Source organism: Prauserella isguenensis (assembly GCF_014191605.1).
Classification (GTDB): Bacteria; Actinomycetota; Actinomycetes; order Mycobacteriales; family Pseudonocardiaceae; genus Prauserella; species Prauserella isguenensis.
In genome coordinates this window covers 57672-115106 of sequence record NZ_JACHWU010000004.1, presented here as the reverse complement: position 1 = coordinate 115106, position 57435 = coordinate 57672, and the positions used below count along the sequence as shown (strand labels likewise).

53 protein-coding genes (2 of these 53 running past the window's edge) are annotated in these 57435 nt (G+C 71.0%); 21 read left to right on the top strand and 32 right to left on the bottom strand.

Features of this window, described 5'->3' with window-relative positions:
- Both FHS23_RS16820 and FHS23_RS16815 read right to left on the bottom strand, forming a co-directional pair.
- Positions 1–723, bottom strand: the 5' portion of a protein-coding gene (locus FHS23_RS16820; RefSeq protein ID WP_183656513.1) for an FAD-dependent oxidoreductase. Its footprint begins 789 nt before the window's first position; the window shows 723 of its 1512 coding nt (coding positions 1–723); it begins with the start codon at positions 721–723; its stop codon lies off the left edge, out of view.
- A gap of 18 nt (positions 724–741) precedes the next feature.
- A complete protein-coding gene (locus FHS23_RS16815) occupies positions 742–1656 on the bottom strand; it encodes an AurF N-oxygenase family protein (protein ID WP_183656510.1) in 915 nt (304 codons plus the stop codon).
- Positions 1657–1947: 291 nt separating this feature from the next.
- Between FHS23_RS16815 and FHS23_RS16810 the strand changes: the two genes are divergently transcribed.
- Positions 1948–2553: a class I SAM-dependent methyltransferase gene (locus FHS23_RS16810; RefSeq protein WP_183656507.1), complete on the top strand. Its 606-nt coding sequence runs from the start codon at positions 1948–1950 to the stop codon at positions 2551–2553.
- Between the two features lie 330 nt (positions 2554–2883).
- Here the strand turns inward: FHS23_RS16810 and FHS23_RS16805 are convergent, their stop codons facing one another.
- Positions 2884–3789, bottom strand: a complete 906-nt coding sequence (locus tag FHS23_RS16805) for a universal stress protein (protein ID WP_183656504.1) — start codon at positions 3787–3789, stop codon at positions 2884–2886.
- 259 nt (positions 3790–4048) lie between these two features.
- Between FHS23_RS16805 and FHS23_RS16800 the strand changes: the two genes are divergently transcribed.
- The 3 genes from FHS23_RS16800 (at position 4049) to FHS23_RS16790 (ending at position 7169) form a co-directional block, all read left to right on the top strand.
- Positions 4049–4525, top strand: coding sequence for a universal stress protein (locus tag FHS23_RS16800; protein ID WP_183656501.1), 477 nt, complete (start codon positions 4049–4051; stop codon positions 4523–4525).
- 177 nt (positions 4526–4702) lie between these two features.
- On the top strand, positions 4703–5347 hold the full coding sequence (locus FHS23_RS16795) for a response regulator (protein WP_183656498.1): 645 nt from the start codon (positions 4703–4705) through the stop codon (positions 5345–5347).
- Between the two features lie 73 nt (positions 5348–5420).
- Positions 5421–7169, top strand: a complete 1749-nt coding sequence (locus tag FHS23_RS16790) for a sensor histidine kinase (protein WP_183656495.1) — start codon at positions 5421–5423, stop codon at positions 7167–7169.
- Between the two features lie 267 nt (positions 7170–7436).
- Here the strand turns inward: FHS23_RS16790 and FHS23_RS16785 are convergent, their stop codons facing one another.
- Complete coding sequence (locus FHS23_RS16785) at positions 7437–8342, bottom strand: 2-hydroxyacid dehydrogenase (RefSeq protein WP_183656492.1); 906 nt, start codon at positions 8340–8342, stop codon at positions 7437–7439.
- 86 nt (positions 8343–8428) lie between these two features.
- Between FHS23_RS16785 and FHS23_RS16780 the strand changes: the two genes are divergently transcribed.
- Complete coding sequence (locus tag FHS23_RS16780) at positions 8429–9649, top strand: PQQ-dependent sugar dehydrogenase (RefSeq protein WP_343054024.1); 1221 nt, start codon at positions 8429–8431, stop codon at positions 9647–9649.
- Between the two features lie 165 nt (positions 9650–9814).
- Here FHS23_RS16780 and FHS23_RS16775 read toward each other — a convergent pair whose 3' ends face one another.
- The 4 genes from FHS23_RS16775 to gatC are packed head-to-tail and all read right to left on the bottom strand — an operon-like array spanning position 9815 to position 13636.
- A complete protein-coding gene (locus FHS23_RS16775) occupies positions 9815–10315 on the bottom strand; it encodes a hypothetical protein (RefSeq protein WP_343054023.1) in 501 nt (166 codons plus the stop codon).
- Positions 10316–10320: 5 nt separating this feature from the next.
- On the bottom strand, positions 10321–11826 hold the full coding sequence (gatB, locus tag FHS23_RS16770; RefSeq protein ID WP_183656489.1) for an Asp-tRNA(Asn)/Glu-tRNA(Gln) amidotransferase subunit GatB: 1506 nt from the start codon (positions 11824–11826) through the stop codon (positions 10321–10323).
- Positions 11823–13325, bottom strand: coding sequence for an Asp-tRNA(Asn)/Glu-tRNA(Gln) amidotransferase subunit GatA (gene gatA, locus FHS23_RS16765; protein WP_183656486.1), 1503 nt, complete (start codon positions 13323–13325; stop codon positions 11823–11825). Before gatA ends, gatB begins: the two co-directional genes overlap by 4 nt.
- 11 nt (positions 13326–13336) lie before the next feature.
- A complete protein-coding gene (gatC, locus tag FHS23_RS16760) occupies positions 13337–13636 on the bottom strand; it encodes an Asp-tRNA(Asn)/Glu-tRNA(Gln) amidotransferase subunit GatC (protein ID WP_183656483.1) in 300 nt (99 codons plus the stop codon).
- 349 nt (positions 13637–13985) lie between these two features.
- Here gatC and FHS23_RS16755 point away from each other — a divergent pair, with 349 nt between their 5' ends.
- Positions 13986–14639 carry an ACT domain-containing protein gene (locus FHS23_RS16755; protein ID WP_183656480.1) on the top strand — a complete coding sequence of 218 codons (654 nt, stop codon included), beginning with the start codon at positions 13986–13988 and terminating at the stop codon, positions 14637–14639.
- Positions 14640–14694: 55 nt separating this feature from the next.
- Positions 14695–15474, top strand: coding sequence for a hypothetical protein (locus tag FHS23_RS16750; protein ID WP_246382367.1), 780 nt, complete (start codon positions 14695–14697; stop codon positions 15472–15474).
- Positions 15475–15489: 15 nt separating this feature from the next.
- Here the strand turns inward: FHS23_RS16750 and FHS23_RS16745 are convergent, their stop codons facing one another.
- The 8 genes from FHS23_RS16745 to FHS23_RS16710 form a co-directional block, all read right to left on the bottom strand.
- Entirely contained in the window at positions 15490–15984 is a 495-nt protein-coding gene (locus tag FHS23_RS16745; protein WP_183656477.1) for a GNAT family N-acetyltransferase, read from the bottom strand.
- Positions 15977–16342 carry a HepT-like ribonuclease domain-containing protein gene (locus tag FHS23_RS16740; protein WP_183656473.1) on the bottom strand — a complete coding sequence of 122 codons (366 nt, stop codon included), beginning with the start codon at positions 16340–16342 and terminating at the stop codon, positions 15977–15979. The genes FHS23_RS16745 and FHS23_RS16740 overlap by 8 nt, the downstream gene beginning before the upstream one ends.
- On the bottom strand, positions 16339–16659 hold the full coding sequence (locus FHS23_RS16735) for a nucleotidyltransferase family protein (RefSeq protein WP_183656471.1): 321 nt from the start codon (positions 16657–16659) through the stop codon (positions 16339–16341). Before FHS23_RS16735 ends, FHS23_RS16740 begins: the two co-directional genes overlap by 4 nt.
- A 46-nt stretch (positions 16660–16705) precedes the next feature.
- On the bottom strand, positions 16706–18832 hold the full coding sequence (gene ligA, locus FHS23_RS16730) for an NAD-dependent DNA ligase LigA (RefSeq protein WP_183656468.1): 2127 nt from the start codon (positions 18830–18832) through the stop codon (positions 16706–16708).
- 64 nt (positions 18833–18896) lie between these two features.
- On the bottom strand, positions 18897–21182 hold the full coding sequence (gene pucD / locus FHS23_RS16725) for a xanthine dehydrogenase subunit D (protein ID WP_183656465.1): 2286 nt from the start codon (positions 21180–21182) through the stop codon (positions 18897–18899).
- Positions 21179–22516 carry an 8-oxoguanine deaminase gene (locus FHS23_RS16720; RefSeq protein WP_183656462.1) on the bottom strand — a complete coding sequence of 446 codons (1338 nt, stop codon included), beginning with the start codon at positions 22514–22516 and terminating at the stop codon, positions 21179–21181. Before FHS23_RS16720 ends, pucD begins: the two co-directional genes overlap by 4 nt.
- Complete coding sequence (locus tag FHS23_RS16715) at positions 22513–22974, bottom strand: (2Fe-2S)-binding protein (RefSeq protein ID WP_183656459.1); 462 nt, start codon at positions 22972–22974, stop codon at positions 22513–22515. Before FHS23_RS16715 ends, FHS23_RS16720 begins: the two co-directional genes overlap by 4 nt.
- Positions 22965–23831, bottom strand: a complete 867-nt coding sequence (locus FHS23_RS16710; RefSeq protein WP_183656456.1) for an FAD binding domain-containing protein — start codon at positions 23829–23831, stop codon at positions 22965–22967. Before FHS23_RS16710 ends, FHS23_RS16715 begins: the two co-directional genes overlap by 10 nt.
- A gap of 138 nt (positions 23832–23969) precedes the next feature.
- Between FHS23_RS16710 and FHS23_RS16705 the strand changes: the two genes are divergently transcribed.
- Both FHS23_RS16705 and FHS23_RS16700 read left to right on the top strand, forming a co-directional pair.
- Positions 23970–25388 carry a PucR family transcriptional regulator gene (locus FHS23_RS16705; RefSeq protein ID WP_183656453.1) on the top strand — a complete coding sequence of 473 codons (1419 nt, stop codon included), beginning with the start codon at positions 23970–23972 and terminating at the stop codon, positions 25386–25388.
- A 53-nt stretch (positions 25389–25441) separates the two neighbouring features.
- Positions 25442–27133, top strand: a complete 1692-nt coding sequence (locus FHS23_RS16700; protein WP_183656450.1) for an ABC-ATPase domain-containing protein — start codon at positions 25442–25444, stop codon at positions 27131–27133.
- A gap of 88 nt (positions 27134–27221) precedes the next feature.
- On the opposite strand, the gene FHS23_RS16695 is transcribed toward FHS23_RS16700, so the two are convergent.
- From FHS23_RS16695 to aceB, 3 genes are all read right to left on the bottom strand, one after another.
- Entirely contained in the window at positions 27222–27977 is a 756-nt protein-coding gene (locus FHS23_RS16695; protein WP_183656447.1) for a LamB/YcsF family protein, read from the bottom strand.
- A gap of 190 nt (positions 27978–28167) precedes the next feature.
- On the bottom strand, positions 28168–29382 hold the full coding sequence (locus tag FHS23_RS16690) for a DUF6986 family protein (protein ID WP_183656445.1): 1215 nt from the start codon (positions 29380–29382) through the stop codon (positions 28168–28170).
- A complete protein-coding gene (gene aceB / locus FHS23_RS16685) occupies positions 29383–30960 on the bottom strand; it encodes a malate synthase A (protein ID WP_183656442.1) in 1578 nt (525 codons plus the stop codon).
- Positions 30961–31076: 116 nt separating this feature from the next.
- Between aceB and FHS23_RS16680 the strand changes: the two genes are divergently transcribed.
- A complete protein-coding gene (locus FHS23_RS16680; RefSeq protein WP_343054020.1) occupies positions 31077–31823 on the top strand; it encodes an IclR family transcriptional regulator in 747 nt (248 codons plus the stop codon).
- A 114-nt stretch (positions 31824–31937) separates the two neighbouring features.
- Here FHS23_RS16680 and FHS23_RS16675 read toward each other — a convergent pair whose 3' ends face one another.
- Together FHS23_RS16675 and ftsY are read right to left on the bottom strand one after the other, a co-directional pair.
- Complete coding sequence (locus FHS23_RS16675) at positions 31938–32246, bottom strand: DUF4333 domain-containing protein (RefSeq protein WP_183656436.1); 309 nt, start codon at positions 32244–32246, stop codon at positions 31938–31940.
- Positions 32247–32453: 207 nt separating this feature from the next.
- Positions 32454–33989 carry a signal recognition particle-docking protein FtsY gene (ftsY, locus tag FHS23_RS16670; protein ID WP_183656433.1) on the bottom strand — a complete coding sequence of 512 codons (1536 nt, stop codon included), beginning with the start codon at positions 33987–33989 and terminating at the stop codon, positions 32454–32456.
- A 140-nt stretch (positions 33990–34129) separates the two neighbouring features.
- Between ftsY and FHS23_RS16665 the strand changes: the two genes are divergently transcribed.
- The 4 genes from FHS23_RS16665 to FHS23_RS23790 all read left to right on the top strand — a co-directional run bounded on the left by FHS23_RS16665 (position 34130) and on the right by FHS23_RS23790 (position 37617).
- The gene (locus tag FHS23_RS16665) at positions 34130–35353 is read left to right on the top strand and encodes an anhydro-N-acetylmuramic acid kinase (protein ID WP_183656430.1); all 1224 of its coding nucleotides are present in this window, start codon (positions 34130–34132) and stop codon (positions 35351–35353) included.
- Positions 35354–35362: 9 nt separating this feature from the next.
- Positions 35363–36877, top strand: a complete 1515-nt coding sequence (locus FHS23_RS16660; RefSeq protein WP_183656427.1) for a sodium:solute symporter — start codon at positions 35363–35365, stop codon at positions 36875–36877.
- A 99-nt stretch (positions 36878–36976) separates the two neighbouring features.
- The gene (locus FHS23_RS23795; protein ID WP_343054019.1) at positions 36977–37390 is read left to right on the top strand and encodes a class I SAM-dependent methyltransferase; all 414 of its coding nucleotides are present in this window, start codon (positions 36977–36979) and stop codon (positions 37388–37390) included.
- Entirely contained in the window at positions 37387–37617 is a 231-nt protein-coding gene (locus FHS23_RS23790) for a hypothetical protein (protein ID WP_343054018.1), read from the top strand. Before FHS23_RS23795 ends, FHS23_RS23790 begins: the two co-directional genes overlap by 4 nt.
- 27 nt (positions 37618–37644) lie before the next feature.
- Here the strand turns inward: FHS23_RS23790 and smc are convergent, their stop codons facing one another.
- A complete protein-coding gene (gene smc / locus FHS23_RS16650) occupies positions 37645–41280 on the bottom strand; it encodes a chromosome segregation protein SMC (protein WP_183656424.1) in 3636 nt (1211 codons plus the stop codon).
- 245 nt (positions 41281–41525) lie between these two features.
- Complete coding sequence (locus FHS23_RS16645) at positions 41526–41846, bottom strand: acylphosphatase (protein ID WP_183657380.1); 321 nt, start codon at positions 41844–41846, stop codon at positions 41526–41528.
- A gap of 169 nt (positions 41847–42015) precedes the next feature.
- Here FHS23_RS16645 and FHS23_RS16640 point away from each other — a divergent pair, with 169 nt between their 5' ends.
- The 3 genes from FHS23_RS16640 (at position 42016) to FHS23_RS16630 (ending at position 43492) form a co-directional block, all read left to right on the top strand.
- Positions 42016–42651: a hypothetical protein gene (locus tag FHS23_RS16640; RefSeq protein ID WP_183656420.1), complete on the top strand. Its 636-nt coding sequence runs from the start codon at positions 42016–42018 to the stop codon at positions 42649–42651.
- 193 nt (positions 42652–42844) lie between these two features.
- On the top strand, positions 42845–43150 hold the full coding sequence (locus FHS23_RS16635; RefSeq protein ID WP_183656417.1) for a nucleotidyltransferase domain-containing protein: 306 nt from the start codon (positions 42845–42847) through the stop codon (positions 43148–43150).
- A 15-nt stretch (positions 43151–43165) separates the two neighbouring features.
- Positions 43166–43492 (top strand): HepT-like ribonuclease domain-containing protein, encoded by a 327-nt coding sequence (locus FHS23_RS16630; protein WP_343054059.1) that lies wholly within the window; start codon positions 43166–43168, stop codon positions 43490–43492.
- A gap of 9 nt (positions 43493–43501) precedes the next feature.
- Here the strand turns inward: FHS23_RS16630 and mutM are convergent, their stop codons facing one another.
- The 7 genes from mutM to rsmD all read right to left on the bottom strand — a co-directional run bounded on the left by mutM (position 43502) and on the right by rsmD (position 48449).
- On the bottom strand, positions 43502–44362 hold the full coding sequence (gene mutM / locus FHS23_RS16625) for a bifunctional DNA-formamidopyrimidine glycosylase/DNA-(apurinic or apyrimidinic site) lyase (RefSeq protein ID WP_183656414.1): 861 nt from the start codon (positions 44360–44362) through the stop codon (positions 43502–43504).
- 18 nt (positions 44363–44380) lie between these two features.
- Positions 44381–45121 carry a ribonuclease III gene (gene rnc / locus FHS23_RS16620; protein WP_183656411.1) on the bottom strand — a complete coding sequence of 247 codons (741 nt, stop codon included), beginning with the start codon at positions 45119–45121 and terminating at the stop codon, positions 44381–44383.
- Between the two features lie 11 nt (positions 45122–45132).
- Entirely contained in the window at positions 45133–45315 is a 183-nt protein-coding gene (gene rpmF, locus FHS23_RS16615; RefSeq protein ID WP_183656408.1) for a 50S ribosomal protein L32, read from the bottom strand.
- An 89-nt stretch (positions 45316–45404) separates the two neighbouring features.
- Entirely contained in the window at positions 45405–46040 is a 636-nt protein-coding gene (locus FHS23_RS16610; RefSeq protein WP_183656405.1) for a YceD family protein, read from the bottom strand.
- A 214-nt stretch (positions 46041–46254) separates the two neighbouring features.
- Positions 46255–47037, bottom strand: coding sequence for an SPFH domain-containing protein (locus FHS23_RS16605; RefSeq protein WP_183656402.1), 783 nt, complete (start codon positions 47035–47037; stop codon positions 46255–46257).
- A 167-nt stretch (positions 47038–47204) separates the two neighbouring features.
- The gene (gene coaD, locus FHS23_RS16600) at positions 47205–47687 is read right to left on the bottom strand and encodes a pantetheine-phosphate adenylyltransferase (RefSeq protein ID WP_183656399.1); all 483 of its coding nucleotides are present in this window, start codon (positions 47685–47687) and stop codon (positions 47205–47207) included.
- 192 nt (positions 47688–47879) lie between these two features.
- The gene (rsmD, locus tag FHS23_RS16595) at positions 47880–48449 is read right to left on the bottom strand and encodes a 16S rRNA (guanine(966)-N(2))-methyltransferase RsmD (RefSeq protein WP_183656395.1); all 570 of its coding nucleotides are present in this window, start codon (positions 48447–48449) and stop codon (positions 47880–47882) included.
- Between the two features lie 261 nt (positions 48450–48710).
- Here rsmD and FHS23_RS16590 point away from each other — a divergent pair, with 261 nt between their 5' ends.
- The 3 genes from FHS23_RS16590 to FHS23_RS23785 all read left to right on the top strand — a co-directional run bounded on the left by FHS23_RS16590 (position 48711) and on the right by FHS23_RS23785 (position 53099).
- Positions 48711–50843: an AAA family ATPase gene (locus FHS23_RS16590; protein ID WP_183656392.1), complete on the top strand. Its 2133-nt coding sequence runs from the start codon at positions 48711–48713 to the stop codon at positions 50841–50843.
- Positions 50844–50949: 106 nt separating this feature from the next.
- Positions 50950–51960: an LLM class flavin-dependent oxidoreductase gene (locus FHS23_RS16585; protein WP_183656389.1), complete on the top strand. Its 1011-nt coding sequence runs from the start codon at positions 50950–50952 to the stop codon at positions 51958–51960.
- A 65-nt stretch (positions 51961–52025) separates the two neighbouring features.
- Positions 52026–53099 (top strand): SagB family peptide dehydrogenase, encoded by a 1074-nt coding sequence (locus FHS23_RS23785; RefSeq protein ID WP_183656386.1) that lies wholly within the window; start codon positions 52026–52028, stop codon positions 53097–53099.
- 127 nt (positions 53100–53226) lie between these two features.
- Here the strand turns inward: FHS23_RS23785 and FHS23_RS16575 are convergent, their stop codons facing one another.
- Complete coding sequence (locus FHS23_RS16575; RefSeq protein WP_183656383.1) at positions 53227–54183, bottom strand: AraC family transcriptional regulator; 957 nt, start codon at positions 54181–54183, stop codon at positions 53227–53229.
- Positions 54184–54302: 119 nt separating this feature from the next.
- Here FHS23_RS16575 and FHS23_RS16570 point away from each other — a divergent pair, with 119 nt between their 5' ends.
- Positions 54303–55133, top strand: a complete 831-nt coding sequence (locus FHS23_RS16570) for an NAD(P)H-binding protein (protein ID WP_183656380.1) — start codon at positions 54303–54305, stop codon at positions 55131–55133.
- A gap of 15 nt (positions 55134–55148) precedes the next feature.
- On the opposite strand, the gene FHS23_RS16565 is transcribed toward FHS23_RS16570, so the two are convergent.
- On the bottom strand, positions 55149–57435 hold the 3' portion of the coding sequence (locus FHS23_RS16565) for a pyruvate carboxylase (RefSeq protein ID WP_183656377.1). The gene runs 1088 nt beyond the window's last position; the window shows 2287 of its 3375 coding nt (coding positions 1089–3375); the start codon falls outside the window, past its right edge; its stop codon occupies positions 55149–55151.

Sequence of the window (57435 nt, the reverse complement as noted above, 5' to 3'; positions counted from 1 at the left end):
GCCGTTGTACCAGGAGACGACGTCGGTCGCGGCGACGCTACCTGGGAGCTGCTCCCCGGCGATACCCAGCGATCGCGCCGACGACGCGCCCACGGCGTAGACGACCGCGTCGTGCCGGGCGGCCAGCTCGTCGACCGTGACGTCCCTGCCGACCTCGACACCGAGCCGCAACGTGAGGCGCGGATGCTCGCGGTAGCGCGCGAACGTCTCGTCGATCCGTTTCGTCGACGGATGGTCCGGCGCCACGCCGAAGCGGATCAGCCCGCCCGCGACGTCGAGGCGGTCGATCAGCGTCACCCGCGCACTGGTGTGCAGCAGCAGGTCCTCGACGGCATACATCCCCGCCGGACCGCTGCCGACGACGGCGACGTCCAGCGCGGGGAAGTCGCTCGAGATCGTGCGGTCGAACGTGGGCGCACCCCAGTTGTGGAACACCGGCGAGGAGCCGAGCACGTCCGCCGACACCGGTTTGCCGTCGTAGAACCGGGCGTTCACGTCGGCGTACGGCTTGAGGGACTCGCTCAGCATGTCGACCGGGAAGATGGCGTCCACCGGGCACGCATCGGCACACGCGCCGCAGTCGATGCAGCTGCGCGGGTCGATGTAGAGCATGTCGGTGGTGCCGAAATCCGGCTCGTCCGGCGTCGGATGGATGCAGTTGACCGGGCACACCGCGACGCACGAGGCGTCGTTGCAGCAGGTCTGCGTGATCGCGTAGGCCATGTGATGTCCGAGCCGGGGTCAGAGCAGGTTGGCGCGCTTGTAGATGCGCTTCGAGGCCTTCGTCAGCAGACCGGCCGAGTTGAGGAACTCCATGAGACCGGCACAGCTCGAACGCAGCATCGCCTTGTGGTTCTCGTTGCTGCGGGCCTCCCGGATGGCCCGCTTCGGGTCCAGGCCCGCGTTCTCGTAGACCTTCGGGTTCCACATGGCGTCGACGATGAAGTACGCGACGACGGCGATGTTGATCGCGTTGATGTGGCGGCGGAGCTTGCCCGCGTCCTTCATCCGCTCCTTGGTCTCCTCGCGCGCGAACTTCATGTGCCGCGATTCCTCGACCACGTGGATGTTGTTGATGGTGCGCACGAAGGGCACGACGCGCTCGTCGCGCATCCAGTCGCGCTGCATCACGTCGAGGACTTCTTCGGCCACGAGGATCGCGGCGTAGGCGGCCTCACCGCGCGCGGTGGCGGCGTAGAACCTGCCGCCGTGCACCGCGTACCACTTCGGCCGGTAGGCGGGCGCGTTCAGCTTCTCCGCGCCGCGGGCGAACATGATCGAGTGCCGGCACTCGTCGGCGATCTCCGTCAGGGCCCACTGGAACTCCGGTGACGTCGGGTCCTTGGCGTAGAAGTCCCGCAGCACCATCTGCTGGAGGATCATCTCGAACCAGATGCCCGTGCTGGCCACGGACGCCGCTTCCTGCCGCGTCAGCTCGCGTCGCTGGTCCTCGGTCATCTCGTCCCAGTAGGGCGTGCCATAGAGCGTGCTCCACTCCGGCGACGTCCCCCAGTAGGAGGTGTCCAGCGGCGTCTCCCAGTCGACCTCCGTGGCGGGGTCGTACGACAACATCTCCGAGGAGTCCAGCAGCCGCTGCGCGACCGAGTCGTGGTCGTGCTGCGCGTCCGCGTCACTGCGGTGGTCGACGCTGGTCATAGGAAGCTCCCTGACGACGAGAATGCCTGTTACCGAGATTTACTGTTACTCAAGGTAACACGACCTTCCGGGCGGGGCCAGCCCGGCACGTTTTCCCAGGAAAAGTGGCAGATCAGGGGTTGTGTGACCGGCCGGACGCATGCGGATCCGGCATGCTGTTCGAGCACCGGACATCCCGCCCACACCGCCGGGACGGGAGCGACGCCGACGTCTCGAGGGAGCATGGCCGAACGACACCGCCACGACGCGAGCCGGCGATTTCCGGCACGCACTGGGAACCCCACTGCTCGCATGCGGCAGGACTACGACGCCTACGCCCCACGGTACGACCGGGAGACGAGCATCTACGAACGGGCGATGCTCGGAGGCGGCCGCGCCTGGGCCTGCTCGCAGGCCCGCGGCGAGGTGCTGGAAGTCGCGATCGGCACGGGCCGCAACCTGCCCTTCTACCCGCAGGTCTCCCGAGTCACCGGGGTCGAGCTCAGTCCCGCCATGCTCACGCGGGCCCGCGCCCGGGCCGGCGAGCTCGGCCGTCAGGTTCAACTGGTCGAAGGGGACGCTCAGGCGCTGCCGTTCCGCGACGCCGCGTTCGACACCGTGGTGTGCACGCTGGGACTGAGCAGCATTCCCGACGACCGGGTCGCTGTCGCTGAGATGCATCGGGTCCTGCGCCGGGGCGGACACGTCGTGCTGCTCGGCCATGTCGCCAGTCCCCACCTGCCGCTGCGAGGGTTGCAACTCCTCCTGGAACGATTCCCTGCCGCCGTCGGCACGCGGCGACCCGCTGATCGGCAGACGCGGCAGGTCGTTCCGCTCCTGCGCGCGGCCGGTTTCACCGTCCTGTACCGCGGTCACACCCGCGGCGGCATCGTCGAACGCGTGACCGCGACCAGGTAGGCACACGCTCGCAGCGTCGACGCCACGACCTCACGTCGGCGGGCCGAGAGCGCCTCCCCCGAGACGCCCCACCTCCCGGCCCGCCGACCCCCTCACCGGCGCCCCTGGACCTCTCGCCGCGCAACGCCCGGCTCCCCCTGGGCGTTGCGCTCCCTCGACGGGCGGGAGGAGCAGCGGCTCGGTGACCGAGCGCCTTCCGCAACTGGCGCGACGCGCAGACCTCGCCGCGAGCCGACCCGCTGTGGTCGTGTCCAGCACACGCGGAAGACGTCGTGAAGGACGACGATGTTGGATGCCAGCAGGCCGACCCGGCCACGGCTGCCACCCGACTCACCGATGCCGCTCGTGGCGCACCACCATGACCGGACACCGCGCATGGTGAATCATCGCCTGGCTCGTCGACCCCAACAGCAACCCGCGGAACCCGCCCCGCCCACGGCTGCCGACCACCAGCAACGACGCGGTGTCGGACCACTCCAGCAACTGGCGCCGGGGCCTGTCCCTCTCGATCACGCGCTCGACCACGACGTCCGGGTACTTCTCCTTCCATCCGGCCAACTGCTCCGCGACCAGTATCTCGTGATGCTGCTTCTTCGGCTCTCCCTCGAAGTACACCAGCGCCTCGTTGAGCGCGCTGTCGTACTCGAGGTCCAACATGGCGTTCACGGCGACGAGCTTCACGCCGCGCAGTGAGGCCTCTTGGAAGGCGACCGCGGTCGCCTCCTCACTGACCGGACTGCCGTCCACCCCCACGACGACAGGCCCGTTCTCCGGAGCCGGTGTCCCGTCCTCACGGCGCCGGATGACCACGACCGGACACGCCGCGTGGCTGGTCACGGCGATCGCCGTGGAACCCGCCAGCATGCCGGCGAAACCGCCCACCCCTTCCGCGCCCAACACGAGCATGGCTGCCGAACGGGACTCCTCGATCAACACCGAGATCTCATCGCCGGACGACATCTCCACCTCGATGTCAGCCGAAGATCCGGTCGTCTCGGCCTCCTGCCGTGCCGCCTCGAGGACGCTTTTGCCCTCCGCATTCAGCCGTTCGAACACGTCCCGCGAGAACACGGGATCGACACTGAACCCGCGCAACGAGTTGGCAGCGTGCACGATCCGCAGTGTCCGCTGTCTACGTGCGGCCAAGTCGGCCGCCCACCGCACCGCCTCGCGCCCCTTCTCCGACCCGTCCGTCCCGACGACGATCGGACCGTCGGCCAGCTCACCCGTGCTCATCAGTGACCTCCCATGGGCCGGTTGACCCGCGTCGACTCCCTGCGCAGCGGCGATCGGTGCCGAACGTAGGACCCGTGGGACGGTCGTCGATGCTGCCGAAAGTCCCCGGACGCAGGGACCTTCGGCAACCGCTCCCCTGTCGTTGCGACCCGCCGGTCGCCGGGGTGCCCCCGTCTTCGACGGCGGTGACCTAAGACTCTGTCCACTCGTCCGGCGCGGGCACAGCATCGAGTACACAGTGCCGAAGCCGGGAGAAACCATGCACCAGAACGAGCACGCCGCCTCGCAACGGATCATCGTGGGATTCGACGGTTCGCCGTCGGCCGAACGGACACTGCAGTGGGCGACCGCGCAGGCCGGCCGATGCGACGGTGAGGTCGAGGTCATCGCCGTGCGGGAACGGGACGACCTGCTGCCCGGGACGTCCTATACGTTCCAGCCCCACGGCCGCAGGGCCGTCCGGGACGAAGCCGGGGTACGGGACTACCTGCACGAAAGCGTGATCGCAGCCGTGGGCGAGGCACCCGTGACCGAGTCCGTGGTCACCGGCGACCCCGCCATCGAGCTCATCAAAGCCTCCGCGGAGGCGGATCTGCTCGTGGTCGGCGCGCACCGGCGCGGAGCACTGTCCGAGATTCTGCTCGGCAGCACCTCGGCCGAATGCATCCGCCACGCACGCTGCCCGGTGGTCGTCATCCCGGCCGGGCTCGACGACAGCGACGGCTTCGACGGGTGAGCCGGCGTCACGTGGCTGGTCGTGCGAAGGCGGTGAACGCAGGGCCGCCCTGCCGTCGCGGGGGTGGCCGCCGAGGCCCGATGCTCGGTTCACAACCGTGCTCGGCGACAGCCGGGCTCGTAAGCTGATGCTCACACGGCACCAGCGGCCACAACGGAACCACCCAGGCGGTACGGGATGATCACGGTTTTCGTCGTCGACGACCACGAGGTCGTACGTCGCGGAATCGCGGATCTGCTGGACGGGGACGCGGAACTGACCGTCACAGGCGAGGCCGCGAACGCCGCCCAGGCGCTCGCCCGGATCCCCGCGATCCGGCCGGACGTCACCGTCCTCGACATCCGCCTGCCCGACGGCAACGGCATCGAACTGTGCCGCGAACTCCGCTCCCGCCTGCCCGAGCTGCGCTGTCTGATCCTCACGTCCTACAGCGACGAGGAGGCCATGCTCGACGCCATTCTCGCCGGGGCGAGCGGGTACGTCCTGAAGGACATCGAGGGTCTGCAACTCACCACGGCCGTGCGGGAGGTCGGCCACGGCCGGTCGCTGCTCGACAACCGAGCCGCGGCCACTCTGATGGCCTCGCTCCGGGCGGGCGCACAGCCCGCGGGGCCCCTCGACAACCTGAGCGACCGTGAACACAGGCTGCTCACTCTCATCGGAGAGGGACTCACCAACCGGCAGATCGCCGCAAAGATGTATCTCGCCGAGAAGACCGTCAAGAACTACGTCTCGCGACTGCTCACCAAGCTCGGAGTCGAGCGTCGAACCCAGGCCGCGGTACTGGCCACCAGGCTCAAACCGCGCAACCGCAACGACTAGCCGGCCCACGCCGCGTCCGGCACGGGAACCTCTCCGTGTGGTGATCTCACGTCGCGGGTGTCAATCTCAGTACATGGCAGACGGTGATGACCTTCCCGACGGTTCGGGAACCACGCGGCTGCGCGAAACACTGGCACAACTACAGCTTCGCGAGCTGCTGCGCGGTGTCCAGGACCGCATCGACGAGGTCATCAATGCCCGTGACCGGATGGACGGCCTGCTGGAGGCCATGCTGGCCGTGGCCTCCGGGCTGGAACTGGATGCGACACTGCGACGGATCGTCCACGCCGCGATCGACCTGGTGGACGCCCGTTACGGCGCGCTCGGCGTACTCAACCCGGACGGCAACGGGCTGGCCGAGTTCATCTACGAGGGCATCGGCGAGCAGACCCGAGGGCTGATCGGCGATCTGCCCTCCGGGCACGGATTGCTCGGACTGCTGATCGAGCAACCGAAGCCGGTCAGGCTCGACGTGCTGTCCAACCATCCGTCGTCGGCCGGCTTTCCCGAACACCATCCGCCCATGCGCACGTTTCTCGGCGTCCCGGTGCGCGTGCGGGACAAGGTGTTCGGGGATCTCTACCTGACCGAGAAGGTCGGCGGGCAGGGGTTCACCGAGGACGACGAGGTCGTCGTCCAGGCGCTGGCCGCGGCCGCGGGAATCGCGATCGAGAACGCACGACTCTACGAGCAGTCGCAACTGCGCCGGCGCTGGCAGGAAGCGACGAGCGAGGTGAGGGTCGCCCTGATCGCCGCCGAGGATCCCGCCCAAGTACTCGATCTCGTCGCCGACCGCGCGCTGGAACTCGCCGGCGCCGACCACGCCTTCATCGCCCAGCCGGAAGACCCGGAACAACCGGAGGACGAGGTCACCCACCTCGTGATCACCGTCAGCAAAGGCCGCGACGGGCACGACTTCAGCGGCCGCGTCCTGCCCGTCGACGGATCCACCTCCGGCGCCGCCTACCGTCGGCGCACTCCTCTGCAGGTCGCCGAGCTCGAGTCCGATCCGGCCGCGGGCCACGACCTCGAGCTGGGCCCGGCGCTTGCCCTGCCGCTGCGGGTCGCTGCGGACGCGGTGTCCGGTGTCCTGGTCACCGTCCGCGAATCGGGAGCGTCCCCCTTCGGCCCCGACCAACTACCGTTGGCGGCCGCGTTCACCGACCAGGCCGCACTGGCGCTCCAGCTCGCCGACGACCAGCGGAGGCTGCGCGAACTCCAGGTGCTCGGTGACCGCGACCGGATCGCCCGCGATCTGCACGACCACGTCATCCAGCGCCTGTTCTCGATCGGGCTGTCGGTCCAGAGCACCCAGCAGCGGGCGCGCTCACCCGAGGTTCAGCGGCGGCTCGCGGACACCGTCTCCGACCTGCAGAACGTCGTCAGCGACATCCGGAGCACCATCTTCGACCTGCACGGCTCCGCGCAGAGCAGTAGTCAGTTGCGACAGCGGTTGAACGAAGCAGTGACCGAACTGGTCGGTGACAGCGGACTGCACTCGACCATCCGCATCGCGGGGCCGCTCGGCGTGGTCTCCGGCGAGTTGGCCGACAGCGCCGAGGCCGTGGTGCGCGAAGCGGTCAGCAACGCCGTGCGTCATTCCGGTGCGACGACGGTGACGATCACGGCGTCGGTCGCCGACGACCTGGTCATCGACGTCACCGACGACGGTGCCGGAATCCCGGGCACCGTCGCGCGCAGCGGGTTGCACAACCTCGAGCAGCGTGCCGTGCAGGCAGGCGGCGAGCTGCGGGTCGAACGACCTACCGCGGGCGGAACCCGTGTGGTCTGGTCGGCGCCACTACCCGACCCCGGACGGTGACACACTCCCGAACCCGCGTCGCGGCACCGGACCGCCTTCGCCGTCCGGTGCCGCGGTCGCCTCCCCCTTCGGGCCCCGCCGTGGTTTCCACGATGCCCCACCACACCGCGGGAGAGGAAGAATCCGACGTCGTCGACAGTGGTGACCTTCGGCCCTTCACCGCCCGGCTTGCGACGCCGCCGGGCGCGCGGCCTGGGGGGTCGAGTCGCGTCCGGCAGCCAGGCCCGCCGACCCGGTCCGCAATCCCGTCCCGGTTCGTGGCCGCTGTCAGTACTCGCCGTGGACGAGGTTCTCCGGCAGTTCACCACCGGCGTAGCGCTCCAGTTCCTTCGCCACGACGGCGTACGAGCGCACGAGCCTGCCGTTGACGAACCCACCGGTGTGCGGGGTGATCACCACGTTCGGCGCGGTCCACAGCGGGTGCCCCTCCGGCAGCGGTTCGGGGTCGGTGACGTCGAGGATCGCACGCAGCCGCCGGGTGGTCAGTTCGCCGAGGAGCGCGTCGGTGTCGAGGACCGGTCCTCTCGCTGCGTTGACGAGCACGGCACCGTCGGGCATCGCGGCGAGGAATCCGGCGTCGACCATGCCGCGGGTCCGTGACGTCAGCGGCACGAGCAGCACGACGATGTCGGCGTCGGCCAGCAACGACGGCAGTTCGTCGACGCCGTGCACTCCCTGGCGTGCGGTCATCCCGACCATGGTGACGCGCACGTCGAACGGGGTGAGCCTGCGCTCGAGCTGCCTGCCGACGTCCCCCGCTCCGACGATCACGGCCCGCTTGCCCTGCAACGTGTCGGTGCCGTGCGGCCGCCACTCACCGTCCGCGTGTGCGGCCTGGAAGTCCGGCAGCTCGCGGTACAGCGACAGGAGCGTGGCGACGGCCCATTCGGCGGTGCTGCCACCGTGGGCGCCCCGGCACGTCGACAGCAACACCCCGGACGGCACGACGTCGACCCACTCCTCGGCACCCGCACTGCGCAACTGGATCAGCCGCAGCTTCGGCAACTCCGACAGCACCTCCTCGGTGACGCCGAAGCCGGGCACGAGCACCTCCGCGTCGACGGCGGCCTCGGGCAACGGCAGGCCGGGTTCGTACCTGACGGGCTGCACGCCGTCGATGCCGGTCAGCGCCGCCATGCCGTCGTCGTCGGGAACCAGAACCGTGATCGCCATGTCCCCATCCTCTCGGGCCGATCACGCGCCGGAACGCGCGACCCGCTTACTCGAGGCTCACGACGCGGCGCCTACTCTCGGAAACCGTGCGGGGTGGACGACTCGGACAGCGACGATGGTCGGTGCCGCTGGTCCTGGCGGTCAGCGGCCTGCTCGTGCTGTCCGGGTGCGCCGACTTCGAGGACGAGGCCTCCGGCGAACGGTGGTCGGCGGCGCCGGAACTGTCGCCGGAACGCGGGCCACAGCCGCAGCTGCCCGAGGCCGAGACACCGGACGTGCCGAGCGCTCCCGAGCAACAGCCGACGAAGGTACCGCCACCCGAAGGCTGCAAGGATTTCGACCAGGCCGTGATCGCGACCTGTCTGGACACCGTGTCGGCTGTGGCCCCGCTGCCCGGTGGCGGCCAGGTGATCAGCGCACTCGCGGGTGAGCGTCGCAGCGGCCGGGTGATGCTCGTCGACAGCAACGGCACGAAGAACCGGTTCGCCGAGCTGGACGTCGCCGCGACCGGCGACGGCGGGCTGACGAGCCTCGCACTCTCGCCGACGTACGCGGAGGACCGCCTCGTCTACGCCTATGTCACGACGCCGGAGGACAACCGGGTCGTGCGGTTCGCCCGCGGCCAGGAGCCCAAACCCGTACTCACCGGCATCCCGAAGGGTCCGAGCGGCAACGCGGGTGCGCTGTTGGCCACCGCCGACGGGTCGTTGCTCGTCGCCACGGGCAATGCCGGCGACGCGGCGAAGGCCGGCCGCGCGGGCACCCTGTCCGGCAAGGTGCTGCGCATCGACCCGTCCGGCGCGCCCGCTTCGGACAACCCGAGGAACGGCTCCCCGGTCCTCGCATCCGGCCTGACCGCACCGGGCGGGCTGTGCCAGACGCCCGACGGGTCGCGCACGTGGGTGACCGACCGCGGGGCCGACAAGGACGCGCTGTTCGCCGTGCCCGACGGCGCGGACGGACCCGACGGTGTGGCCGAACTGGGCTCGCCCGCGTGGACGTGGCCGGACAAGCCCGGCGTGACCGGCTGCGCCGACTGGACGGATTCCGTGGCCGTGGCGACCTCACACGGCGAGAACGTGCAGAACCTGCCACTCACCCAGGACGGCTCCGTCGGCGGAGAACCGCAGGTCACGATGGACGGCGACAACGGGCCGAGTTACGGCAGGCTGGGCTCGCTGTCACAGGTGTCGGAGAACGTGTCCGTGGCGGGCACCGTCAACAAGGACGGCGGCAAGCCGGGTTCGAGCGACGACCGGGTGGTGCTGATCGTGCGCCAGCCCTCGGGTGGTTCCGGCCGCGACTGACCCCGCTCGCCCCCTGCCACGCCCGTCGCCGGGATGACGGCTCGGAGCCGGTCGGACACCGCTCCCGCGAGGCACAACACCAGTCCCTGGAGCCGCAACACGGGCCCCGCGAACCGCAACACGTGCCCCTGAACCCGCAACACGGCTGGTGTCGTGGGACGGGTGTCAGCGGGTTGGGCGGCCGCGGCGGGTTTCGGTGTGGAGCGTTCGGATGTCGAGTGCGGCGAGGACGACGCTCGCGACGACGGCGAGTGCACCGAGGTACCGGCCGATGCCGGCTTCGACGGCCACACCGCCCGCCTCGAGCACGGCACGTTCCTCACTGCCGAACTGCCAGTCGGCGAGCAGCCAGCCGAGTACGGTGAACAGCAGCGCCAGGCCGGCAGCGATGAGCCACAGCTGAGGCAGGCCGCCCGTGCGCGCCGCGTTGATCCGGCCGACGGCGGCGACGGTGACGCCGACGGCCGTGACGAGCAGCGGCGGGAACCAGCCGAAGAACGTCGCCCGCCACACGGAGCGGGTGACGTCGTCGGCGGGCAGCTCGGCGAGCGCCGACCGCACCGCCGGGTCGTCGGCCGTCAACACGGTCCAGGGCAGGAACAGCGAGACGACGGCAAGCACCGCGGCCGCGAGCCCGCCGAACTCCCGCCACGAAGGTCGAGCCAACGTTCTCAGGCCCCGACCCTCTCCAGAATCAGCTCGCGGACGCGGGCGGCGTCGGCTTGCCCCTTGGTGGCCTTCATGACGGCGCCGACGATGGCGCCCGCGGCCTGCACCTTGCCGCCGCGGATCTTGTCGGCGACGTCGGGCTGCGCGGCGAGGGCCTCGTCGACGGCGGCGAGGAGCGCGGAGTCGTCGGAGACGACCTTGAGCCCGCGTTTCTCGATCACCTGGTCCGGGTCGCCCTCGCCGTCGAGGACGCCGTCGACGACCTGCCGGGCGAGCTTGTTGGTGAGCTCCCCGGAGCCGACGAGTTCGATGACGCGTGCGACCTGCGCCGGGGTGATGGCGAGGTCGGCGAGCTCGGTCTCACGCGACGTGGCCTGCTGGTTGAGGTACTGGACCCACCAGCTGCGGGCGTCGGCCTGGGTGGCTCCCGCGTCGACGGTGGCGGCGACGAGGTCGATGGCGCCGGTGTTGACGAGGTCGCGGAGTTCCTCGTCGGTGAGGTTCCAGTCGTCCTGGATGCGCTTGCGGCGTTCCCACGGCATCTCGGGGATGGTGGCGCGCAACTGCTCGACCCACTCGCGCGTCGGTGCGATGGGCACGAGGTCGGGTTCCGGGAAGTACCGGTAGTCCTCGGCGGTCTCCTTGGTGCGGCCCGCGGCGGTGGTGCCGTCGGCCTCCTGGAAGTGCCGGGTCTCCTGCTTGATCGACCCGCCGTCGGCGAGGATCGCGGCGTGGCGCGTCATCTCGTGCCGCACGGCACGCTCGACGCTGCGCAGCGAGTTGACGTTCTTCGTCTCGGTGCGGGTGCCGAACTCGCTCGCGCCCTTGGGCATGAGCGAGACGTTGGCGTCGCAGCGCAGCGAACCCTGGTCCATGCGGACGTCGGAGACGTCCATGGCCCGCAGCAGGTCGCGCAGCGCGGTCACGTACGCGCGGGCGACCTCGGGAGCGCGCTCCCCCATGCCGGTGATGGGCTTGGTGACGATCTCGATCAGGGGCACGCCGGCGCGGTTGTAGTCGAGCAGCGAGTGCTCCGCGCCGTGGATCCGGCCCGTGGCACCGCCGACGTGCAGCGACTTGCCGGTGTCCTCCTCCATGTGGGCCCGCTCGATGTCGACCCGCACGACCTCACCGTCGTCGAGCACGACGTCGATGTACCCGTCGAAGGCGATCGGCTCGTCGTACTGCGAGGTCTGGAAGTTCTTCGGCATGTCCGGGTAGAAGTAGTTCTTCCGGGCGAACCGGCACCACTCGGCGATGTCGCAGTTCAGCGCGAGGCCGATGCGGATGGCCGATTCGACGGCGGTGCCGTTGACGACGGGCAGCGCGCCGGGCAGGCCGAGGCACACGGGGCACACGTGCGTGTTCGGGTCGCCGCCGAAAGAGTTGGGGCAACCGCAGAACATCTTCGTGTTGGTGGACAGCTCGACGTGCACTTCGAGGCCGAGCACCGGGTCGTACCGTTCGACGACCTCGGCGTAGTCCATGAGTTCGGCGGTGGTGGTCACTTGGAGGCCTCCAGTTCACCCAGCTTGTCGAGCACCGGGCCGCGCGCCGCCTCGTAGGCGGCGCCGACGCGGTAGAGGCGGTCGTCGGCGAGCGCGGGGGCCATGATCTGCAGGCCCACGGGCAGACCATCCTCCTCGGACAGTCCACTGGGGACGCTCATGGCCGCGTTGCCGGCGAGGTTGGCCGGGATCGAGCAGATGTCGTTGAGGTACATCGCGAGCGGGTCGTCGACCTTCTCCCCCAGCTTGAACGGCGTGACCGGCGTCGTCGGCGACACCAGCACGTCGACCTGCTCGAACGCGGCGGCGAAGTCGCGCGTGATGAGGGTGCGCACCTTCTGCGCCGAGCCGTAGTAGGCGTCGTAGTAACCGGACGACAGCGCGTACGTGCCGAGCATGACCCGGCGCTTGACCTCGGCGCCGAAACCTTCCTCGCGGGTCAGCGACATGACCTCCTCGGCGCTGTGCGACCCGTCGTCGGCGACGCGGAGGCCGTAGCGCATGGCGTCGAACCGGGCGAGGTTCGACGAGCACTCGCTCGGCGCGATCAGGTAGTAGGCGGGCAGCGCGTAGGTGAAGTTGGGGCACGACACCTCGACGACCTCGGCGCCCAGCTCCTTCAGCTGTGCCACGGCGGTTTCGAACGAGCGGAGCACACCGCCCTGGTAGCCCTCGCCCGAGAACTCGCGCACGACGCCGACCTTGACGCCGCTCAGGTCGCCGCGGGCGCCCTGGCGGGCCGCGTCGACCACGGCGGGCACCGGGGCGTCGACCGACGTGGCGTCCATCGGATCGTGCCCGGCGATGACCTCGTGCAACAGGGCCGCGTCGAGCACCGTGCGGCCGCACGGACCCGCCTGGTCGAGGGACGAGGAGAATGCGACGAGGCCGTAGCGCGACACACCACCGTAGGTCGGCTTCACGCCGACGGTGGCCGTCACGGCGGCGGGCTGGCGGATCGAACCACCGGTGTCCGTGCCGATCGCCAGCGGCGCCTCGTAGGCGGCCAGGGACGCCGACGAACCACCGCCGGAGCCACCCGGGATGCGGCCCAGGTCCCACGGGTTGCGGGTCGGGCCGTAGGCCGAGTTCTCGGTGGACGAGCCCATGGCGAACTCGTCCATGTTGGTCTTGCCGAGGATCGGGACGCCCGCCTCGCGCAGCCGCCGGGTGACGGTGGCGTCGTAGGGCGGCAGCCAGCCCTCGAGGGTCTTCGAACCGCAGGTCGTGGGCACACCCTTCGTGGTGAGCACGTCCTTGAGCGCCAGCGGGACACCGGCCAGCGGGCTGGCAGGCGCGGTGCCCGCGGCGATGTCGGCGTCGACCGCGCGGGCGGCCTCGAGCGCACCCTCGGCGTCGACGTGCAGGAACGCGTGCACATCGCCGTCGACCGCGGCGATCCGGTCGAGGTGGGCCTGCGTCGTCTCGGCGGCCGACACCTCACCGGTGTGGATCTTGTCCGCGAGCTCGGCCGCGGTGAGCCTGGTCAGGTCGCTCACTGTTCCTCCGCTCACTGTTCTTCACCAAGGATGCGCGGGACGCGGAAACGTCCTTCTTCGGCGGCGGGCGCGCCGGACAGGGCCTCGTCCTGGGACAGCCCCGGACGAACCTCGTCGGGGCGGAAGACGTTGGTCAGCGGCACGGCGTGCGACGTCGGCGGGATGTCGTCACCCGCCACCTCGCCGACCTTGGCCACCGCGTCCAGGATCTGGTCGAGCTGGCCCGCGAAGGTGTCCAGCTCCTCCTCGGTGACGGCCATCCTGGCCAGTTTCGCGAGGTGCGCGACCTCGTCGCGGGAAATGTTCGACACGCAGCTGACTCCGATGGGATGTGCTCGGACCGCAGGACCGCCCGGCGCCTGCGGAGGTCTCCTCTTCTCCCGCGAAGTCTATGGCCGCCGCGCCGGACCGGTGCGGCCGGGCGGGGGTTGCCGCGACGGCTCCGGGGCGCGCCTGGCGGTGCCTATATTCGCAACGCGTGTTCTGCAACAATCACCGGTCGGCGCAAACCCGCCACGGCCGTCGACGGCCGCCGGGAAGGCGCCCGGCCACGACGTGACATGACGTGACGAGACGGCCGTGATGCTCCCGTGTCCCCGCCGGCCCGGCCGGCCGGGCGGTGCGCATCCGGTTCTCGCACCCGATCGAAGGGAGACCGCGGTGTCGTTCCTGATCCGTGTGCAGTTGCCGGACACTCCGGGCATCCTCGGCGCGATCGCCACCGCCCTCGGCACGGCGGGTGCCGACATCCTCAGCGTCGACGTCGTGGAGCGCGGCGGCGGCATCGCCATCGACGACCTCGTGGTGGACCTGCCGTCGGATCGCCTTCCGGACGCGCTGATCACCGCGGCCGAGAGCGTCGACGGCGTCGAGGTGGACGCCGTGCGGCCGTATGCGGGTGTGCTCGACACCCACAGCGAGCTCGAACTCGTCGAGGAGATCGCCGAGCAGCCCGCCCACGGGCTGACGATCCTCGCCGACGGTGTGCCCCGGATCATGCACGCGGGCTGGTCGGTGATCGTGCAGCACAGCTCGGGCGGTGTGCAGCGGCTCGCGTCCTCGGGAGCCGCCCCGGAGACCCGTATCGGCGACGTGCCGTGGCTGCCGCTGGAGCGCGCGACGGTGCTCGACGGCGAGGCGCCGTGGGTGCCCGACACGTGGCGTGAGCTGGGCACGGAGCTGGCGGCGACGCCGCTGGGCAAGCCGGACCTGGTGCTGTTGCTCGGCAGGCCGGGGGGTCCGTTGTTCCGGGCCGCCGAGGTCGCCCGACTCGCGCATCTTGCCGGTATTGTCGCGGTGGTCCTGGACGGCTGAGCCGCACCGGGCCAGCCGCCGAAACCGTTGAGTCTTCGAGGTCGCCGAGCCCACCGTGTCCGTTTCGCCCCGCCCCGACCCGCCCGTGTCCGGCGACGACGACGCCGACGGCTGCGAGGGCACCTCCCCTGCCGAAACGGAGCCGGAGAATGCGGCGGCGCAGGAACGCACCTCGGCACCCGAGGGCACGGAGACACCCGAGCGCACGGAGGCGCCCGAGGGCACAGGGCAGCGTGAGGGGCGCCGGCCGGATCGGGCCGACGAGTTCGAACGCAAGCTCACCGTCCCGGTGCTAGTCGCCGCGCTGGCGTCGATCCCGGCGGTGTTCCTGACCCGGGCGGGCGGCACGGCCGCGGCGATCGGGACGGTGCTGAACTGGGCGTCGGTGGCGGTGCTGGTCGGCGAGTCGGTGGTGCTGCTGTGGCTGGAGGGCAGCGTGCGGCGGTGGCTGCGGCGCTACCGCTGGCAGTTGCTCGTGGTCGCCGCGGCGGTGCCCGCGGTGGTGTTCGTCATCGGCCCGCTGCAGGTGCTGCGGCTGGTACTGCTGCTCGGCGGGTTCCACATCCTGCGGGCACGGCGCATCGTGAACGCGGGCCGCGTGGTGGTCGAACGACTCGGCCTCGGACAACGTCGGGCACGGTGGGTGCTGGCGGGTGTGATCGCCCTGGCCGGCGTGTTCTCGCTGATCGTGCTGGCCGATCCGGAGTCCCGGAGCCGCCACGTGGTCGACTGGTTGGTCGAGCGCATCGGCGTTCCGGGGACCGCGCTGGCCGCCGTTGCCGCGGCGGCGCTCGTCTACGCCGTCGGCCGCCTGCTCACCCGCATCCGCAGCTGACGTGCGCCGGAGCCGTCACACGTCCATCGCGAAGCCCCACAGCGGGATGCCCGGATGCGGTTCCCAGTCGAGTTCGGGGGCGCGAGTGAAGCCGAGCCGCTCGTAGAGCCGGTGCGCCGCGGTCATGCGATCACGGCTGGACAGCACCACCCGGACGATCCGGCGTTCCCGCGCGAGGTCGACCACGGCACGGGTGAGCACCTCGCCCACTCCCCTGCCCTGGGCGTGGGGCGACACCGCGAGCATCCGGAACTCCAGTTCACCGGCACGCGCCACCTCGGCCTTCGGCGTACCGGCCTCGGCGACGGTCACCGACCCGAGCACCACGTCGTCGCCGTCCACGGCGACGAGCACTTCGGCGGTCACCGCGCGGCCCGCGACGTCCCGCAGGGACGCGTCGTAACCCACGTCGTCCGCGAGGTGGCCACCCGCCGTGTACGCCTCGACGGTCAGTTCCCCGATCGCGTCGTACTCGCCGGGCTTCGCGGTCCGCACCCGAACCTCACTCATCGGCGGCGACCTCCGCTTCGTCCGTGCCGCTCCGGCGACGGCGAATCTCATCGACAAGACGCGCCACGTGGTTGTCGACCACATCGAAGATGATCTTGTTGTCGATGCGGAAGTACTCGTGGATCACAATGTTGCGCAGGCCGGCAATACTGTGCCACGACGTCGACGTGAACTGCCCGCGGACGTGATCGGGCAACGTCCGCACAGCTTCGCCGGCGACCGCGAGGTTCCGGAGAATCGCGTCGAGCGCCATGTCCGACACCGTGGGATCGTCGGATTCCAGATGCTCCCGAAACCTCACGCACCGTTCCAACGCCGTGAGTATGTCCTCGAGACGTTCGGCGTCCGTCCGGCTCACAGCGCCACGGCCTCCGCGTGCGCGGTGACCGAGATGCGATCCCGCAGGAGTTCGTCGCAGACGACGTCGACCCGTACACCGAGGAGTTCACCCAGTTCGTCGCTGATCCCGGCGACAGCCAGGAGCGGATTTCCGGCATCGGGCCCCAGGTCGACGATGATGTCGATGTCGCTGTGGGGACCCGCGTCCCCCCTGGCCACCGAGCCGAACACGCGGGGGTTCGACGCTCCGTACCGGCCCACGACCGCCACCACGTCGTCGCTGCGGAGCCGGAGCATCGCCCGGAGACTCCGTGAGCGTGCCGTGGCCTGTCCCATGAGCACAGAATAGCCGCTCGCCGCGCCGCGACCAGCCACTCGAACCTCACTCATCGGCGCCGACCTCCGCGACCTCGCGGGCCGCGTCGGGACCCTGTTGCAGCAGCACGGTCAGGCCGTTGTCGTCCAGCACCGGCACCTTGAGCTGCAGCGCCTTGTCGTACTTCGACCCCGGCGCGTCGCCGACGACGACGAACGCCGTCTTCTTCGACACCGACCCGGCCGCTTTGCCGCCGCGGGCCATGATCGCTTCCTTCGCCTCGTCGCGGGAGTAGTTCTCCAACGACCCGGTCACGACGATCGACAGCCCTTCGAGGTTGCGCGGAATCGAGGTGTCGCGCTCGTCCTCCATACGCACCCCCGCGGCGCGCCACTTGTCGACGATCTCGCGGTGCCAGTCCACGGCGAACCATTCGCGCACGGCCGCCGCGATCGTCGGGCCCACGCCGTCGACATCGGCGATCTCCTCCTCGGTCGCCGCATCGATGGCCTCGACGGATCCGAATTCTCGGGCCAGCGCCTGCGCCGCGGTCGGACCGACGTGCCGGACGGACAATCCGACGAGGACCTTCCACAGTGGACGATCTTTGGCGGCGTCGAGGTTCGCCAGCAGGCGCGCACCGTTCGCCGACAACTCACCCGACTTGGTCACGAACAGGTCGACCCGGTGCAGTTTGTCCTCGTCGAGGGAGAACACGTCCCCCTCGTCGGTCAGCACACCCGATTCCAGCAGCGCGGCCGCCGCCTCGTAGCCCAGCACCTCGATGTCGAACGCGCCGCGGCCCGCCAAGTGGAACAGCCGCTCCCGCAGCTGCGCCGGGCAGGTGCGCGCGTTGGGGCAACGGATGTCGACGTCGCCCTCCTTCTGCTGCGCCAGCTCGGTGCCGCACTCGGGGCAGTGGTCGGGCATGACGAACGCCCGCTCGTCGCCGGTGCGCACATCGACGACGGGACCGAGCACCTCGGGGATCACGTCCCCGGCCTTGCGGATCACCACCCGGTCGCCGATGAGCACGCCCTTGCGCTCGACCTCCTCGCGGTTGTGGAGGGTCGCCATCGCGACGGTCGACCCGGCTACCTTCACCGGCTCCATCACCGCGTACGGCGTCACCCGTCCGGTGCGGCCGACGTTGACGCGGATGTCCTGCAGCCGCGTCGTCGCCTCCTCGGGCGGGTATTTGTAGGCGATCGCCCACCGCGGCGCGCGGGCCGTGGCCCCCAGCCTGCGCTGCTGCGTGACGTCGTCGACCTTCACGACCACGCCGTCGATCTCGTGCTCGGCGTCGTGGCGGTGCCTGCCCCAATAGTCGACGTGGGCCACGAGCTCCTCGACGTCGTCGATCGTCGTGCTGTGGCTCGACACGGGAAGGCCCCACGCGGCGAGCGCCTCGTACGACTCCGACTGCCGGGCGGGCTCGAAGCCCTGCCGCTTGCCGAGGCCGTGGCAGATGAGCCGCAACGGGCGCGTGCGGGTGACCTTCGGGTCCTTCTGCCGCAGCGAGCCGGCCGCGGCGTTGCGCGGATTCGCGAACGGCGGTTTGCCCGCGTCGACCAGACCTGCGTTGAGCTCGGCGAACTCCTCGACCCGGAAGTAGATCTCGCCGCGGACCTCGACGAGCTCGGGGACGGGGAACTCGTCGGTGCCGGTGAGCCGGTCGGGCACGTCCTGCATGGTGCGCACGTTGAGCGTGACGTCCTCGCCCGTACGCCCGTCACCGCGGGTGAGCGCCCGGGTGAGCCTGCCGCTCTCGTAGAGCAGGTTCACCGCGAGCCCGTCGATCTTCAGCTCGCACAGGTACCGTGCGCGGCCGCCGATCTCCTTCTCCACCCGGTCGACCCACGCGCGCAGCTCGTCGACGTCGAACGCGTTGTCCAGGCTGAGCATGCGTTCGAGGTGGTCGTGGGCGACGAACTCGGTCGAGAACGTGCCGCCGACCTTCTGCGTCGGCGAGTCCGGCGTAGCCAGGCCCGGGTAGTCCCGTTCCAGCTCCTCGAGCCTGCGCAGCATCGTGTCGAACTCGCCGTCCGAGATGGTCGGCGAGTCCAGCACGTAGTAACGGAACTGGTGGCCCTTGACCTCTTCGGTCAGCGCCGCGTGCTCCTCGCGCGCAGCGGCGGGCACGTCCTTGATGTCCTCGGCCACGTGGCCGCCCGACAGGTCCTCAGTGCTCACAGCACCTGAGAGTAGTCACCGGGACCGACGTTCCGCCGACCCCACTCCGCCCGCAGCGGCCCCCTCACACGATGTGGTCCGGGCGCACCGGGACCCTGAGCAGCTCCTTACCGGTCGCCGCGCGGATGGCGGCGACGATCGCGGGCGTGGACGAGATCGTGGGCGGTTCGCCGACGCCGCGCAGACCGTAGGGGGCGTGCGGGTCGGCGAGTTCGAGCACGTCGATGTTCATCGGCGGCATGTCGAGCACCGTCGGGATGAGGTAGTCGGTGAACGACGGGTTGCGGATCACACCGCCCTCGGTCTGGATCTCCTCCATCACGGCCAACCCGAGGCCCTGGGCGGAGCCGCCCTGGATCTGCCCGACGACGGCCTGCGGGTTCAGCGCCTTGCCGACGTCCTGTACGCAGTCGAGCGACACCACCTTGACGAGGCCCAGCTCGGTGTCGACGTCGACGACGGCGCGGTGGGCGGCGAACCCGTACTGGACGTGCGCGTTGCCCCGGCCGGTCTCGGGGTCGAGCGCTTCGGTGGGCCGGTGCCGCCATTCGACGGTCTCGTCGAACTCCGCCTCGCCGAGCACGTCGACGAGGTCGGCGAGCACCCCGTCGGCCACGGAGGCGAGCTTGCCGCCGTCGAGGTGCAGTTCGGCAGTGGTGCGGGACAGCCTCGTCGCGGCGTGGGACAGCAGCGCGCCGCGTACCTTCAGCGCGGCCGCGCGCACGGCACCGCCGGTCATGTAGGACTGCCGGGACGCCGACGTCGAGCCCGCACTGCCGATCGAGGTGTCCATCGGCAGGATCGTCACCTGTTCGACGCCCAGCTCGGTGCGGATGATCTGCTGGAGGATCGTCACCAGTCCCTGGCCGACCTCGGCGGCCGCGGTCTGCACCGTCACGGCCGGCTGGCCGCCGACGGCGGCCAGCCTCACCCGGGCGGTCGAGTAGTCGTCGAACCCCTCGGAGAAGCAGATGTTCTTGATGCCCACGGCGTACCCGACGCCGCGCACGACGCCTTCGCCGTGGGTCGTGTTGGACACACCGCCGGGCAGCGTGCGCAGATCGGCGGTGCTGCCCGGCTGCGGCAGCGGCATGCCCTCGAGCCGGTCCAGCAGCTCGGCCACGGGGGCGGCCGAGTCGACGGTCTGCCCGGTGGGCATGACGGTGCCCTCGCTCATGGCGTTGCGGCGCCGGATCTCGGTCGGCGAGAGCCCACACGCGTCGGCGAGTTTGTCCATCTGCGACTCGTAGCCGAACGCCGCCTGCACCGCGCCGAACCCCCGCATCGCACCGCACGGCGGGTTGTTCGTGTAGGTGCCCCAGCAGTCGATGCTCACGTTCGGCACGTCGTACGGGCCGACGCCGAGGGTCGCCGCGTTGCCCACCACCGCGCCGGTCGACGAGGCATAGGCGCCGCCGTCGAGGTAGATCCGCGCGGTGACGTGGACGAGCCTGCCGTCGCGCGTGGCGCCGTGCTCGTAGTACATCGTCGCGGGGTGCCGGTGCACGTGGCCGTAGAACGACTCCTCGCGGTTGTAGACCATCTTCACCGGTTTGCCGGTGTACAACGCGAGCAGGCTGGCGTGGATCTGCATCGACAGGTCCTCGCGGCCGCCGAACGCGCCGCCGACCCCGGCCAGCGTCAGGCGGACCTGCTCGGGTGTGAGGCCGAGCGCCGCGACGATCTGCTGCTGGTCGACGTGCAGCCACTGCGTCGCCACGTACAGGTCCACACCACCGTGGCCGTCGGGCACGGCGAGGCCGGATTCCGGCCCGAGGAACGCCTGGTCCTGCATGCCGACCTCGTAGCGCCCCGTGACGACGACGTCGGCCTGCGGGGTCTGCTCGCCGCGCCGGATCGGCGCGTGCCGCACGACGTTCCCGCCGGGGTGCAGCTCCGCGACGTCACCGTGGACGGCGTCCTCGGCATCGGTCACCGGTTCGAGCTCGTCGTAGGTGACCTCGATGAGTTTCATCGCCCGCTGCGCGGTCTCCGGGTGGTCGGCGGCCACGACGGCCACCGGCTCCCCGCGGTAGCGCACGACGTCGTCGGCGAGCACGGGCTGGTCGGGGTGTTCGAGGCCGTAGCGGTTGAGCCCCGGCACGTCGCCGTGGGTGAGCACGGCGTGCACCCCGGGCACCGCGACGGCCGCCGACACGTCGACGCCGGTGATCCGCGCGTGCGGGTGCGGGCTGCGCAGTGTGGCGCCCCACAGCATGTCCTCGTGCCACAGGTCGGACGAGTAGGCGAACTCGCCCCGCACCTTCCTGGTGCCGTCGGGGCGGGCCGGACTGCTGCCGACCCCGTTCGCGGTCGCGGCCGTGGTGCGGCCGGCCACTGTCGACGTCATCGCATCCTCCTGCTCGCGGCACCGAGTTCGGCGGCCACGGCGGCCTCGTCGGTGCTCTGCAACCGGCCGTCGGCGACGACGGTCTCGCCACCGACCAGCAGCAGCTTCACGTCGGGGGTGGCACCCAGCACGAGCGCGGCGACCGGGTCGGCGATGCCGGCGTGGCGCAGCCCGCCGAGGTCCCACACGGCGAGGTCGGCCAGCTTGCCGGGCTCGAGCGAACCGAGTTCACCCTCGCGGCCGAGGCAGCGGGCGCCGCCCATCGAGGCCATCCACAGCGCCTGCCTGGTGGTCAGCGCCTCGGGGCCGCCCTGTTGCCGGGCCTGCAGCAGCGCTTGGTGCAGTTCCTCGCCGAGCCCGCCGGATTCGTTCGACGCGGCCCCGTCGACGCCGAGTCCCACGGGCGCCCCGGCGTCGAGCAGCGCCGACGCCGGGGCGATCCCCGTGCCGAGCCTGCCGTTGGACGTCGGGCAGTGCGCCGACCCGGTGCCGGTCGCTCCCATGCGACGGACGGCGTCGTCGGCGAGGTGCACGGTGTGGGCCAGCCACACGTCGTCGCCGAGCCAGCCGAGTTTCTCGGCGTACTCAGCGGGCGTGCACCCGAACTCGGCGAGGCACTGCCGCTCCTCGTCGAGCGTCTCGGCCAGGTGGGTGTGCAGCCGGACACCCTTGCGGCGCGCGAGGTCCGCGGCCTCGGTCATGAGCCGCTCGGTCACGGTGAACGGCGAGCACGGGCCGACGGCGATGCGCACCCGCGCGTCGGGCGACGGGTCGTGGTGGGCGTCGACGGCCGCCTCGGTTCCCGCGAGGGCGGCGTCGAGGTCTTCGACGAGGTGGTCCGGAGGCAGCCCGCCCTGTGACTCGCCCCGGTCCATCGACCCGCGCACCAGGTGACCGCGCACACCGACACGGCCCACCGCGGACACGAGTGCCTCCAGCTGGTCGCCGCCGTCGCGCGGGAAGACGTAGTGGTGGTCGGCGACGGTCGTGCACCCGGTGAGTGCCAGCCGCGCCAGGCCCGCGGACGCGGCGGCGTGGGTGATGTCGGCGTCGAGCCGCCCCCACACGGGATAGAGCTCGACGAGCCACTGGAACAGCGTCGAATCGGCAGCGTAGCCGCGGGTGGCCCACTGGTACAGGTGGTGGTGCGTGTTGACCAGTCCGGGCGTGACGAGGCACCCGGAGGCGTCGACCCGCACGCCCGTGTAGTGGTCGGGCGCAGGCCCCTCCCCGACGGCAACCAGGACCTCGCCGTCGATGACGACGTGGCCGTGGCGATGCTCCGTTCCCCGTGCGTCGACCGTCGCGATCGCCGCGTTCTCGATGATCCTCATCGCGCCCCCGCCGCCGAGTGCACCGCGTCGAGGATCTTCTCGTAACCCGTGCAGCGGCACAGATTCCCCGCCAGCGCTTCGCGGATCTCCTCGTCGCTGGGATCGGGTTCGCGGCGCAGCAGGTCGTGCGCGGCGACGACCAGTCCCGGGGTGCAGAATCCGCACTGGACGGCGCCGGCATCCACAAACGACTGCTGCACGGGGTCCAGCGCGTCGCCGTCGGCAAGTCCTTCGACGGTCCGCACCTCCCGGCCCTCGGCCTGCCCCGCGGCGACGAGACACGCACACGCGGGGACGTCGTCGAGGTACACGGTGCACGACCCGCATTCGCCCTGTTCACAGGCGTTCTTCGACCCGGGCAGACCGAGCCGCTCCCGCAGGACGTACAGCAGGCTCTCGCCCTCCCACACGTCGTCGGCCCGGCGCCGCTCGCCGTTGACGGTCAGGTTCACGCGCATGCGCGCACACTCCCTCGATGGTCGTCCCAGGCCCACGTCAGCGTCCGCCGCGCGAGGACGCCGAGGGCATGGGTGCGGTACTCGGCGGTGCCGCGGACGTCGTCGATCGGTTCGGTCGCCGCGGCGACGAGCTCGCCGAACCGCCGCTTGAGCGAGTCCGGCAGCGGCGCGTCGGTGCCCCACGGCAGTTCAGCGGCCAGGAACGCCTCGGCGTCCGGCACGCGACGTGGGGTGGGCGCGGCCGAGCCGATGGCCGCACCGACGTGACCGTCCCGCAGAACCAGCGCGAACGAGCACACCGCGATCACCATGGCGTTGCGCGTGCCCACCTTGCTGAACTGCTCGGCGGGCACCGCCGCCGAGGGCACATGGACCGCGGTGATCAGCTCGTCCGGCGCGAGGGCGTTGCGTTTCACGCCGGTGTAGAACGTGTCTGCGGGGATCCGCCGCGCCCCGCGCACGGAGGCCACCTCGATCTCCGCGCCCGCGGCGAGCAGCACGGGGTGCGTGTCGCCCGCGGGCGAGGCGGCACCGAGATTGCCGCCGACCGTGCCGCGGTTGCGGATCTGCGGTGACCCGACCGTGCGGGAGGCCATCGCCAGGCCGGGAAGCGTGTCGCCGAGTTCGTCGATCAACCGGGTGTAGGGCACGCCCGCCCCCAGGCGGACGTGCCCCCCGGACGCGGACCAGGTGGCGAGTTCGGCGATCCGCGTCAGGTCCACCAGCGCCTCGGGGCGGCGGTGGTCGTAGTTGAGTTCGACCATCACGTCGGTGCCGCCTGCGAGGGGCACGGCCCCGGGACGCTCCGCCTTCGCGGCGAGCGCCTCCTCCAGGGTGTCCGGTCGGACGAGTTCCACGGCGTCGCTCCCCTGCATCACTGCACGTCTCGGCCTGTCCCTGTCAGTAGACAGCCCGGCTCGCGCCCCGGCAACGGCACGGATGCATGAAACGACGGCGCCCACGAGCGGCGGATTTTGTGTTTTCCTACAAATCTGATGACGCTGGTGAGAACTCTGCTGCAGATCCCGAGTCTGCGCATGCGGCTGCACACGGGTGAGCACCTGCTCGACCGCGAGGTCAGCCGGATCTACGTGACCGAACTGCCCGACCCGAGCCGATATCTGTCCGAGGGCGAGTTCGTGCTGTCCGGCCTGCTGTGGTGGCACGAACCCGGCGATGCCGACCCGTTCGTGCGCGCGCTCGCCCACGCACGGTGCGCGGGTCTCGCGGCGTCGGGAGCCGACACCGGCGGGATCCCCGAGGACCTCGTCGAGGCGTGCGTTCGGCATCGCATCCCGCTGCTGGAGGTGCCCGCCGACCTGTCGTTCGCCGTGGTGACCGAACGGGTCGTGCTGGCACTGGCCGCGGAGACCGGCGGCGCGCGCAAACGCCTGCTGTCGGCGGCAGCCGAGGGCGCGTCGCTGCCTGCGCTGCTGACCTTCGGCGCCACCGAGCTCGGCGCCGACTGCTGGGTCGTCACGCCGACGGGCCGCGTCGTGGCGGCGAGCGCACCGGGACCGCCACGGCGCCGCGGCGTGCTCACCGTGGCGGGCAGGCACGCCGTGCCGTGGTCACTGGTCCTCGACACCGAGCCGGGCCCCGGCGCGTCGGAGGTCGCCGAGGAACTGGCGAGCCTGATCGGCCTCGCCCGTGGCCGCGAGGACGAGGTGCGCCGCACCCGCATGCACGTGGCCGCTCCCCTGTTGCAGGCACTCGCCGACCCGGCGAGCACCGCCGAGGAACTCACCCGCGCCTACACCGCGACCGGACTTCCCGCCGAGACACCGGTGCGGGTACTGCTCGCGCGCACTCCCGGTGCCGGTGCGGCCAGGGAGATCCTGGACGAGCTGCTCGCGACCCTGTCGGCCGACGCCACGGCCTTCACCGGCCCCGGCGCACCGGGCGACACCGACGAGGCGTGGGCGATCGTGCCCGCGGACGAGAGCTGGCCCGAGGACTGGGCGACGCGGGGAACGGACGCGCTGGCGGCACTCGGCCGGGGGCGGATCGTCGTCGGCGCAGGCGGTCCCGCCCAGGTGCCCGGCCTGCGGGGCGCGGGGGACGAGGCCCGTCACGCCGCGCAGGCGGCGGAGCGGCACTCCGAACGCGTCGCCGTCGCCTCGGGCGACGAGCTGGGCATGCACCGGCTACTCCTCGCCGGGGCGCCCGACGACCTGCGCCGTGCCCTGTCCGGGCGGGTACTCGGGTCGTTGCCGAACCATCCCGAACTGCTGCGCACGGTCCGCGTCTACCTGGAATGCTCGGGATCGCCTGCGAGGGCGGCCACACGGCTGCACGTCCACGTGAACACGTTGCGGTACCGCATCGCGCGAGCGGGCGAGATCCTCGGCGCCGACCTCACCGACTTCCGCACGCAGGTCGAGGTCTATCTGGCACTGTCCGTCGAATCCTGACCGGGTGAACCGCGGCCGTCGGCGGGCCGCCGCGGGCCGTACCGTGTGGAGCGATGGCACGCGACAGGAGTGACGAACGAACGCTCACCGCGCTGGGCTCGACACTGTCCCGGCTCGACGGTCAGAGCTACGGCAGATACAAGAGCCTCCAGGGCGACTGGGACGGGGGCGGCTACACCGTCGGCATCCGCAAGGCGCAGACGGACCCGTTCGCGCCGGCGAGCCGCGTCGAGGTGCGCATCTCGGCCGACTACGCCGGGTTCCCGAAGGAGCTGTGGCACACGCCGGTGCGGGCACGCGCGCTCGCCGACCGGTTGTTGCGAGTCCTGGGCCAGCAGCTGCGCGGGTCACTGCTGCGGGTCGACGTCGGCGGGCAGCAGGTGCTGGACCGCAGCGCACTGCGCATCTCCGGGGGTGCGCTGACCGTGCGGCTGGGCATCGACCTGCCGGGGCCGCGCCGCCGGATCGACGGCCGCGGCGCCCGAAAGGCGTTGTGCGACCAGCTCCCCCGCGCCATCCAGGCGCTGCGCTACGACGCGCTCGACGCCGACGACCTCGCGGCGTTCGTCGACTCCGTCGAGGACACCGACGCACTGCGGAAGGCGCTGCCGGAGCGCGGGCTCGTGGCGTTCGTCGCCGACGGGTCGATGCTCGCGCGCCGCAGCGGCACCGACGACCGGCCGCTGGCCGACGGCGTCCCGTTCGAATCCCCCGAATCGCTGCGCACCACAGTGGAACTGCCCAACCGGGGGACGGTCAGCGGCATGGGTATCGCCGAGGGCATCACGCTGGTCGTCGGCGGTGGGTTCCACGGCAAGTCGACGTTGCTGCGCGCGCTCGAACGCGGCGTGTACGACCACGTTCCCGGCGACGGCAGAGAACTCGTCGTCAGCCGCTCGGCCACCGCGAAGATCCGCGCCGAGGACGGCCGCAGCGTCGAGCGGGTGGACGTCAGCGCGTTCGTCGGCGAACTGCCCACCGGCGCGGACACCCGCGACTTCTCCACGTCCAACGCCTCCGGGTCGACCTCGCAGGCCGCGACGACCGTGGAGGCCCTCGAGGCGGGCGCCGAGGTGCTGCTGATCGACGAGGACACCGCGGCGACGAACCTGATGATCCGCGACGCCCGGATGCAGGAGCTCGTCGCCAAGGGCAACGAGCCGCTGACCCCGTTCGTGGACCTCGTGCGGCCGCTGTACACCGAGCACGGCGTGTCCACAGTGCTGGTCATGGGCGGTTCCGGCGACTACCTCGACACCGCCGACCGCGTGATCATGATGGCGTCGTACCACGCCGAGGACGCGACCGAACGGGCCCGGCAGCTGCGCAGCGGCACCGACCGGACCGTCGAGGCCAGCGGCTTTCCCGCCGCGGCGCACCGGGTGTGCGAACCGTCGTCGCTCTCGCCCGAACACAAGGGAAAGCGCAAGGTCAAACAGCGCGGCATCGACACGCTCACCTACGGCGACACCGACATCGACCTGCGCGCCGTCGAACAGATCGTCGACGCGGGCCAGGTGATGGGCATCGGACTGGCGCTGTCCCACGGCGTCGAAGCCGGACTGATCGACGGTGATCGCACCGTCGCCGAGTTCCTCGATCTCCTCGACGACGACCTCGCCGACGGCGCCGACGCGATCCGCCACGGCTTCCTCGGCGACTACGTCGTACCGCGGCGGTTCGAGGTCGCCGCCGCGCTGTCGAGGCTTCGTTCCCTGCGCGTGTCCCGCCTCCGCGACGGCTGACGGGCGGCAGGGGCGGTGGTGCACCGATTCCGCGTGCCCCACGCCGTCCCGGCGGCGACATCCTCACGGGCAGGGGCGGTCGGCGCCGTTACGCGAACGGGGTGAGTTCGACGCCCGCGTCGAGCAGTCCCGCCCGGATCCGCCGCGCGAGGTCGACCGCTCCTGCGGTGTCGCCGTGCAGGCAGAGCGAACGCGGTCGTGTCTCGACCTCGGTGCCGTCTATCGCGGTGACCGCGCCTTCGGTCGCCATGCGCACGCTGCGGGCGACGACCGCGTCGGCGTCGTGGACGACCGCGCCCGGTTCGCGGCGGGACACCAGCCGGCCTTCCGGGGTGTAGGCGCGGTCGGCGAACGCCTCGGCGACGGTCGGTAGCCCGGCCGCATCGGCCAGCCGCAGCAGTTCGGATCCGGGGAGCCCGAGGATCGGCAGGCTCGCGTCGTAGGTACCCACCGCCTCCACGACCGCTTCGGCCTGCGCCGTGTGGTGGGCGACGGCGTTGTACAGCGCGCCGTGCGGTTTGACGTAGCGAACCCGCGTACCCGCGATGCGCGCGAAGCCGTCGAGGGCGCCGATCTGGTAGATGACGTCGTTGCCGAGTTCTGCGGGGTCGACGTCGATGAACCGCCTGCCGAAACCGGCGAGGTCGCGGTAACCGACCTGGGCACCGACGGCGACACCACGCTGCGCGGCGCGCTCGGTGACCCGGCGCAGCACTGTCGGGTCCCCCGCGTGGAATCCACATGCGACATTGGCACTGGTCACGATGTCGAGCAGCGCGTCGTCGTCGGTCAGCGGCCAGATCCCGAAACCTTCACCGAGATCACTGTTGAGGTCGAGCACCATGCCGTCAGGGTAGACGGCGACCGCCCCGACTCGGCCGGTTCCCCGCGGCCGAGCGGGTGGCGCCGGCGGGGGACAACCGCACGATCACGAAAACCCCTCCCCGGGAATCTGCAACACGATCCCCGGAGCCCACAACACGGTCCCCGGAAAACGCAACACGGTCCCCGGAATCCGCAACACGGGCTCGTGGTCAGCCTGCGCGGGCTGCCAGGCGGGACAGGGCTCGGCGGTCCAGTCCACCGGCCAGCTCGCCGGCGAGTTCCGCCTCGTCGACGGCGCCGCAGTCCACACCGCGCAGCACGTAGGTCGCGAGCGCCTGGGCGGTCGCGGGTTCGTCGAGGACCGCACCGTCGACGGCGCCGGAATAGGCGCTGAGCCGGTCGACGGCCGACGCGAGGTTCTCGCGGAAGAACGCGTAGGTCGCGGCGAAGCGGCTGGGCAGCTGGTGCGGGTGCAGGTCCCAGCCCTGATAGAAGCCGCGTTCGAGCGACCGGCGCACCAGCCGCAGGTGCTCGGCCCATCCGTCGGCGACCGCGTCGCCCACGGGAAGCCGGTTGGTCGAGCCGTCGGAGAGCCTCACCCCACGGCCTGCGGCGGCGACCTGCATGAAGTGCTTGGCGAAGTCCGCGGCCGGGTGGTCCATGCTCTGGTACGCGCCCGCGATACCGAGACCCGCGCTGTAGTCGTAGGTACCGAAGTGCAGCCCGATGCACCGGCCGTCTGCGGCCTGCACGACGGCGGGCAGCGCGACGGTTCCGTCGGGCCGCAGCACCGACTGGGTGGTCTCGACCTGCACCTCGAATCGCAGCGTGCCGACGGCGAGCCCGTGGGCTTTCTCCAACTCGCCCATCACGTCCGCGGCGGCGGAGACCTGCTCGACGTCGGTGACCTTCGGCAGCGTGACGACGAATCCGGGCGGCGGCCCGCCGAGCGCGTCGAGGAACAGGTCCAGCGTGCGCATACCACGGCGCCGCGTGCCCGCCTCGAAGCTCTTGAAGCGGATACCGCAGAACGGCACCGAGATCCCGCCGGAGGAAGTCCGGGACGCGAGTTCCCCGGCACAGCGCTTCACCTCGGCGTCCTCCACGTCGTCGCCGTGGTTGCCGTAGCCGTCCTCGAAGTCGATGCGCAGGTCCTCGATGGGTTCGACCGCGAGCTTGGCGCGCACGCGCGTGAGCACGTCCTCGGCGGCGTCGAGGTCGTGCTCGTCCAGCACGGTGAGCGCGCGGGCGCCCCAGTCCTCGGCGAGGCCGGCGTGGAACCGGTCCGCGGGCACGTACACCGTGTGAACGGGTTGCCGCCCGGCCGGCTCACCGGGATAGGCGGCCGCCACACGCGCATCGGACGCGGCGAGTGAGGCGTCGATGCGCGCGTAGACGTCCTCGGTGAGCCGGCCGGCGGTCATCTACTTGATCCGCTCGTAGGCGGGCAGGGTCAGGAAGTCGGCGAACTCCTCGGCGAGGGCGACCTCCTCGAACAGCTCGACCGCGGGCTCGAGCAGGTCGGGCTGGACCTCGCCCGTCAGCTCCCCCTTGACCTCGTCGAGCACCGAGCGCACGAGCTCGCGGGTCACGGTCTGCCCCGAGTCGTCGAGCACGACGCCGTTCTGCACCCACTGCCACACCTGCGACCGGGAGATCTCGGCGGTCGCTGCGTCCTCCATGAGGTTGTGGATACCGGCCGCGCCGTTGCCGCCCAGCCAGGAGGCGATGTAGCGGACGCCGACGTCGACGGCGCCCCGCAGGCCGGCCGAGGTGCACTTCGCGTCGGTCGCTGCGACGTCGAGGAGCTGGTCGGCCGTGACGGACACGTCCTCGCGGAGGCGGTCGAGCTGGTTCGGCTTGTCGCCGAGGACCTTGTCGAACTCCTCCTGGCACAGTCCGACCATGCCGGGGTGGGCGACCCAGGAGCCGTCGAAGCCGTCGCCGGCCTCACGCGACTTGTCGGCGTGCACCTTCTTCGTGGCGTTCTCGGCGACCTCGGGGTCCTTGCTCGGGATCTGCGCGGCCATGCCGCCGATGGCGAAGGCGCCGCGCTTGTGGCAGGTGCGCACGAGCAGCTCGGTGTAGGCGCGCATGAACGGCGCGGTCATGGTCACGGCGTTGCGGTCCGGCAGGACGAACTTCTCGCCCGCGTCGCGGAAGTACTTGATGACGCTGAACAGGTAGTCCCAGCGGCCTGCGTTCAGGCCCGAGGCGTGCTCGCGCAGTTCGTAGAGGATCTCCTCCATCTCGAACGCGGCCGGGATGGTCTCGATCAGCACGGTGGCGCGGACGGTGCCGTGCTGCACGCCGAGGGTCTTCTCGGCATAGGTGAACACGTCGTTCCACAGCCGCGCCTCGAGGTGGCTCTCCATCTTCGGCAGGTAGTAGTACGGGCCCTTACCACGGGAGAGCAGTTCCTTGGCGTTGTGGAAGAAGTGCAGGCCGAAGTCGACGAGCGCGCCGACGGCCTTGCGCCCGTCGAACTCGAGATTGTGCTCGTCGAGGTGCCAGCCGCGCGGGCGGACGACGATGGTCGCGTGCTCGACGTCGTCGCGCAGCGCGTAGTGCTTGCCGTTCGAGTCGAGCTCGATCGTGCCGCGGATGGCGTCGGACAGATTGATCTGCCCGTTCACGACGTTGCTCCAGTGCGGCGTGTTGGCGTCCTCGAGGTCGGCGAGCCACACCTTGGCGCCGGAGTTGAGCGCGTTGATCGTCATCTTGCGCTCGGTGGGGCCGGTGATCTCCACGCGGCGGTCGCGCAGCGCGGGCGGGGCCTCGGCGACCTGCCAGTCCGACTCGCGAACCTGCTTGGTCTCGGCCAGGAAGTCCAACCTTCCCGTGCGCTTGGCCTCCTCGCGGCGCTGCTTGCGGGCCTCGAGCAACTGGTCACGGGTGGCCGCGAAGTTCTCGTGCAGGCCGGCCACGAAGTCGAGCGCCTCCTGCGTCAGCACTTCGTCGCCGCGCTCGATCGTGTCGCCGAGCACACGAACATCAGACATGGAACACCTCGGGAAACGTCGTCGTTGAGCATCTATCTTTTACATGTCGGACTATAGTTTCTACATTACGGAAGCTCAATGTGGGCGACCCTGCAGTGACGGCGGAAGGAGCCGCGGTGGCGGCGAGCGGTGGAGTGCAGTCCCTCGATCGGGCTTTCGAGCTGCTGGAACGGCTCGCGGACGCGGGCGGTGAGGCGAGCCTCTCGGAGCTGTCAACCTCGTCGGGATTGCCCATGCCGACGATCCACCGGTTGATTCGCACCCTCGTAGCCTCCGGCTACGTGCGGCAGAACGCGAACCGGCGCTACGCGCTGGGGGCACGGTTGATCCGACTGGGCGAACAGGCGAGCCTGCAGTTCGGCACGTGGGCACGGCCCCTGCTGGCGGAACTGGTCGACGAGGTCGGCGAGACGGCCAATCTGGCGGTCCTGGAACGCGACGAGGTCGTCTACGTCTCACAGGCGCCGTCGAAACACTCGATGCGCATGTTCACCGAGGTGGGCAGGCGACTGCTGCCGCACGGCACGGGGGTCGGCAAGGCGATCCTGGCGCAGCTGCCCACCGACGAGGTACGGGAACTGCTCGGCCGCACCGGTATGCCCGCCTACACCGAACACACCCACACCGACGTCGAGGCGTTCCTGGCGCACCTCGGCGAGATCGCCGAGCAGGGATACGCGCTCGACGAGAGCGAACAGGAACTGGGTGTGCGGTGCATCGCGGTACCGGTTCCGGGCACGCCGACGCCGACGGCGGTGTCGGTGTCGGGCCCCGAGGGAAGGCTCACCAAGGACGCCGTCGGCCGCATCGCCCCGACCGTCCGGCGCACCGCCGACGAACTGGCCAAACAGCTACCCAACTGAGCAGTCGGGTGGCCCGGCCGGGGTCGATACCGCGCGGCCCACCCCGGCGTGCTTACGACGACGGCCGGGGCAGGATCCCCGGTGCCCGTCGTCGTCCATGAGCGACTGCCGCCCTCACTGCCCCGACGACTGCTGCGGCTGGATGTTGAAGCGGACCTGGTCACCGTCGACGCTGGTCGCGGTGATGTCGGCCTTGATCTCGGCGCCGCCCTGGACCGTGACCGTGCACGTCGTGGTGGCGTCGACCTCGGCGTCCAGGTCGTCGGGGCAGTCCACGCTCTCCACGGGCATGCCCTGTTGCGAGATCGACGACGACACCTGCTTCTCGAGCTCGTCCTGCTCGACGTACTGCGAGCATCCCGCGAGTCCGACGGCGGCGACACCGAGGACCGACAGGGCGACGAAACGGGACACGCGGGGCATGGGATCTCCTGAGGAAGCGGCGGGACCGGAATTCCGGATTCCGGCCGCGATGCCGGAATCCGCATACCTCACTCCGACCCCGCGATCCCCCGTTCGGTTCCGCCGTACCCGGTGTCCCGTCCCACACCGGCGGACCCCGCCGGAGCCACCGGAGCCGCCTTCGGGACGCCGGTCCGGGTCGGACAACGGGCCCCACGACGGGGAACCTCAGCCCAGCAGCGCGTCGACGAACGCCGACGGTTCGAACGGGGCCAGGTCGTCGGGACCCTCACCGAGACCGACGAGCTTGACGGGAACGCCCAGTTCACGCTGCACCTGGAACACGATGCCGCCCTTGGCGGTGCCGTCGAGCTTGGTCAGCACCACGCCGGTGACGTCGACGACCTCGGAGAACACCCGCGCCTGCGCGAGGCCGTTCTGCCCCGTCGTGGCGTCGAGCACGAGCAGCACCTCGTCGACCTTCGCCTGCTTCTCGACGACGCGCTTGACCTTGCCGAGCTCGTCCATCAGGCCCGTCTTGGTGTGCAACCTGCCCGCCGTGTCGACCAGCACCGCGTCGACGCCGGAGTCGACACCGCGCTTGACGGCGTCGAACGCGACCGACGCCGGGTCGGCGCCCTCCTTGCCGCGCACCACCTCGGCGCCCACCCGCTGGGACCACGTCTCCAACTGGTCGGCCGCGGCAGCGCGGAACGTGTCCGCGGCACCGAGCAGCACCTGCCTGCCCTGCGCGACGAGCACCCGCGCGAGCTTGCCGGTGGTCGTCGTCTTGCCCGTGCCGTTCACACCCGCGACCAGCACGACGGCGGGCTGCTTCGCACCGTCGACGTCGTGCGGCAACGCGCGCACCGCACGATCGGCGTCCGGCGTCAGCGTCTGGATGAGCACGTCCCGCAACGCCGTCCGCGCGTCCTCCGGCGTGCGCACACCGCGGACCGACAGCTCCTCGCGCAGCCTCTCGACGATCTCAGTCGTGGTCGACGCGCCCAGGTCGGCGACCAGCAGCGTGTCCTCGATCTCCTCCCACGAATCCTCGTCGAGGTCCCCGGCGCCCAGCAGGCCCAGCAAGCCCTGCCCCAGCGCCGACCGCGACTTCGACAGCCGCCCCCGTAGCCGTTCGATCCGGCCGGACGCCGGCTCGGGCTCCTCGACCTCGGTCTCGGGCTCCGGCTGCGCCGTCGCCGGAGCCGCGGGCGCGGGCGCCTCGGTCTTCGGGGTTTCGGTCTTCGGCGCCTCGGTCTTCGGGGTTTCGGTCTCGGGAGCCTGGGTAGCGGCGTCCGGAGCGACCGGCGTCGATCCCTCGGCCTCCTCGGCTTCCCCCGGGGCGGTTGTGTCCGGGGCCGTTGTGTCCGGGGCGGTTGCGCTCGGTGCCGTCTCGGCGGGCTCTGGCTGCGGCCCCTCGTCCGTGTCCGGGAGGGAGACGTCGACGATGTCGCGGCGCGGTGCGTCACGCGGCACGGAGGCGTCGTCGCCGACGCCCGGCTGGCCGTCGACCTCGGTGCGGTCCTCGACCGGGTGCGCGGGCGTGTCCGGCGCCGCGGGCCCCGATGTCGCGGTGTCGCCACCCGGCGCGAGCGAGATGCCGCCCCCGGCCTGGTAGCCGCCGCCCTTCGGAACCTGCTTCTCCCGCTCCCGCTCCAGGCTGATCTTGCGCCTGCGGGACAGGGTCAGTCCCACCACGACGGCGACCGCCAGCAGGGCGGCCACAATGACAACGATCCAGATCACGGCTGTGCTCGACACGCCGCCATCCTCCCACCTGCCCGTTCCCCTGCGGGTTCACCCCTGCCCGCGGCGTGGGAAGTTAACGGTACGGCATAGATCTCGGACAGAAGTCCACCGAACGTGTTGCGCACACCGGCTGATTGGACTAGACCACCCTCGTGTCCCCTTCGCTCCGTATCGCCGGGTTGTTGTCCGGCACTTCCGTGGACGGCATCGACGTCGCCATCGCCGAACTGGCGGAATCCGACGGCGAGCTCGTCCTCACCCCGCGCGGGCAGTGGGAGCTGCCCTACCCCGACGAGCTGCGGACGCGCCTGCTCGCCGCGCTGCCTCCGGCGCCGTGCAGCGCCGAGGAACTCACGCAACTCGACACGCAGGTCGGCCAGGCCTTCGCCGACGCCGTGAGTCACGCCGAGCAGGAGACCGGCGACGTCGACCTGGTCGCGTGCCTCGGCCAGACGGTCTTCCACTGGATCTCGGACGGCCGGGCCCTCGGCACGCTGCAGATCGGCAGGTCCGCGTGGATCGCCGAGCGCACCGGCCGTCCGGTCGTCTCCGACCTACGGGTGCGTGACGTCGCCGCGGGCGGCCACGGTGCACCCCTTGCGAGCACGCTCGACGCGCTGCTGCTGCGCGCCGTCGCCGACAGGGAGGGCGCACCGGCCGTCGCACTGAACATCGGCGGGATCGGCAACATCACCGTCGTGCCGCCCGGCCGGCAGACCTGCCACACCGGCGGCGGCACCGACGATGTACTCGCCTACGACACCGGCCCCGGCAACGCGCTGCTCGACCTCGCGGCCTCCCAGGTCACCGGCGGCAGGCTCCGCAGCGACGTCGACGGCGCGCTCGCCGAGGCGGGCACCGTCCGCTCCGACCTGCTCGACCGGCTACTCGCCGACCCGTACTACGCGGCCGATCCGCCCAAGTCCACGGGCAAGGAACACTTCCACAGCACGTACCTCGCCGCCGCGCTCGGCGGCCTGCCACCTGTCGGCGACACCGACCTGCTGGCGACGCTGACCGAGCTCACGGCCGTCACCATCGCCGACGCCTGCGCCCGCCACGGCGCCGCGACCGTGTACGCCTCGGGCGGCGGGGTGCACAACCCGGCGCTGATGCGCGCGCTCGGCCGCCGCCTCACGGTGCGCACGAGCGACGAGCTGGGCCTGCCCGCCGACGCGAAGGAGGCGTACCTGACGGCCGTGCTCGGCTGGCTGTCGTGGCACGGCGTCGCGGGCAACGTCCCCAGCGCCACCGGCGCCCGCGGACCACGCGTCCTCGGAAGCATCACCCCTGGTGAGCGACCGCTCGCCCTCCCGGCCCCACCAACGTCGCCGATTTCGCGGCTGAGGGTGGCCAACTCGCGCGAGACACGGTAGGAGAGACCAATGCGCGCACTGGACCTCGCGATCATCGCGATCTTCCTGGTGGGAACGCCCATCGTGGGCATCCTGCTCAGCGGGAAGCAGCGATCGTCGAACGACTACTTCGTGGGCAGCCGGAAGGTGCCCTGGTGGGCCGTCACCTTCTCGGTGGTCGCCACGGAGACCTCGACGCTGACCGTGCTGAGCGTGCCGACCGTGGCCTACCTCGGCAACATCACGTATCTGCAGCTGGCGATCGGTTACCTCATCGGCCGGGTCGTCGTCGCGTTCGTGCTGCTGCCGCAGTACTACGCGGGCGGGTTCGTCAGCGCGTACGGCTTCCTCGGCCAACGCTTCGGCGGCGGGCTCCAGGGCACCGCCTCGGTGACGTTCCTCGTCACGCGCCTGCTCGCCGACGGCGTACGCCTGTTCGCCACGGCCATCCCCGTCAAGCTCGTACTCGACGGGCTCGGCCTCGACGTGTCGTACTGGGTCGTGATCTCCGCAATCGCGCTCGTGGCCGTCATCTACACCTACTTCGGCGGAATCCGCGCCGTCATCTGGGTCGACGTCATCCAGATGGCCATCTACGTCCTCGGTGCGATCGCGGCGATCTTCGTGCTCGCGGGGCAGCTGCCCAGCGGCTGGTTCGGCGACCTCGCCGACGCGGGCAAGTTCCAGCTCTTCGAGTTCGGCTCCGACATCATCACCGACCAGTACGCGTTCATCACCGCCGTCGTCGGCGGTGCGCTGTTCGCCATGGCCTCGCACGGCGCGGACCAGCTGATGGTGCAACGCCTGCTGGCCTGCAGGAACGTGCGCGACAGCCAGAAAGCCGTGATCGCCAGCGGTGTCGTCGTGTTCTTCCAGTTCGCGGTGTTCCTGGTGGTCGGCGCGATGCTGTTCTCGTTCTACAACGGACAGAGCATCGAAGCGCTGGGGCTGACCAACCCCGACGACCTGTTCCCGCGGTTCATCCTCGAGGAACTGCCCGTCGGCCTGTCCGGCATCCTCATCGCGGGCATCCTCGCCGCCGCCATGTCGACGATCTCCTCGTCGCTGAACTCGCTGTCGACCTCGACGATCGCCGACCTGTACGAGCGGTTCACGAAGAAGAAGATGTCCGATGCCGTGATGCTCAAGCAGGCGCGGCTCTGGACGATCATCTGGGCCGTCGTGTTCGTCGTGTTCGCCTCGATGTTCACCAGCACCGACACCCCGGTCGTCGAACTCGGCCTGAGCATCGCCAGCTACACCTACGGTGCGCTGCTCGGCGCGTTCTTCCTCGGCATGATCGTCAAGAAGGCGCGGCAGACCGACGCGATCATCGCGTTTGTGTGCACCGTCGCCGTGGCCGCGGTGTTCGTCCTCGGCGTCACGTTCACCGTGGAAGGTGAGGAGGTCGGCCTCGCCTTCCCCTGGTACGTGCCGCTGGGCGTGGTCGTCACGCTCGTCGTCGGCGGCCTGCTGTCGCTACGGCACAGCGGCCCCGACCCGCGCGCCGCCGAGGCGGAGAAGCAGGAGGAGGAACCCGTCTAGCGAGACCGCGGAGGACTGCGGAAAGGCCGGCGCGCGAGGAATCGTGCGCCGGCCTTTCCGCGGACAGACGGTCGGCGCCGGAACGGCTACCGTTCACCCATGGCCGACACCTGGCTGTCCGACACCCGCGCCTCCTACGACACCGACGCCTCCGGATACGCCGACCGGGTACGCGGGCTGCTCGACGGCAAGCCGTATCTGCGGGCGAGCCTCGCGCTGTTCGCCGAGTCGGTGAAGGCGGCCGGTGGGGGTCCGGTCGCCGACGTCGGTTGCGGGCCGGGCTACGTCACCGAGCACCTCCGCGACGCCGGGGTGGACGCGTTCGGCATCGACCTCTCCCCCGAGATGATCGCCCTCGCCCGGCGCACCTACCCACGGGCACGTTTCGACGTCGGCACCATGACCGACCTCGACCTGGCCGACGGTTCCCTCGCGGGCTGCTCGCGTTCTGGTCGATCATCCACGTTCCCGACCACGCGCTGCCCGGCGTGTTCGGCGAGTTCCGCCGCGTGACCCGCCCCGGAGGTCCCGTCCTGATCGGCTTCCACGTCGGCGACGGGGTCCGGCACACGTCCGAGGGCTACACGGGCCGCCCGGTCAGCCTCGACAGCCACCGCCGCAGGCCCCACTCGGTCGCGGACCTGCTCCGCGACGCGGGGTTCACGGTCGAGGCGGAACTGCTGATACGGCCGGACGAGGACGTGCCGGGAGCCGTCGTCTTCGCACGCCGCGCCGACTGACGGTGCCGCGCCGACGGTCGTTCCGGCTCAGACCTCGATGGGTTCGGCCTCGTCCCGGTCCGACGACTCCGGCTCCGGTTCGCCGGCGTCGGTGCGCATGCGCTGCGAGATGACCTTCGTGATGCCGTCGCCCTGCATGCTGACGCCGTACAGCGCATCGGCGATCTCCATCGTCGGCTTCTGGTGCGTGATGACGATGAGCTGGGAGCTGTCGCGCAGCTGCTCCAGCAGGCCGATGAGCCTGCGCATGTTCGTGTCGTCCAACGCGGCCTCGACCTCGTCCATCACGTAGAACGGCGACGGGCGGGCACGGAAGATCGCCACCAGCATGCCGACGGCGACCAGCGACTTCTCGCCACCGGACAGGAGCGAGAGCCGCTTGACCTTCTTGCCCGGCGGGCGCGCCTCGACATCGACTCCCGTGGCCAACATGTCCCCGGGCTCGGTGAGCACCATGCGGCCCTCACCGCCGGGGAACAGCACCGAGAACACGGTTTCGAACTCGCGCGCGACGTCCTCGTAGGCACTGGTGAACACCTCGAGGATCTTGTCGTCGACCTCCTGGATCACCTGCTCCAGATCCTTGCGGGTCTCCTTGAGGTCCTCGAGCTGGGTCGACAGGAACTTGTAGCGCTCCTCCAGCGCGGCGAACTCTTCGAGGGCGAGCGGGTTGACCTTGCCGAGTTGGGCGAGATCCTTCTCCGCACGTTTGGCCCGGCGCTCCTGTGTCGGCCGGTCGTACGGGATCGGCTGCGGTTCGGCGACCGTCTCGCCGCGCTCCTTGGCAGCCTCGTACTCGGCCAGCTCCCCCGCGCCGGGCGGCACGTCGACGTGCGGTCCGTACTCGGCGACCAGGTCGTCCAGCCCGATGCCGAACTCCTCGGTGATCTTCGTTTCGAGCTGTTCCAGGCGCAGCCGCTGTTCCGCGCGCGCCACCTCGTCCCGGTGCACCGCGTCGGTGAGCTTCTCCAGCTCGCCCGTCAGCTCCTTGACCTTGCCGCGTACCTGCGTCAGCGCCGTCTCGCGTTCCTCGCGACGGGCCTTCACGGCGTCTCGCTCGGCGGCCGCGCGCTGCAGCGACACCTCGATCCGCTCGAGCGCCGCCTCGCCGCCGCTGGCGACCGCCTCGGCGATCGACGCGCCGCGCTCGCGGGCGATGCGGGCCTGCTCGGCCCGTTCGCGGGCCTGCCGTTCGGCCTCGGCCTCCCGCACCAGGGCATCGGACTTGCCGGCGATGCTCCGGGCGCGTTCCTCGGCCGTCCGCAGCGCCAGACGCGCGTCGACCTCCTCCTGGCGCACCGCGGTGAGGGATTCGGCCGCCTCGTCGCGTTCGGAGGTGTCCGGGTCCTCCTCGACCGGCTGCTCCGACACCGCGGCCAGCCGGTCCTCGAGCTCGGCGAGTTGCGCCAGCATCTCCTCGCGGTTCTGCTCGATCTTGGCGCGCTGGTTCCGCAGTCGCTCGACCTCGGACTCGGCCGACCGCGCGGTCTGCTCCAGGCTGCTCAGCCGCTCCGTGGAACGGGCCTTGCGGACCTTCGCCTCGTTGAGCGCCTCCTTCGCCGCGGTGACCTCGGACTGCCGGTCGTCCTGATCGGCGCGCGCACCCTCCAGCTCCGCGGACGCCTGTTCCAGGGCACGTTCCGCGGCGGCCAGCCGGTCCTGCGCCTCGTCGACCGCGGCCTGCACCTCGATGACGCTCTCGTCCTTGGCCGAACCGCCCACGGCCCAGTGGTCGCCGACCACGTCGCCGTCCCGGGTGACGGCCGTGACGCTCGGCTCGGCGAGCACCAGCGCACGCGCGTCGTCCAGTGCCTCGACCACCGCGACACGGTCCATGGCGCGTTCGACGGCGGGCCGCAGCGCGTCCGGCGCGGTGACGACCTCGCGTGCCCAGCGCGCCCCGGTGGGCAGCGCGGGCCACGACGACGTGTCGACCGCACCGCGTGCCCCACCGAGCAGCAGGCCCGCGCGACCGGATTCGTTCTCCTTGAGATACCGCAGCGCCGGCAACGCGTCCTCGCCCGCAGACACGGCCACCGCGTCGGCGACGGGGCCGAGTGCCGCCGCCAGTGCGACCTCGAACCCGGTCTCGACGGTCAACAGCGCCGCGACCGACCCCAGGAGGCCGGGCAGCTCGTCGGTCGCGCCGAGCAGCGCACCGGCACCGTCCTTGCGGCTGAGGCCCATCGACAGCGCGTCGACCCTGGCCTTCTCCGACGCGATGTCCCGCTCGGCACTGCGCTCGGCCTTGACCAGCTCGTCGACCCGCTGCTTGGCGGCGTCGGCCGCCTCGACGGCGCGCTGGTGGCGTTCCTGCAGGCCGGCGTCGTCGGAATCCTCGACCCCGCCCTCGGCGCGCGCCGCCTCGAGCTCCTCCGCGGCGGCCTCCGCGCGGGCCTCCGCCTCTTCGAGGGAGCTCGTGAGCCGCTCGACCTCCTCGGCCGTGGCGTTGTTCTTGCTCCGCAGCGCCTCGACCTGGCCGGACAGCTTCGCGATACCCTCCCGCCGGTCGGCGATGGCCCGCACCGCCGCCATGTGGGCACGCTCGGCCTCCTGCACCACGTGTTCCAGGTGCTCGCGGCGTTCGGTCTTCTCGGACAGCGCCGCACGGGCCTCGGTGACGGCCTCGTTCAGCTCCTCCTCGCGGGCGGCCGCCTCCTCCGCCTCGGCGAGCAGCTCCTCCGGGTCACGGCCGGTGCCGCCGGTGTCGATCTCCTCCGACAGATGCCGCTGCCGCTCCACGGCCAGCCGCACCGTGCCCCGCAGCCGCTCTGCCAGCGACGAGAGCTTGTACCAGGTGTCCTGCGCCGCCTGCAGCATCGGCGCGTCCTCGGCCAGCGACCGCTCCAGATCTGCCTGCTCGGAGCTGACGACCTCCAACGCCTGCTCCACCTCGGCCCTGCGGGCGCGGGCGGCCTTCTCGTCGGCCTCCTCCTTGGCGATCGCCTCGCGCTGGGTGACCAGGTCGTCGGCGTGGAGACGCAGCTTCGCGTCCCGCAGCTCCGACTGGACGGTCTGCGCCTTCCGCGCGATCTCCGCCTGCTTGCCGAGCGGTTTCAGCTGCCTGCGCAGTTCCGTCGTGAGGTCGTTCAGCCGGTCCAGGTTGCCCTGCATCGCACTCAGCTTGCGCACGGCTTTTTCCTTGCGCTTGCGATGCTTGAGCACGCCCGCGGCCTCTTCGATGAACGCGCGGCGCTCCTCGGGTTTGGCCTGCAGGATCTCCGAGAGCTGCCCCTGGCCGACGATGACGTGCATCTCCCGGCCGATACCCGAGTCCGACAGCAGTTCCTGGATGTCGAGCAGGCGGCAGCCGTTGCCGTTGATCTCGTACTCGCTGGCGCCGTCACGGAACATCCGGCGCGTGATCGAGACCTCGGAGTACTCGATGGGCAGCGCACCGTCGGCGTTGTCGATCGTCAGGGTCACCTCGGCACGGCCCAGCGGCGCGCGACCCGACGTGCCGGCGAAGATGACGTCCTCCATCTTGCCGCCGCGCAGGTCCTTCGCGCCCTGCGTGCCCATGACCCAGCGCAGCGCGTCGAGGACGTTGGACTTGCCGGAGCCGTTCGGGCCGACCACGCACGTGATGCCGGGTTCGAACCGCAACGTGGTCGCCGACGCGAACGACTTGAAGCCTTTGAGCGTCAAGCTCTTGAGGTACACGCGGCGTCGACCTTTCGCTCACATCCGGGGCGATCTCCGATCGGGGAATGCTACCCGGGTGCTTCGCGGCGCCGTCGGACGACGTCCCGGCGTGGCAGCACCCGCAGCCGTGTCCTCTCCCACGCCGACCTGGCGGTTTCGCCCCACACGCATCACGCGTCACGCACGCTTCGGGGCCGAACGCCGCACACCGCGTGGGGCCCTGTCAGCGCGTCGTGGAGCACGTCAGCACGTCGTGGGGCCTGTCAGCGTTCGACGAACCCCGAGAGGCCGCCCTTCGCCTCGGCCCACAACTCCGCGACGTGCTCCACGCTGCCCGGTGTCCGCCCGCCGCGCAGCGCCTCGAGCAGCCGTTCACACCGCTCGCGCGGACCCTCCGCGACCACCTGCACCCTGCCGTCGGACAGGTTCGCCGCGCTGCCGACCAACTCCAGTTCCAAGGCCCTGCTGCGGGTCCACCAGCGGAACCCCACGCCCTGCACCGCGCCGTGGACCCACGCGGTCAGCCGCACGGTGTCGCAGGCGCCCGCATCGCCGGCGCCTGCGTTCGCATCCACGTCGTTCATGCCCGCGCCGGTACCCACTGTGTCGTCTCGTTCACCCACACGTCCATGATGAGCGCCCGGTCGCCGCAGTTCCCAGCTGCCCGGGACACCTGCGCGACCCGCGGCGTTACCCGGCAGTGATAGCGTTCCGCCGTCGTCCATCCGGGTTGTCTGAGTCGGAGGAAACCGCATGGCCCCCACGAACGGCGAGGCCCCCACGAACGGCGAGGCCCCCACGAACGGCGAGAGCGCACCCCCGCGCGAATCGGGCGGACGCTGGCAGCGCACCGGCTACCTCGCACTGGCGGCCAGCGGCCTCGTGCTCGCCACGGCCTTCGGCGCGCTCGCCCAGGTCACGGCCGGCGGTGAGGACCAGACCACGGCCGACGGCGACGACACCTCGCGCGTCGAGAACACCGGCAACGGCACGAGCACCACCGAGGCCGACGACCCCAGCTCCGGCGCCACCACCGTCATGGTCGACGGCAAGCCCGTGCCGGGCGACAAGACGAAGCCGACCTCGGCCACCAGCACCGTGGTCAGTATCGGCCCCGACGGCACCCCCACGACCAGCCTCATCACCACGACCGAGGACCGGCAGCCCTCGTCCCGCGACGACGGGCCGAACAACCCCGGCCCCGGTCAGCCCGATCCGGGGCAGCCCGGTCCGACGGAGCAGCCCGACCCCACGACGTCGGAGGACCCGCAGCCAACCTCCGACGACCCTTCGCCGACGTCTTCCGGCTCTGAGTCGACCACGACCACCACGCCTGACGGTCCGAGTAGTACCGAGCCGACCGGCTCGGTCTCGTCCACCAACCCGTAAGTAACCCCACCGGCCTCGGCCAGCGGGGCGCCGGCGGGGCCGGCGCCGGCAGCGCGGCACGACGGATCTCGCCGACGTCCAGCGGCAGCGGATCGGCCACGGCCTCGAGCTTGACGACGCCCGGGTCACCGCGTGCGGCGACTCGGCGGCGTGCACGTCGACATCGCTGCACCGCAGGTGGGATGATGGGCACGTGGCCCAGGACCTCGCGCTCGACCTCGACGCGATCGCCCGCGTCTGCGAGCGATACGGCGTCGAACGTCTCCGCCTGTTCGGGTCCGCCCTCAGCGAGGGATTCGACCCCGCGCGCAGCGACGTCGACCTGCTGATCGACTACCACGAGGGAATCCGGCGCACCTCCCGCGACTACTTCGCACTCAAGGACGAACTCGAGGAGATCATCGGGCACCCCGTCGACCTGGTCCAGTCCCGGAACCTGCGCAACCCGTACATCGCGCACACGGTCTTCTCGACAGCTCGCGACATCTATGCAGCCTGACAGCCCCGCGTATCTCTGGGCGCACGCGAAGCAGCCCTGCGTGCACGGGAAGCGACCAAGGGCCTGACATGGGACCAGTACGCCTCCGATTGGCTCCGTCAATCAGCGGTCGAGCGCCAGCTCGAGATCGTCGGCGAAGCACTCAACCGGCTACGCCAGGGCGATCCGGACACTGCCGTTCGCATTCCCGATCTCCGCTCCATCATCGGAACCCGCAACGTCATCGCACACGGATACGACATCGTGGATCACGAACTCATCTGGTCCCTGGTACACGACGAGATTCCCACCTTGTGCACCGTGCTCGAGACCCTGCTCGGCGAGGCGCCGCCACCCCAGTGACCGACTCCGTCAGGTGCGCCGTGGGCGGCGTTGGCAGCGCGGGCAGAAGTAGGACGACCGGTTGGTGAACGCCTCGCGGCGGATGAGGGCGCCGCAGCGGCGGCACGGCTCGCCCGCCCTGCCGTAGACGGCGAGGGATCGTTCGAAGTAGCCCGACTCGCCGTTGACGTTGACGTACAGCGCGTCGAACGAGGTGCCGCCCGCGCCGAGCGCGTCGGCCATGACGTCGGTGGCGGCGGTGAGTACGAGCTGCCCCTGGGCGCGCGTGAGCCGTTCGGTGGGGCGCGTGCCGTGGAGGCGGGCCCGCCACAGGGCCTCGTCGGCGTAGATGTTGCCGATGCCGGAGACGAGCGTCTGGTCGAGCAGCGCCCGTTTGACCTCGGTGCGCTTGCCCCGCAGCGCGGCGACCGCGGCGGGCAGGTCGAACAGCGGATCCATCGGGTCGCGTCCGATGTGGGCGACGCTCGCGGGCACGAGGGTGCCGTCGACGTCGACCAGCTCGTCGAGGGCGAGCCCGCCGAACGTGCGCTGATCGACGAACCGCAGCTCGGGGCCGTCGTCGGCGAAGCGGACACGCACCCGCAGGTGCTTCTCGTCGGCAGCGGAGGCGGGCTGGACGAGCATCTGACCGCTCATGCCCAGGTGGGCGAGCATCGCCTCGCCGTCGGCGAGGTCGAGCCACAGGTACTTGCCACGCCTGCGGGCCGCGGTGATCTTCACGCCGGCGAGCCGGCCGGCGAAGTCGTCGGCGCCGGGCACGTGCCTGCGGATCGCCCGCGGATGCAGTACGTCGACCGAGGTGATGACACGGCCTGTCACGTGCCGTCCGAGACCGGCACGCACGACCTCGACCTCGGGAAGTTCAGGCACGCGCGACTCCGTGCGGGGTCAGGATGACTCGTTGCCGAGGTCGAGCTCCTCCGACAGCGCGCGCCACGCCGTTTCGGCGGCCTTCTGCTCGCCTTCCTTTTTGGTCGTGCCGCTGCCGCTGCCGAGGTCACGACCGCCGACGTAAACGGTCGCGGTGAACTCCTTGCGGTGGTCGGGACCGGTGTCCTCGACCTTGTACTCGGGCACGCCCAGCCCGGCCGACGCGGTCAGCTCCTGCAGGCTGGTCTTCCAGTCCAGGCCGGCACCGCGCAGCGGCGCCTCCTCGAGCAACTGGCCGAACAGCCGGTGGACGAGCTCCCGCGCGATCTCGATGCCGTGCGCGATGTAGGTCGCGCCGATCACGGCTTCGAGCCCGTCGGCCAGGATGCTCGCCTTGTCACGACCACCCGTCAGCTCCTCGCCCTTGCCGAGGAGCAGGTACGTGCCCAGGCCGCCGTCGCCGAGCTCGCGCGCGACGCCCGCGAGCGCGTGCATGTTGACGACACTGGCGCGCAGTTTCGCCAACTGCCCTTCCGGCAGGTCGGGGTGCTTGCGATACAGGTGATCGGTCACCACCAGGCCCAGCACCGCATCGCCGAGGAACTCGAGTCGCTCGTTCGGCAGCAGCCCGCCGTTCTCGTAGGCGTACGAACGGTGGGTCAGTGCGAGCGTCAGCAGTTCGCTGTCGAAGTCGACGCCGAGCCCCTCGAGCAGCGGTGCGGGATCCGTAGCCGGACCTGCCGGTGCCTTACCCCCCATCTCGCGGAACCTCAGGCCGGCTCGACGACCTGCCGGCCGGCGTACTGACCGCACTCAGGGCAGGCGACGTGCTGCGGCTTCTTGGCCTTGCAGGCGCGGTTGGAGCACTCCACGAGCTGCACCGGCTTCGCCTTCCACTGCGAACGGCGGGCGCGGGTGTTGGAGCGCGACATCTTCCGCTTGGGGACAGCCACGGCTGATTCTCCTCATCAAAATCTGCCCGCGATCGCGCGAGCTGTTTGCTCGAAACTCCGGGGTGGGAGCGCGGCACCGCCATGCGGTGTCACCGGTCCGAGTCGTCGGTTCCTTCGCCTGCCCGGTCACTCGGGGCGTCCGAAACGTCCTCCGTGTCCTGCAGTCGGTCGACGAGTGCGGCCCACCGAGGATCTATCGTCTCATGCCCGTGTCCGGACTCGAGATCGGCCCACTTCACGCCGCATCCGGAGCACAGTCCGGCGCAGTCGTCGCTGCACAGCGGCACCAGCGGAAGCGCCAGCACGAGCGCGTCCCTGACCACGGGCTCCAGGTCGATGCGGTCGTCGACGACCCGGCTGACCTCGTCCTCCTCCGTGGTCTCGTCGGTCGTCGACTCGGGGTAGGCGAACAGCTCCGTGACCTCGATGGTCACCTCGCCCGTGATCGGGTCCAGGCACCGCGAGCACTGGCCGGTGGTCGATGCGCTGGCCGACCCGGTGACCAGCACACCTTCGACGACCGACTCCAGGAGCAGGTCGACGGCGATCGCGGCGCCGGCAGGCACGGTGACGACCTCGGGCACACCCAACGACTCGGTGACGGGAATGTCCCGTTTCACCGACCTGCTGGCGCCGGGGCGACGGCCGAGCTCGTGCGTGTCGACCAGCCACGGGTTGCGGTCGGCCCGCTCGGAGCCAGGATTCGGGGAACGTTCGTCAGACATCGGATTTCTCGTTCGAGGAAGGTTGGGACTCGCCGGCGCGGGTGATCACGGCACCCGGCGTAAGGCGCGTCAATCCAGCCTACGCGAGCAGGGCAAATCCGTTCCCGGCGGCCGGTCGGCGCCCGGTCGGGCGGTCCGTCCGCAGCGACGCCGCGGGGGCGCCGTGCGCACCGCACCCGCATCACCGCGGGCAGGGCGCGTGGGGATCACGGACTCAGTGGGACTGGAAGTCGTAGAAGCCGCGGCCACCCGCACCGGAGGTGTACGGCCCGGAGCCGTTGTAGCCGGAGGCGCCGGCACCGCCGGAACCGTTGTACCCGCCACCGCCGCGCAGGTGGTTGCGGCCCGAATCGACGGTGCGCAGCGTCGTGGACAGCAGTTCGGAGAACTCGGCCAGCTTGCCGTCGACGTAGGCGTCGCAGTCACTGCGCTGCTTGTCCGCCTCGCCGTGGGCCTCGTCGACGATACGGGAGGCCTCGCCGTGGGCGGCCTGGACGACCTCGGTCTGCGCGACGAGCCGGGCCTGTTCGGCGCGACCCTCCTCGACGGACCGGTCGTAGGCGTCCCTGCCCGCCTGGACCATCCGCTCGGACTCGGTGCGAGCGCGCTCGGTCAGGTCGTGGTACTCGGCCTGCCCCGCGGAGACGGTGCGCTCGGCCTCGGCCTGCGCGTCGGCGACGAGCTGTTCGGCCCTGGCACGCGCCTCGGAGACGAGCCGTTCGGCCTCGGCGCTGGCCTCGGAGACGGTGCGCTCGGCCTGCTCGTTGGCGTTCGAGATCGTCGTGTCGGCCTCGGTACGTGCGTTCTGCAGCACCTCGTCGCGCTTGTCGAGCACGTCCTGCGCGTCGTCCACCTCGGTGGGCAGCGCCTCGCGGATGTCGTCGAGCAGCTCGAGCGCATCCCCTCGGGGCACCACACAGCTCGAGGTCATCGGCACACCCCGCGCCTCTTCGACGATCGTGACGAGCTCGTCGAGCGCCTCGAACACCCGGTACACGGCAACTCCCTGGAACTTGATCGTGGCCTGGTACCAGTGTGCCGGTCCGGGCGCGGGTTTTCGGTGACCGGGCCGAGCCGGGCGTGTCAAGCCTCCGCGCGACCGGCCCGCAAAGCACCCCAGGGCACTTTTGAGGGACTCAGTCGGTGGCGAGAGCAGGGGCGCAGTCAGTCGTTCTCGGCGATGCGCGCCAGGAGCCGGTCGTGCACCGCCGGCGGCACCATGCCGGTCACGTCACCTCCGTAGGTCGCGACCTCCTTGACCAGCGAGCTGGACAGGAAGCTGTACGCCGGGTTGTTCGACATCAGCAGGGTCTCGACGCCGGAGATCTCGCGGTTCATCTGCGCCATCTGCAGCTCGTAGTCGAAGTCGCTGACCGAGCGCAACCCCTTCACGATCGACTGGATGCCCTGCTCCTTGCAGTAGTCCGTGAGCAGGCCGTGCCACGAGTCGACCCGCACGTTCGGCAGCTTCGCCGTCGACTCCTGCAGCAGCTCCATGCGCTCGTCGATCGTGAACATGCCGCGCTTGCTCTTGTTGATCAGCACCGCGACCACGACCTCGTCGAACAGGTGCGCCGCCCGTTCGATCACATCCAGATGCCCGTTGGTCGCCGGGTCGTAGGAGCCGGGACACACCGCTCGCCGCATGGCACAGAACCCTAACCGCGATGCCGAGCATCGCTGCTCGCGTGATCGAAGGACGCGCGGACGTTAGCAACCGCCCGCGGTGGCCGGGCACGGATGTGGCCGATCTCCACCTGTCCGGGATGTCGGCTTCACCACGCCGTCGCCGTCCCACGCGACGGGACCTCAGCAGTCGCCGCCTCAGCAGTCGCCGCCTCAGCCGCCGTCGGTGTCGGTGTCGACCTCGGCCCTGAACAGCGCGCTCCCGCCGTAGCGCTTCGTGCGCAGCGCCGTGAGCCCCGCGGGCCATGGCGGGTCGCCGTCGCGCACCGCACGTTCCACGACGACGAGCGCACGGTCGGTCAGCCAGCCGCCACGGACGAGGTCCGCCAGCACACCGGCGAGCGTGTCACCGGCCAGCGCGTACGGCGGGTCGATCAGCACGACGTCGAACGGCTCGGGGCTGCCCTCTGCGACGACCGACTCGACCGCGGCCTGCCGGACGCGCCCGCCGAGGCCGACGGTGGCGACGTTGCCGCGCAGCACCTCGGTGGCTTTGCGGTCCGATTCGACGAACAGGACGTCGGCGGCGCCGCGCGAGAGCGCCTCGAGCCCGAGCGCGCCGGAGCCCGCGTAGAGGTCGAGCACGCGGGCGTCGTCGAGGTCACCCGCCGTTTCGAGGGAGTTGAACAGGGCTTCCCGCACCCGTTCGGACGTCGGCCGCGTCGTCCGCGGCGGCACCCGCAGGGTCCGTCCACCCGCTCGTCCGGCCACGATCCTGGTCACGCCTTGATCGTAGGCAGCCACGCGAAGCGTGTCGGATGGGGAGGCGGTGGGACACGGGCGGGCCGGAGGAGCAGCCGTAGGGGAAGCGACGCGGCACCTGCCGTCGCCCGCCGCCGGAGCGAACGGCGCTACCCGCACGTGCGCGCGCACGCCCGCGCACGTGGCGAGTGTGACTCTTGGCCGGACCTTGTGCTGCCGGGCTCCCGACTCGCGTATTGTCGTTCTTCCCCTTCCCGGCGACTTTGCGGCAGGAGCGCGTCAGTGTCGGAACCTCGGGTCAGACGGGCCGAGATCGCGATCGAACAGTCCCACGTGGACCGGGTGTACCGCCGGCTCGGCGAACTCCGGAGCCAGGCCGAGGACATGCGCACGAAGGGCTACGAGATCGGTCACGGTGCGCAGCGTGAGGCCGTGTTCGAACAGGCGTCGATGCTGTTCGAGCGGGACATGATGGTGAACCACGCGAATCAGACGCTGCAGTCGCTGGACGCCGAGTACGAGGGCCTGGTGTTCGGCAGGCTGGACCACACCAGCACCGAACCCGTCTACGTGGGCAGGCTCGGCATCCGCGACGCGGACTTCGAGAACCTGGTCACCGACTGGCGCGCACCCGCGGCGGCCGCGTTCTACCAGGCCACGGCCGAGGCGCCGATGGACGTGGTGCGGCGCCGGGTGATCCGCTGCTCCGGGCAACAGGTGCTCGACGTCGACGACGACGTGCTCATGCCCGAGTCGGTGCCCGACGACATGCCGGTGGTCGGCGAGGGCGCGCTCATGGCGGCGCTGGGCCGGGCGCGCGGCGAGAAGATGCGCGACATCGTCGCCACCATCCAGAAGGAACAGGACGAGGTGATCCGGGCGCCGTGGCGTGGCGTCACGGAGATCACCGGCGGTCCCGGCACCGGCAAGACGGCCGTGGCGCTGCATCGCGCGGCGTACCTGCTGTACCGCTACCGCAGGCAGCTGGGCGGCGCGGGCGTGCTCGTGGTGGGTCCGTCCGGGGTGTTCACGTCGTACATCTCGCGCGTGCTGCCGTCGATGGGCGAGACGAACGTCGAGCTGCGGGCGCTGGGCGAGGTCCTGGACGGCATGGAGGCCACGCGGCACGACCCCGCTCCCCTGGCCGCCGTCAAGGGCTCGCTGCGGATGCGGAAAGTGCTGCTCAAGGCCGTGCGGGCGACGCCGCCGGACGCGCCGACGGAACTGCGGATCGTCTACAAGGGCGAGGTCCTCAAACTCGGCGCCAAGGAGCTGGACAAGGCGCGCAAGAAGGTGCACTCGGCGGGCGGCCCGCCGAACCGGTCGCGGGTGCGGGCCGCGGAGACGCTGCTGGGGATGCTGGCCGACAAGGCCGAGGAGAACGCGGCCTCGGGCGGTCCGCAGCTCGAGCGCGCCGACGTGATCCACGACCTGGGCGAACGCATCGACTTCCACCGGTTCCTGGTGGCGTGGTGGCCGGTGCTGTATCCGGCGCAGGTACTGCGCTGGCTCGGCGACGACGACCGGCTGGCGCGCGCGGCGAAGAACGTGCTCACGGCCGACGAGATCGCGCCGCTGGCGGAGTCACTGCGCGGCGAGGGCGACGACTGGACGGTCGCGGACGTGGCGTTGCTGGACGAGATCCGTGTGCTGATCGGCCCGCCGAAACGCAGGAAGCAGCGCGCACAGGAGATCGAGCTGGACGCGGAGCAGACCCGCGATTCGGACGATCCGGCACGACTCCGCACCGCACGGCCCGCGCACTACGACGAGTACTCGCACATCGTCGTCGACGAGTCGCAGGACCTGTCGCCGATGCAGTGGCGGATGCTCGGCAGGCGCGGAGCGCATGCGAGCTGGACGATCGTGGGCGATCCGGTGCAGAGCTCGTGGCCCGATCCCGTCGAGGCCGAACAGGCCAGGACGCAGGCGTTCGGGGCGAAGACGAAGCATCGCCGGTACACGCTGCGCACGAACTACCGGAACTCGGCGGAGATCTTCGACCTGGCCGCCCGCGTGGTCGCGGGGCGGGGTGCCGACGACGGTGACCTGCCGAACGCGGTGCGCACGACCGGTCTCGAACCGGAGATCCGCACGGTCGACGCCCACGACCGCGAGAGCGCGGTGCACTCGTCGGTGAAGGAGCTGCTGGACTCGGTCGACGGCACGGTCGGCGTCATCTGCGCGATGGAGCGGGTTCCCGAGGTGGAGCGGTGGCTGGCCGGGCAGTCGGAGGACCGGCTCAAGGTCGTCGGCAGCCTCGATTCGAAGGGCCTGGAGTACGACGCCGTCGCGCTGGTGGAACCGACCGAGCTGATCACCGAGTCGCTCACCGGCAGGCGGGTGCTGTACGTGGCGCTGACCCGTGCGACACAGCAGCTGACGATCATCGCCTCGGACGACGACTGGCGCTGACGCCCGGCGGGCCGCGACAGCGCGCTCGGCGAGGCGCCCTCGGCCCACGGGGTGAGCCTCACCTCGGTCGCGGCCGGAATGCCCCGCGGATGCCGTGGTGTTGACCATGGACGTGAGTGCTCTGCATGACGTCCCCCTGTCGGTACTGGACCTCTCGCCCGTGGTCAGCGGGTCGGACGCGGCCACGTCGCTGCGCAATTCGCTCGACCTCGCGCGCCACGCCGAACGGCTCGGATACCGGCGGTACTGGGTGGCCGAGCACCACAACATGCCCGGCATCGCCAGCTCCGCGACGGCCGTGCTGATGGGCCACATCGCCGATGCCACCGAACACATCCGCGTCGGGTCGGGCGGCGTCATGCTGCCCAACCACGCGTCGCTGATCGTTGCCGAGCAGTTCGGCACACTCGAGGCGTTGCACCCCGGCCGCATCGACCTGGGCATCGGCCGGGCACCGGGCACGGATCCGCGCACCGCCAAGGCCCTGCGCGGGCATGCCGGTCCGACGGCGAACGACTTCCCGCAACAACTCGCGGATCTGGTCCGGTACTTCGACCACGACGAGGAGCGCCCGGTGAACGCGGTCGTCGCGGAAGGCAACCGGCCGGAGTTCTGGCTCCTCGGTTCGAGCGGGTTCAGCGCCCAGTTGGCCGGACAGCTGGGGCTGCCGTTCTCGTTCGCCCACCACTTCAGCTCGGACAACACCGAACCGGCTCTGAAGCTCTACCGCGAGTCGTTCCAGCCGTCGGCCGTGCTCTCGGAACCACGGGTGCTGCTGGGTGCCTCCGTGCTGTGCGCCGACACCGACGAGCGGGCCCAGTACCTGGCCCGGTCGCAGCAGCTCAACTTCCTCAGCCTCCGGAAGGGAAGTCCGATTCCGCTGCCCAGTCCCGAGGAAGCCACCGAGTACCCGTACACCGAGCTGGATCGGGCGTTCATCGAGAAGAACACGGCGAGCGCGGTCGTCGGATCGCCGGAGACCGTGCGGGAACGGCTGGAACAGCTGGTCGCCGCCACGGGCGCCGACGAGGTGATCATCACCACGATGGCCCACGACCACGCGGACCGAGTGCGCTCCTACGAACTCGTGGCTTCGCTCACTCGACCCGATTCCTAGGCCGAACCGGTTACGATGCGTTCTGGCGTGCGCTCGACGTGACCAGGCGTAACGGGGAGGAACCAATGGGTGAGCCGCTGAGCCACGATTGGGGTTCGGAGTACGACCGCCAACACACAGCCGGTTACGCCGAGTGGCCTCCCGGTGTCGAACCGCAGCACCCGTACCCACAGCAGGCCCATCCCGAGCACGCGTACCCGGTCCACCCCGCGCAACCACACCCCCAGTCGCATCCCGAACAGCCGCACCCGCAGCACGTCCCCGCACCCGGTCACCACACCGCACCGAACGCGAGCGCGAGCGGCCGTCACGCCCTCCCCGACCCCGACGACGTCCCGTACGCTCCTGCGGACAGCGCCGCCACACCCCCGGAACCGGAACCCGCCGCCCCGCCGCAACCGCACCCGGCCGACGAGACCGGCACCGGCCCGGCGGCGCGCGACACCGTCCAGCGCGCGCTCGCCGTGCACCGGCTGCTCAACGGCCAGACACCACCGTCGCCGGACCCGCTGCCCGCGCTGCGCCGGATTCCGCTGCCCGACGTCGAACCGCCGCGCATCGACCTGGTCAAGACACTGGTCAAGCGCCGCTCCTGGGACGTGTTCGCCCACCGCGGCCTGGACCTCGCCGCGCTGAGTGGGCTACTGCGGTTCGCCCTCGGGGTGCAGCGGTTCGAACCGGCGTACGGTTCGGAACATCATCCGATGGGCATGGCACCGAGCGGCGATGGTCTGGACCTGCTGCGGGCTTACGTGCTGATCCGCGGCACCGACATCCTCGAACCGGGCGTGTACCGATACGAGGCCATCGCGCACGAGCTCACCCTGCTCACGACGACCGACCCGGTACGGCCGCTCCAGCAGGTGTACTGGCAGCCCGAGTTCGCCGCGGCCCCGGTCGCGATCGCGCTGACCACGCAGATGGACGTCGCGTACGAGCGGAAACCGTTGCGGCACTACCGGACGATGCACGTCGACTCGGGTATCGCGGTGCAGAACGTGTATCTCATCGCGACGGCGCTCGGACTGGCCTGCTGCGCGGTCTCCGACTTCGACGACGCGAACCTGTCCCAGCTGCTCGGCGTCCCCGAATCGGAGATCCCGACGATGCTCATACCGGTCGGCCACCCGCCGGAATGACACCTCCCGACACGCCGAAACCACCGGAAGCACGCCGGTTGCGTTGACGGCAACCACAGTGCCCCGGGAGATCTGTGGGCGCCGCCCGCGATCGTCGGGGTTCGGCCCGGCTTGCCGGATGCCGGCGTCACCGGCTTCCGGCGCGATGTTCACGCGGTGAGATCCCGCGATGCCGTTTGAACGCGGCGCTGAAGGCGAAGGCGTTGGCGTACCCCACCGTGCGGGCGATCGCGTCGGCCGTGTCGTCGGTGCCGCGCAACAGGTCGGCCGCCACCGTGATGCGCCAATCCGCGAGGTACGACATGGGCGGACTACCCACCAACTCGGCGAACCGGCGGGCGAACGCCGCACGGGACACGCCGGTGCGGGCGGCCAGCGAGGCGACCGTCCACGGTGCGCCCGAATCGTCGTGCATCAGCCGGAGCGCCTCACCCACCACCGGATCGCCCTGCGCACGGAACCAGCCGGGAGCCTCGCCGCGTTGCCCGCCCATCCACGTCCGCACGGTCTCGATGAGGGCGAGGTCCAGCAGCCGGTCGAGGACGGCGTGCTGCCCCGGCCGGGCCGCGGCGAGCTCGGCGACCAGTAGGTCGAGCACCGGCGACGTGATGTCGGCGGCCCGCACCAGCGCCACCTCCGGCAGTGCGGCCAGCAGGCGGGCACCGACGTCGCCGGTGACGCTGTAGGTGCCGCTGACGATCACGGACGAGTCCGGCGACTCCCGGCCGGCCGAGGTGCGGAGGAACTCCTCGGTGATGTCTGTTCCATCCATTGTGGTCAGCCGGTTGCGGGGACCGACGACGACGGAGGCCGGGGTGGACACCTCGTCGGCCACGACGTACGGCGCGGGCCCTTTGACGACGGCGACCTGACCCTCGTCGATCCGCACGGGCTGCGAGACGCCGGGCTCGCCGCCGTCGCGGTCGTCGTCGGGCACGAGCCAGGCGTGGCCGCGCACCGTCGTCACGAGTGCGAGCCGCGCACCGTCGGCGATCCGCAGTGCCCACGGCGGTTCGAGCACGGTGCGGCAGAAGGCGGCCGACCGTGCCCTGACTCCCGCCAGCAGATCGGCCAGGGCATCCATACCGGCCAGCCTAGACGATTCGACATGAAGGCGAGCGGTTCAAGCATGGAACGTCTCACTGGAAGCGACGACCGTGGACACCGTCAGCACGCGAGCCCGGCAATCGATCGGAGACGACCATGTACGCCATCACCGGAGCCACCGGACACGTCGGCGGCGCCGCCGCCCGCACTCTGCACGCACGCGACCTGCCCCTCCGGCGGATCGTCCGCGACCCTGCCCGGGCGGGCGCGGGCGACGCCGTCGCCGACCTCACCGACCCCGCCGCCCTGACGGCCGCCTTTCGGGGCTGCGACGGCGCGTTCGTTCTCCTTCCGACGCTCCCGAACGGTTCCGACGCCGACCACCGCCGCATGGCCGACACGATCGCCGAGGCGGTGCACGACAGCGCGATCCCGCACGTCGTCGCGTTGTCGTCCTGGGGAGCCCAGCACGCGACCGGTACCGGGCCGATCCGCTGGCTCCATCATCTCGAGCGGGTCCTCGGAGAGACGGGTGCCGTCGTCACCGCGATCCGGTCACCGCATTTTCAGGAGAAGGTCGAGGCGACCCTCGGCGCGGCGGCCGAAGCGGGCATCCACCCGGTCTTCGGCGACTCCGCGGACGTCGCCACCACCATGGCGGCGACCCGTGACATCGGGGAGCTCGCCGCCACGGCACTGGCCCGCCCGCCCGCCGCGAGCGAGATCGTGCACCTCGACGCGCCGCGCTACACGGAACGACAGGTGGCCGAGCGACTCGAAACCGTACTCGGCACGCCGCTCGACGTCGCCCTGCTGCCCCGGGAGGCGTGGGAGCCGACGCTCGTCGACGCGGGCCTGGCGCCCGCACTCGCCACCGAGCTGGCGGCGATGTACGACGCCGAGGCCCGCGGACTGTTGCAGCCCGCGGGCGACCGGCGCCACCGGTGCGTCACCGAGCTCGACGACACCCTCGCCGCGCTCGCGTGACGCACCGGTGAGCGGTCACTCGAGGACGATCAGTAGGTCGCCGCCTTCGACCTGCTGCACCGGGTTGATGGCGAGCCGCCGCACCGTGCCGCCCGTGTGCGCGGTGATGGCGGCCTCCATCTTCATCGCCTCGATGGTCGCCACGGTGTCGCCCGCCTCGATCGTGTCGCCGTCGCCCACCTGCAGCGTGACCACACCGGCGAACGGCGCGGCGACGTGATGCGGATCGTTCTTGTCGGCCTTCTCCGCGGCGGGCACGTCGGTGGCGACGGACCGGTCGCGCACCGGGATGGGCCGCATCTGACCGTTCAGTGTGGACATCACGGTGCGCATGCCGCGGTCGTCGGCCTCGCCGATCGCCTCGAGCGCGATGAACAGTCGCACGCCGGGTTCGAGGTCCACCGTGTACTCCTCCCCTGGCCGCAGGCCGTAGAAGAAGTCCTTGCTCGGCAGCACGCTCGTGTCGCCGTGCGCCTCGCGGTGGGCCTCGAACTCCTTCGTGGGCCCAGGGAACAGCAGTCGGTTCAGCGTGGCCCGCCGGTCGGTGCCGAGCGCCGCGCGGTCCTCTTCGGACAGGTCCGACTCCGGCTTGACCTCCGCGCGACCCTCGAGGGCCTTGGTGCGGAACGGCTCCGGCCAGCCGCCGGGCGGGTCGCCGAGCTCGCCGCGCAGGAATCCGACGACGGAGTCGGGGACGTCGAACTTGCCGGGCTCGGCCTCGAATTCGGCCGGGTCCACGCCCGCGCCCACGAGGTGCAGCGCCAGATCACCGACCACCTTGGACGACGGCGTGACCTTGACGATGTGCCCGAGCATCCGGTCGGCGGCGGCGTACATGGCCTCGATGTCCTCGAACCGGTCGCCCAGGCCGAGCGCCTTCGCCTGCGTCCGTAGGTTCGACAGCTGACCGCCGGGGATCTCGTGGTCGTACACACGGCCGGTCGGCGAGGCCAGCCCCGCCTCGAACGGGGCGTAGATCTTCCGCACGGTCTCCCAGTACGGCTCGAGGTCACCGACGGCGCGCAGGTCCAGTCCGGTCGGCCGGTCCGAGTGGTCGGTCGCGGCGACGATGGCCGACAGCGACGGCTGCGACGTCGTGCCCGCCATCGAGGCGACCGCCCCGTCGACCGCGTCGGCGCCGGCGCGGATCGCCGCCAGATACGTGGCGAGCTGGCCACCCGCGGTGTCGTGCGTGTGGATGTGCACCGGCAGGTCGAACTCCCGGCGCAGCGCGGTCACCAGCTGCTCGGCGGCCGGTGCGCGCAGCAGGCCCGCCATGTCCTTGATCGCCAGCACGTGCGCACCCGCCTCGACGATCTGCTCGGCCAGCCGCAGGTAGTAGTCCAGCGTGTAGAGCTTCTCGCCCGGATCGGACAGGTCGGAGGTGTAGCACAGCGCCACCTCGGCGACCGACGTGCCGGTCGCGCGCACGGCGTCGATCGCGGGCCGCATCTGCGAGACGTCGTTGAGCGCGTCGAAGATGCGGAAGATGTCGATGCCGGTGTCCGTCGCCTCCTGGACGAACGCGTCGGTGACCTCGGTGGGGTACGGCGTGTAGCCGACGGTGTTGCGTCCGCGCAGCAGCATCTGCAGACACACGTTCGGCATCGCCTCCCGCAGCAGCGCGAGACGCTCCCACGGGTCCTCGGCGAGGAACCGCAACGCGACGTCGTAGGTCGCACCGCCCCAGCACTCCACCGACAACAGTTGCGGCAGCGTGTGCGCCACGGTGGGCGCGATCGCCGTCAGGTCCTTCGTGCGCACCCGCGTGGCCAGCAGTGACTGATGGGCGTCGCGGAACGTCGTGTCGGTGACACCGACCGTGCCGGAGGAGCGCATCCACTGTGCGAAGCCCTCGGGGCCCAGCTCGGTGAGCTTCTGCTTCGACCCCGCAGGCGGTCCGCCCTGCGGTAGCGCCGGGATCTTCTCCTCCGGGGCGACCAGTCGCGGGCGCTCTCCGTGCGGCTTGTTGACGGTGACGTCGGCGAGGTACGTCAGCAGCCGGGTGCCGCGGTCCGCCGAGTGGCGCGCGGTGAGCAGGTGAGGCCGCTCCTCGATGAACGCCGTGGTGACCCGACCCGCCTGGAAGTCCGGATCGTCCAGCACGGCCTGCAGGAACGGGATGTTCGTCGCGACACCGCGGATGCGGAACTCGGCCAGGGCACGCCGCGCCCTGCCCACCGCGGTGTCGAACGTCCTGCCTCGGCACGTCAGCTTGACCAGCATCGAGTCGAAGTGCGCACTGATCTCGGTGCCGGAGAACGCGGTGCCGCCGTCCAGCCGGATACCCGATCCGCCGGGC

Coding starts and splice junctions, on each gene's coding strand:
- FHS23_RS16815 (WP_183656510.1), bottom strand. CDS start 1,656: ATGACCAGCGTCGACCACCGCAGTGACGCGGACGCGCAGCACGACCAC.
- FHS23_RS23795 (WP_343054019.1), top strand. CDS start 36,977: ATGGCCGACACCTGGCTGTCCGACACCCGCGCCTCCTACGACACCGAC.
- aceB (WP_183656442.1), bottom strand. CDS start 30,960: ATGTCTGATGTTCGTGTGCTCGGCGACACGATCGAGCGCGGCGACGAA.
- FHS23_RS16575 (WP_183656383.1), bottom strand. CDS start 54,183: ATGGATGCCCTGGCCGATCTGCTGGCGGGAGTCAGGGCACGGTCGGCC.
- FHS23_RS16610 (WP_183656405.1), bottom strand. CDS start 46,040: ATGTCTGACGAACGTTCCCCGAATCCTGGCTCCGAGCGGGCCGACCGC.
- FHS23_RS16720 (WP_183656462.1), bottom strand. CDS start 22,516: ATGAGGATCATCGAGAACGCGGCGATCGCGACGGTCGACGCACGGGGA.
- FHS23_RS16695 (WP_183656447.1), bottom strand. CDS start 27,977: ATGGTGCTCGACCTCAACAGTGATCTCGGTGAAGGTTTCGGGATCTGG.
- FHS23_RS23785 (WP_183656386.1), top strand. CDS start 52,026: ATGGGTGAGCCGCTGAGCCACGATTGGGGTTCGGAGTACGACCGCCAA.
- FHS23_RS16790 (WP_183656495.1), top strand. CDS start 5,421: ATGGCAGACGGTGATGACCTTCCCGACGGTTCGGGAACCACGCGGCTG.
- FHS23_RS16585 (WP_183656389.1), top strand. CDS start 50,950: ATGGACGTGAGTGCTCTGCATGACGTCCCCCTGTCGGTACTGGACCTC.
- FHS23_RS16715 (WP_183656459.1), bottom strand. CDS start 22,974: ATGCGCGTGAACCTGACCGTCAACGGCGAGCGGCGCCGGGCCGACGAC.
- FHS23_RS16800 (WP_183656501.1), top strand. CDS start 4,049: ATGCACCAGAACGAGCACGCCGCCTCGCAACGGATCATCGTGGGATTC.
- coaD (WP_183656399.1), bottom strand. CDS start 47,687: ATGCGGCGAGCGGTGTGTCCCGGCTCCTACGACCCGGCGACCAACGGG.
- FHS23_RS16795 (WP_183656498.1), top strand. CDS start 4,703: ATGATCACGGTTTTCGTCGTCGACGACCACGAGGTCGTACGTCGCGGA.
- FHS23_RS16570 (WP_183656380.1), top strand. CDS start 54,303: ATGTACGCCATCACCGGAGCCACCGGACACGTCGGCGGCGCCGCCGCC.
- FHS23_RS16735 (WP_183656471.1), bottom strand. CDS start 16,659: ATGGGACAGGCCACGGCACGCTCACGGAGTCTCCGGGCGATGCTCCGG.
- FHS23_RS16705 (WP_183656453.1), top strand. CDS start 23,970: ATGACGCTGGTGAGAACTCTGCTGCAGATCCCGAGTCTGCGCATGCGG.
- FHS23_RS16675 (WP_183656436.1), bottom strand. CDS start 32,246: ATGCCCCGCGTGTCCCGTTTCGTCGCCCTGTCGGTCCTCGGTGTCGCC.
- FHS23_RS16745 (WP_183656477.1), bottom strand. CDS start 15,984: ATGAGTGAGGTTCGGGTGCGGACCGCGAAGCCCGGCGAGTACGACGCG.
- pucD (WP_183656465.1), bottom strand. CDS start 21,182: ATGACGTCGACAGTGGCCGGCCGCACCACGGCCGCGACCGCGAACGGG.
- FHS23_RS16640 (WP_183656420.1), top strand. CDS start 42,016: ATGGCCCCCACGAACGGCGAGGCCCCCACGAACGGCGAGGCCCCCACG.
- FHS23_RS16810 (WP_183656507.1), top strand. CDS start 1,948: ATGCGGCAGGACTACGACGCCTACGCCCCACGGTACGACCGGGAGACG.
- rnc (WP_183656411.1), bottom strand. CDS start 45,121: ATGGGGGGTAAGGCACCGGCAGGTCCGGCTACGGATCCCGCACCGCTG.
- FHS23_RS16785 (WP_183656492.1), bottom strand. CDS start 8,342: ATGGCGATCACGGTTCTGGTTCCCGACGACGACGGCATGGCGGCGCTG.
- FHS23_RS16690 (WP_183656445.1), bottom strand. CDS start 29,382: ATGACCGCCGGCCGGCTCACCGAGGACGTCTACGCGCGCATCGACGCC.
- FHS23_RS16645 (WP_183657380.1), bottom strand. CDS start 41,846: ATGAACGACGTGGATGCGAACGCAGGCGCCGGCGATGCGGGCGCCTGC.
- FHS23_RS16700 (WP_183656450.1), top strand. CDS start 25,442: ATGGCACGCGACAGGAGTGACGAACGAACGCTCACCGCGCTGGGCTCG.
- FHS23_RS16660 (WP_183656427.1), top strand. CDS start 35,363: ATGCGCGCACTGGACCTCGCGATCATCGCGATCTTCCTGGTGGGAACG.
- FHS23_RS16805 (WP_183656504.1), bottom strand. CDS start 3,789: ATGAGCACGGGTGAGCTGGCCGACGGTCCGATCGTCGTCGGGACGGAC.